This window comes from Haloarcula salinisoli, from assembly GCF_019599405.1.
Classification (GTDB): Archaea; Halobacteriota; Halobacteria; order Halobacteriales; family Haloarculaceae; genus Haloarcula; species Haloarcula salinisoli.
In genome coordinates this window covers 871295-927219 of sequence record NZ_RKLQ01000002.1, presented here as the reverse complement: position 1 = coordinate 927219, position 55925 = coordinate 871295, and the positions used below count along the sequence as shown (strand labels likewise).

The following is a 55925-nucleotide window of genomic DNA, read 5'->3' as shown; positions in this document are numbered from 1 at the left end:
CACGAACCATCGACTTCGCCACTCCTCGACGTTCGTCTCGATGTCTGCGTCGAGTTCCGGACGCTCGGGACGTGGACCGACGACGCTCATGTCGCCGACGAGGATCGACCAGAGTTGGGGTATCTCATCGAGATGCGTCCGTCTGAGTACTCGACCGACCCGAGTCACTCTCGGGTCTCTGTCGCCTGCATCTTCCTCACTGAGCTTTGCACCTGTCTTCGCCTCGGCGTTGACCACCATACTCCTGAACTTGTATATTTTGAATGTCTCGCCGAAGGCGGCGGTCCGGGTCTGGCTGTACAGTACCGGACCGCGGGAGTCGAGCTTGATTGCCGCGGCGATGACGGTGAGTACCGGAGCCAGACACAGGAGTGCGAGGCCGGCGAAGGCGACGTCGAAGACGCGTTTAAGAACGTAGTCCTGCCAGTCCCACGGTTCGAGGTTGGTGTCGACGATTTCCCCGCCGGTCGCATCGTCGACGAGCACGCTGGTCGCGTGGTCACGATGTACCTTTGCCTGTACGCCGTGCTCGAAACAGGTCGCAAGCGTGCCGAAGAATTCCTCTCGATCAGGTTCTGCAAACGCGAGAAGCACTGTGTCGATGTCGTGGTCGACGAGCACGTCGTCCAGACGTGAGAGACCACCCAGTCGGGGTAGCTCTTCCGGGCGCTGTATTGTTACTCCACCGTCGGCGAGTTGCTGTGGCCGGTCCGTCGACCGGATATCGGACGGTGCCACGACTCCGAGAATGGGGACCGTTGCACTCTCGAACAGCTGTTCTATCACCGCCGTGTCGTCGCCGACGATGATGGCTCGTTTCGAAACACTGGGCCGTCGTCGGATGACGACGAACCATACCGGAAGCACGATTCCGAGACACAGAATCGTCGCTACGAGTGTCGTCCGGGGCAGCCGTGAGGACCAGTCGAAGTAGCCGATCGTCGCGAGGACTGCCGCCGTGACGAACACTCGCTCGTGTGTCAGGGCTATCGTATCCAGGATTCGCCGCGGCCGTGGTTTGAACAGCGGCCACAGTACGGCGAGTGTGACGACGACTGTCGCTATGACCTGGTCGAGCAACTGTCCGTTCGAGAACGTAGTTGGTTGTAGATTGTTGAGCGGTGGAACCGCGGTGACTGCCATCTGAACGGGTGGAGAGTTAGCGATGACTACTGCACTGGCGACCCATAGTGTCGCACCGCAGACAGCAGTGAGTCGGTACCGCAACCCGGACTGCATTGTATGGTTGGTTGTGATTACAATATAAAAAGACTACGAGAACTACTTTCTTGAATATCAAACGCCAAATATCTGATGAGTATTTATTCAATTGTACTGGCTGATCAGATTGATTGGTAGGAAATATCAATTTGGAGGGGTTAAATGAATATACTAACTAATCATATCCAAAATCCGTCGACGATAGATTGCTAACGGAATTGCAAAGATATACCAGATGATACTCATACCGAAGTTGACTGCTGTTAATCCAGAAATAATAAAAGCAACAAAAGTAAGCTCTGTCGCGTCTACTATTATTTTCAAATCTTTTTCATCATTCCTTAGTTTTGATTTGACTGCAAATAGAGAACTCCAATACTTCAGTAGAAAGAGGACAAACAGTGCAAGCCCCACGGCACCTGCTTCAACCAAGACTAGAAGGAAGTTATTGTGCATCGCCAATGGGACCAACCTCCCTTTAAATTGTATAATAGCTGCTTTCATCTCGGGATCAGACATCAACACAGTCATAGCAGTACCTGGCCCTGTCCCGAAAATTGGGTGTTGAGCGAAACTCTCTAAACTAGTTTGAAACATCGTTAACCGTAGCGTTGTTCCCTGTGCTGTAAACTGTGAGACCTTGCCTAGGAACCTATCCAATAAAAAGGGAAAGAAAGCAGCGAAACCTATACCCCCACCTCCGAGGAGGGTAGAGAGAATGGCCCGATTTTCGAATCGTGGTGTGCTTGCGTATCGATAAATAATTATTAAAATAACCACTCCCAATACGATAACATTTGTTCTGGAGAAAGTCAATATAACTAATAGAATTGAGCCAACAGCGGAACCGAAACAGAGGTATCGATACCCCTGGCGTGCACCTGTTTCGATTGGTACTAGAAGGAAAGGAAATGAGAAGAGAATTGTGCGAGCGTAGAAATTTGGATTATGCAGTACCGTAACTGCTCTAAGCAGTTTTACCCATGTAGTATCTAATGCATATATTCCATTCCGGAAGAAATTCACATTTAATGTCACTAGTAACAAGGTCAAACCAAGTCCAACAAGTAGTATATTGAGAACCACTATTGCATTCACTGCACGGCGAATTAACCACCATGACCTACCTATAGTAACTGTTACAGTCGCTAAGAGAACAGCCTGTGCACCGAAAACCGTTATACTAGCTTTTAGATTGTTACCATCGACTGGGAAAGGAGAAGTAACGAGAGTCAAAAAATACAATCCACTAAATACAAAGAATATTGACAGTAACTCAAAATTCTGTGATGATAAGGTCAGATCGCCCGACACAAATGTGTTTACCAGCAAAAAGAAACCAACTACACCAATAATAGCCTGCTCAGGTGCAATGCCTAATGGGAGGCTTCTACTAACTGGTGAAAAGAAGAAGGCAAGAGGAATAAGCGTGGTTAATACCCCTGTAAATGCTCCAATTCGTCCAGCTATATTCTGATTCTTTACTGCTATCATTGTTTAACACACTCGCATAGAAGTTCCTCGAAAGTAGAAAGCGTCTCTTGACGATTGAACCGTGTAGTGTCAATATCTATCTTCAAGCTCTCTGTTTGATGCTGCTTATAGAGTTCTTGAAGCCTGTCTGCAACCTCTCTTGGATTGGTAGGATCCGACACCGTGCCGAGTTGATTCTCTCGTACAAATTCTGCTGCTTGACCATCCGGAACGACCGCTAAGACAGGAATGCTGGCACCAATATAATCGAACAGCTTTGATGGTACATTCGATTGGTAACTCTTCTCGTCCCCCATCACCCACAAGCCCACGTCAGATTTTTCGAGATGATCTAAAACTGTTTCGTATGGAACGACACCTTTCCACTCAACAACAGAGCTCAAATTGAGTGAAGAAATAAGGTTTCGGTACTCATCGGCAAGTTTTCCGAGAAAGTAGACTCTAATATCATCCGGCGGAATCACTCCCCTATCAATGGCAGTTCGGAGTCCAGTCAAGAAAGTTTCGGGACTGTAGTCTCCACCGTAGAAGTTACCAGCGTGGATGATGGTAAACGGCCCATCGTTTGAGACTGGGTGGCGCTCAAAATCGACAGGATCGAATCCGACATAAGATAGTGTGTGAATTTTCTCGCGGTGATTGGGATATGTTTCGTATAGATACGTACCATTGTCCGGGAACCATCCACGATAGATGACAACTTTCTCAGCGCGATTTATTACCTTCCGTTCGAGACGTTTAGATGCTATTTTCCAAATCGGGGAAGTTGCAATCAGCGGGTTGTTTACCCAAGGATCACGAAATGAAGCGACAAACGGCACATCGAACTCTTCGCTAAGCTTTGCAGCGACGAGATGAGCGGTATATGGTGAACACGCTGAGTAAATAACGTCGATTTGCGTATCTGTGAGAATTTTGCGCCCGGATGAGAGTGCGTATGGGTACCAGCCAATCCAACCGTCGGGAATGAAAAGCCACGGTTTTGCACTAACGACACCCTGTTTGATTGTCGCGGTGAAACTATTGAGGATATCAATTTTGGAACTAAAATCGGTCTCCTCGGATCCCGATTCGCTGGATTGATCTCCTCCGCCACTCCCATAGTAGAGGTCGTAGTACCATGCTCGGAGATTCGTAAAAAGGGAATCAGTAACGTGGATTTCGGGACTTGGGTCCGCGTCAGGAGCAAAGTCGGCAATTCGATCGTAACCTGGCTCTTGCGGTGTGAGAATATGGGTTCTCCACCCACGGTCTGCTAAGAGTTCCACACGGCGGCTGAACTTCTCTACCCGACCGGGGGAGTTAGCCGAAAATACCTTTGAAATGAGAAGTAAATCCTTGGTCATTAATGAAAGAATCTCTCTAGTAGTGTAATGTGCCTCAACAGCATTTATAATTCACTACTTGGCGGAATCAAAACGCGCGATTAAAATATCGCCCCGGCGCATATTCAGTATCAGATGAAGCGTGTGCTACTCATTAGTAATTGTACATTCAACGATCCGGGTGGGCGCGCTGAAAAGTTTCGAGCTCGGCGTCGCTTACTTTCTGACCGGGGATGGGACGTTGTACTTGGCCACATAAAATATCCTTACGACTTCCGCTCACCTGAAAGTATAAAGTCTATTATTAGATGTATGATAAAAGCTCGCCGTGAGAATATTGATGTCATTAACTCGGTAAGTGAGCCACCACAGCTCCATCTCATAGGATATCTTGCGAGTCGTATCACGGGTGTGCCATGGTTAATGGAAATCCGTGACCCCTATGCGACAAATCCTCACGTTGATTCAGATTCCTTAAATGGGTGGCTTCGTCGACGGCTTGAACCCTTTTTTGTCCGGCATGCCGATCAAATCGTCTGGGATGACGGCATTCAACTCCCGGATGACTATTTTGAAAAAACATATCCTAAGATTCCATCCGATAAATGGACTAAACTCCCCCACCTGGGGTTCGAGAATAAAAAATTCGAAGGGGCCGATGAACAGTGTTTCGACTCGTTTACGATTACCTATGCTGGTTCCTTTTATGAAGGGTGGATTGAACCTTATTCGGTTCTAAAGGGCCTTGCAGAGTTTGATAAACAGTTCCCGGATGCTGATATTGAATTAAGATTTTATGGGGATTGGAACTCTAAGTATGACGAGGCAGCCAAAGAAGCAGGTGTTTCCGACTTAATTTCAACTTTTGATTGGATAGAATATGAGGATCTCATCCCCATATTGAAAGGAAGTGACGCAGTTCTTTACATCGGTGGTACTGATCCCTCGAATAAATTAAATATACCTTCAAAAATGTATGATTATGTAGGTTCATCAACACCCATCTTAGCAGTTGTGGACAACTCTTTCCGAGCAGCTAAATTTGTTGCAGACAATGAGCTCGGAATTGTTGTGTCCCCGAGTGATGCACATGAGATTGCTTTGGCTTTAAAATCACTCTACGAAAATGATATTTCCTACGATGAGACTATAACAAACCGTTTCTCTCGAAGCAAAAAGATGGACGAACTTACAGAGATACTTGATGGAATGGTTTAATCTCAGAGATAGCTAAGTTCTTTAAGCCGATTTTCAACATCGTTGTGCTCTTCGTTATGATTAAAATGATCGCGAAGTTCGTTCGCTGGAGTCGGTTTACGGGTTTCTATCTCGCTTGGAAGTGTTATGACATCCTCAAGTATCTCACCATCCATGTCCTCAATTACAGGCTCACCGAGGTATGCGAGTGTAGTTGGCGCAATATCCACAATATCGGCCGAGTCTCGGTCACTGTTACACACGTCTTCACCAGAACAAATCAAAATACCTTCATAGCCGTGACCGTTGTGCTCTTTTTCCTCCAACACGCCCGGGTCAAGAAAACTTCGGGGGTGATATGTATCTGAGCGAAAGGTCAAGTCCGGAGCGTCGTCTGCAAATTCTCCACTGTAACGTTCCTCTTTAGTTTGGATGTCGTAAAAAACGGGGTCCCCTTCTTCTGTCTGCAATGATTCGAGCAGGTCAGAGACTGTCTCTCTTACTTGTTCATACTCGTCTGTAGATACGATGCCATCGTGGAATCTGGGATTCTCGTTAATATAGATTCCCCAGCATCCAGAGCGGGGCGAATATGCCACAGTCTCTTCGAAATTTGGTCGGAAGGGTCTGGGATTGAGCTCAAAAGGAAGTACGCCTTTGAGAGGTCGATAAATCGTTCGTGCAACGTCGAGGATTCGGTCGTGGCTTAATAGCCATGGACCGAGACGATTAAGAGTAATACTTTTATTTTCGTCGTCTCCGTCGTCACGGAGCTGACGCATATTGAACTCTGACTCGCTAGCTCCCCGTTCCTTCGTTAGCATACCCTCCTCGTCTAGATATGTGTTAATATCCACCAAGCCCTCTCGATCGTTGAAACCGTGATCTGAAATCACGTAGAATAGAGTATTGTCGTCGGTTTGATTATAAAACCATCCCAAGTACTCGTCGAACTTTCTATACGCTTCAATAGCAGCATGCCGCGTTGAGAAATCTCTTCCGTTGACGAGGTCGCCGTACACTTCATGTTGAATCCAATCGGTTCCACTGATAAGATAAAAAGAGGTCCCATTCTTTACGGTCATAGATTTGTCGACCACAATCGAAACGGGTCGATTCGAGATCTCTAATGTGATTGAGATACTCCCGCTCTGATTTCTCAGCTTTTGTGGGAGACAATTTATAATCTTCAAGAGCAGAAATTTCATCTACTAATTCCGATGGATTGACGAAATTGTCACCTCTTGTAATAACGATGTTTCCGTCATCACCGGAAAGGCGGGATGGGCAGGTGGTCGGGAGGTTAATTAGTGCAACGTTTTGATCTTCTTCGGCAAGCACCTTGTAGAAGGTGTCTGCAGTCAAATCATTCCCAGAGACGGGCCGTAAATCGGTGAGTGACCCGTCTGGAACGACGAAATCGTAGCAACCGTGCTTACCTGAACGCTTCCCAGTAGCGAACGATCCCCAAGCAGGAACGGTCATTGGCGTCATCACCGTTTCGAGAGAAGACGACCAGCTATCGGTAAGAATCCTTTCGAGATTCGGAAGGACTCCATTTTTATGTGGTCAATTCGGCGATTCAATTCAGCTGGTTACACCGCTCGGGAAGTACCGTACTTGGGCGAATTGCGGCAGAAACACGATGTCGAAACATCCGAATTTCTTGTTGGTGGTCCTCAACACCTCCAAACTGCACTGCAACGAGTTGGACTCCGATATCAAATGTATCGCCACGGAAATCGAAACGCCATCGAACGGATTTTCGAGACCTGAAGCGACGAACCTCATCGTTTCGTACTGCTTCAGCCACGTCGAACCGAAAACAGCTGAAAATTGGCTCCAAAGTTTCGCTCGCTGGCACAATGCTCCAAACTAAACACTACCACGCTGGGTGGACGAGGCCGTCTTTTCGGCCATCAATCGTCGGTTCGGTCCCGCTGCCCCTAACGCGCGGTACTGCGAGGTTCGCGAACTCATGTTGATCCGCGCAGCGTCATCCATTTTGCTAAAGAATTTACATCTATATTTATCTAAATAGTGTTTAAGAATATCAAAATTTATCCTCCCGAAAAGCGAGAATTTTTGACATCAATTCTTTGTCTCCAGATGTAATTCTTTTTGTGCGAATAATAACAGCCAAATGAGGAAGATATGATAAAGACAATATGGTTACTATTGAAATCATACTCAATTCTAATTGAGTGTTAGCAAACAGCCAGATACAGGCTAGAATGGTAGATGATAATGTTAACGGTACGAAAAATTTTTTTGAGAATGGAACTATGCCTGTGTCTCGATATAACCAATATAGATAGCCAAGATTGAATAGAGCATAAGAACTCGCAGAGGCGACAGCAGCACCTATGATACCCCAACGCGGAATAAGTCCAATATTTAGTAGTATATTTACAATACCAACACCTATGTTTCCAACCATAATGAGCTGAGTGTTGCCAAGCGCAATTAACGCATCACCCGATAAACCACTCAGTACGTGAATGAAAAACCCTGTTAAAATAATTACCATAGGGATGGCAGCTAACGAGTAATCCGCTCCAAAAACGATGGTGAGAATTGTATCTGGGTTGAGAACCAGAGCAATATACAACGGCAGTACCAGTAACACGGCCCATTCTGTGGTTGATTGGTATACTCCCTGCATACGATCAAGTTCGTTCGACTCGTCCAGCTCAGAAAAGATCGGCATGAAGAGGAATCCGAACGCCGACAGAGCGATAATCAGTAGACGAGCGAGAAGGAACGCCCCATCGTAGATCGCAACCTCGACGCTCGTTTCGTAGTATCCGATCAAGAGATTATCCACCTGTTGAACTGCGGTCCACATGACCGACGAGAACATAAGCGGTAACGAGAACACGAGCAGCTCCCGGTGCCGGGGAGTGAACGTGAGACCCGTGAACGTGTTCGTGCGACAGGACAGAGAGTAGATCCCCACGCCGGTTGACAGCAGGACACCGGTCGTCCAAGCGACGATCGCACCAAAAGCCCCGTACCCGAGAAGCACTACTGAGGCGATCAATCCGAAGCGAGCTATCGGGGAAACGAGATTGCGGATTATGATAGGTTCTTGGACTTGCTTCTTCCCTCGGAACGTCGCGATCACGACCGTTTGAATCGTCATTCCCGGCACGAGTGCGCCCACGACTGGCAGGTACGGGGCAAGGCCGGGCTCTCGAATGACGTATTGTGAGATCGAACTTGGGAACAGAACCATTGTTCCGGAGACTAGAACGGAGACTCCCAGTGCGCTGGTAAGCGCAGTTAGGGTCACATCACGGACTCCTGACTCTGTTTCACACCGCGGAACCATCCGGGCGACGCCTTGGCGCAAGCCGAGCGAGCAGACGGTTGTGAGTAGTCCACCAACGGTTATTGCCAAGGCGAACAGGCCGTAGTCCGCAGTCGGGAGTTGTCGGATCAAAAATGTTCGAATGACGAACCCGATTCCGGTACTGAGTATAGTCGCCACGAGGATGAATCCCGCACCCTCCGCAATCGTACCCTCCTGGGACTCGTCAGAATCCATTTCAGTTTAGTGGCGAGTCGCTCAATAGGTAAGACTTCTTCGTTGAGTCGCCTTGGGGAGGGATATTTCAGATATGTACGCAGTTACTGAAGGCCAAAGTCGCATCGACAACTCAAAGAACACATATACGCGGTTGATACTAGTGTGGCTTGTATGAGACTCCCGAAGAGGTATAATTTAGCGAATCTTGCGAAGGCGATACGAAATCCCAGAATACTTTATAATAAAGCACACCGATTAGCTCTGTCTGCGAACGCGGCTTACTCTCGGACTGGTACGAAGAAGACGTGCGACGTGATACAAGAGGACTGGGACACGCTCATTATCTTGGATGGCTGCCGATACGATCTTTTCGATGATGTGAACACACTCGAAGGGAGACTCGAGTCCCGTACTTCTGCTGGAAGCGAAAGTTGGGAATTTCTCCGAGCGAACTTCGAAGGGAAACAGTTGGACGACACAGTTTACGTTACGGCTAATCCACATACACCCAAGCTCCCTTTTGATACGTTTCACTACCGGCGAAATCTTCTCGAAAACCAATGGAATAATGATCTGAAAACGGTCACCCCGGAGGTGATGACCGAAGAAGCCCTAGCAGTACACGAGGAATATCCGGACAAGCGTTTAATCGTTCACTACATGCAGCCACACTTCCCGTTTATCGGCGAGATCGGTCAGGAGATATCACACACTGGTGTGAGTATGGACGGAAAATCAGACGACGCACCACACGTCTGGTCTGCGCTTCGTGACAACAAACTGGATGTCGACCGAGACCTCGTCTACGATGCGTACCGGGAGAATCTGGAACTGACGCTACCGCACGTCGAGCAGTTGATCGACACCGTTGACGGGAAGAGCGTCATAACCGCTGATCACGGGAATTTGGTCGGTGAAAGAACCTATCCAATACCGGTCCGGGGCTACGGTCATCCCAGGGGATTCCACACACCTGGATTGATCAAGGTTCCGTGGCTAGTAATCGAAGGAAACCAACGCAGAGAAATAAACTCAGAATCGTCGTCGAAGAGTGAATCCATGGAATCGTCGGTCGTGGAGGACAGATTAGCGGATCTCGGATATCGGTAGGTACAATGTCGGTTGATGATTTTGTTGCGTGAGAGTATACTCAGTACCTCGCAAAGCGTTCTCAGTTGATCCGATCTGAGCCTGTTCTTCTGGCCATCCGTTCTAGTTTCGTGGATCAAGACGACGCTATCCACTGATTGGAGACCGTCGCACCTACCCGAGTAAGAGACCCGGTGGGAAATGTGACCTACGCCCACCGGATTCGGTCATAATTGAACGGATTCAAAGAGCCTTTCCCTCTGATGAGCTGCGCGAGCGCGCTCGCGCAACGAATACTCGTCGAACGCGAGCGGAAATTCGACATCGTCACGCTTTTTACATGCTATCGCTCGGGTTCGCTGCCGGATTAGACCGCACTCACCAGGCCTTTCTCGAACGCTACGTCGAGATGGCTGACCGCGACACCCTCTTCTACGCATCGTTTCACGAGTGGTTCGAACCGACGTTCGTTGCCCTCCTGCGAGAGATTCTCGATGACGCTATCGAGAATCTCAGTCCCGGCAGAAATGGCCTCAGAGGGCGTCTCGAACACTTTCGAGACATCCTCATCGTTGACGCCACGTTCATCTCGCTCTACCAAGACGCCAAAGACGTCTACACAGCCTCTGGCGACGACCAAGCCGGGCTGAAAGTACACCTCACCGAGTCGCTCTCAACTGGGGTCTTCTAACGCGCTTCCAAACAAGCGACGGTACCACGCACGAACGGAGCCAGCTACCCACAGGCGCGTGGGTAGCTGGCGCACTCGTCCTGTTCGACTTGGGCTTCTACGATTTCTGGCTGTTCAACCGTATTGACGTCAATGACGGCTGGTTCGTCTTCCGCTCAAGTCCAACGCGAATCCAGAAATCGTCGAGGAATTTCGTACGTGGCGGGGCAACAGTATCACGCTGGAAGGGACGTCGCTGAAGGCCGTCCTCGACGACCTTCAGCGACAGGAGATAGACGTCCTCATTGAGTTAGAATTCGACCGCAAGCGTGGTTCCTCAGCAACTGCAACGGGAGAGTTCAGACTGGTTGGCTTGCTCGATGAAGACAACAACGAGTACCACCTCGACTTTACGAATCTGCCGCGGAAAAGGTATTCCGCGCCCGATAGAGCTGCGCGATATCGGGCGCGGTGGGAAGTGGAGCTGTTGTTCAAAGAGCTGAAATCGTGGTTCGGACTCGATGAGATCACCACGACGAAGCCGTACATCATTGAGGCGCTGATCAGCATGGCGGCGATTTCGTTGATGATCAGCCGCGAGATTATTGACGAACTCCACGAATTGGACGCGAATCGACGTGAAGCCGCGACGCCGACGAGTCGGCGTCCGCGGCTTTCGCCCCGTCGTGGATCACTAGTCGTGGAACGCCATGCACATCTGATCCATCTGGACCTGATGCCGGATTTGGGCTATGAACCGCCGGATTTGGACGAGTTGTTGCTGTGGGCGGCGAGGAATCCAAACCCACACAGGGAACGGTTACGACAGGAGGTTGAAACGGGTGAGTTCGCCTTTGACCGCTGCTAAACTAGAACGCATATGGTCGTAGTTCCACTTAGCGTCGTCGTCACGGTGATCAACAGGGATATCTGTCCCATCAATGCGGAAGAACTTATCGAGCGGCACCTGCTCGGGAAGCTCGTGAACCAAGTCGATAAAGACATCTTCTGCGACAAGAGCGAAATCAGTGATGAACTGCGAGAGTGTCCACCGGGACGGTGGGCGCTCTAAGCCACACTGTCGCCAGATGTCTTCATTCCGGAGTTCTCGCGCCATTGGCCCCAGTCATAGATATCGTGATAGAAGCCATGCAAAATGCCCTTCAGAAGTTCTGGTGGCTGGTGAACCCGTGTTCGCCCCTTCGAATTGGGGGCGAACACGGGATAGTTCATGAGAAACGAGAGATCAAGTCCTTCGAAGAGTGCTGTTGTCTCGGTGTCCAGTGATTTGAAGACCTGTTCGACCCTAGCATTACCTGGTAGGACGGATTTGGTCGTAGACACATCAAATACGTCCTACCATTTCCTTGTGAGAACTTCTACACCACGACCTCCTTTACCAATGCCGGCAATACCGCTCTGTTCAAGCAACGATTCCAGAGTTGATAGCCTCTCACTATCGTCGGACTCTGATTCAGGGTTCTTGTTCATCTGTAGACTCTTCGAAATCTGAGAATTCTGATTCCGGTTCTGAATAGTTATTTGCAACTCTATCTGGTGGCTCCTCTCGTGCTAGTTGTTGGTACACTAGTCTCCGGACCCGATTTGGTATCAAACGAAGGACTGATCGGAATGAAACATTAAGAATAAATATTGGTAGTGAAGTAAATCCCCATCGGTAGAACTCGGTTTGTAACCTCAGTTCTTCTCGAGCATATTCCCATCCGCCTCGGCGGTCGTAGAGTTGATTTCCGGCTCTCACTTTCAATAAAACTTTTGGAATGTTCCGGAACGTTGCGCCGCTGAGCAATAGTCGGACCCAGAGGCCGTAGTCTTCCATTCGGTCCACTGAACGGTAGTTACCCACTTGGAGAACAGAATCTCGACGAAACATAACGCTCCCATGGTTCATCGGACTACGAAAACGAGCTTTTCGGCGGATTGCGTCGTGTTGATGTGGGACTTTTCGGAGAGCAGAAATATCACTCGGATCAGACGAGAATTCAGCGATATAACCACCAACGACATCTGTCTCTGGATTATCAATCAGGAACTGTAACTGAGTCTCGAATCGGTCTTCAACGCTCAAATCGTCAGCATCCATCCGAGCCACGAGGTCGTTGGAAGCGGCCTTAACACCTGTCCGAAGTGCGACACTGAGTCCTTTGTTTGATTCATGCCTACACCTTCGGAAATTCCCTGGGAATTCAGTACTCCAGTCAGAGAGTATCCGTTCTAGTGAATCAGTTAATGGCCCGTCTTCTACTACGACGACCTCGTCTGGGATGACAGTCTGTGAAGCTAGGCTCTCAACGGCCTTATTGAAGTGCTGTGGATCATCGCCATGGTAAACTGGCAATACAACTGAAAATGAGGGATGTTTTTCAGGATTCATACTGAGTATCTCCTGAGCAGAAGCCATGAAAGTTATACAAACCCCACTCAGAGACCTACATTTAAAAACATGACTTATATATTCTTTTGAACTGTTTTGGTTTACAGCTCCCAATGGATATAATACTACTGAGAAACCGCGATAGAATATTGCCATTCAAAGTATCGTGTTTATTTTTCACCACGTCCTCAAATAGCGCGTTTGAGAGTGTTTACACCGAGTTTTCGAGACCACTCTCGACGTAGGCAGCATGCTCTTAGATACTGCGTCAGTTTGTCTCTAGCGACACCCCAGTAGGGGAGAGCCATGAGTCACAGATCTCTAAAAAATTTTCAGACTAGGGGCGACTCTCGTCCCCAAACGACCGGGAAGGCGTAATGATCCTGACCATCACATCCACGCCCTACACCGTTTTACGTCTATATAATAATCACGACGATAGTTGGCGCTTTGAGGACGTGACACTTTGGTTACCACACCAGCAGACTACCGACAAACTATACAAACACTTCGTACGAAGACAGAGTATGAGGGAAATGATACAAAAATTTAACAGAAAAATAAATAGTTATTTGGGCCCGAAAAGAAATGGCCCCAGCCGGATAGAGATTTATCTGGACATTTTGGAAAATAGCGATTTTGACCGGGCTTTGCACCTCGGCTCGGGGCGTGACGAGCGTGGAATTGCAAAACGACTCCAACAGTCGGGAGTAGAAGTTATAGCATTAGATCCCGATAAAGGTGGATTGTCCGATAATGAGCTTCAAAATAGAATTGCGGGAGATGGACAACGGTTACCGTTCAGAGACAATTCAATCGATTTAGTTTTTTCAGAGTACGTCTTTGAACATTTGCCGGAGCCTGAATTGGCCTTGAATGAGATTCACCGAGTGTTAGCTACTGGTGGGTCATTTGTTGTTCTTGTCCCCAATCCGAAGCATTATTACGCAATAGTAGCAGACAGAACACCTTTCGAATTCCACTTGTTTTGGAGTAGATTACTCGGAAAAGAAAACCCTGAGAGGGATAAATTCCCGACACAATACAACTGGGGGACCTATTCAGATATAAAAAATCTCGAATGGGGGAAATTAGAAGAATTTTATAGCTTTCCAGGGCCAACTAGTTACACAAATATACTCCCTTTCCATTTTTTATTTGTTATATTTGACCGATTAGTTGAAAATCGACCAGAATATCACGTTTCATATATAGCAAAGTACACTCTCTAATGACTTTCAAAAAGTGTTTGCAATGCTAATTTATGGGCTTCTTGGAGTGGAAATCGCAACTTCTTGAGTTTTCAGCAGTAGTGTCCAGCTTAATGTGACAGGAGTGGCCAATAGCCCTATAATCACAATTTATATTGGTCCGAAGGATTGGTCAATATAATACCGGAGCAAAAAAATTCACACGAGCATAAATAGACAGAGCGGTCTGTCCGAAGGGCCACATACCCGCTCCTCAGTCGGAGTCGAAAATGAGCCTTCTGTTTTGGAAACACGTCACTGTCCGACCGGTCGCTCTGTCCCGTTCCGGACCGCACTCTCGTTGACCGTCACCGTCGCTGTCGAGTTGTCGCTTTCGACGGCGTACTCGCCGGGGTTCGCGACGCCGATGCGGTAGCGGCCGCTGGCGTCGGCTCGCGTCCGTCGGACGTACTCGAACGTACCGTTCGGAAGCTCCACGGTCGCGCTCGCGGTCACCGTCGCGTTCGGACTGGTCGTCCCGGTGATGGTGGCGCCGGGAACCAGTGCGAACGCCTTGTACGACCCGCTCTCGGTCGCATAGATGGCTTGGAAGTGGCCCAGACCCGCGACCGATTCGTTCTGACTGCCGTACCGGGTGTGCAAACGCGAGTGCATCGTCTCAGGACTGGCCGCGCGGTCCTCTGTGACGACGTAGCCGACCCGGCCACGCAGTCGGTCGTACCACTCGGTCTCGTTCGGGGACGAGAGGAACGCTTCGTGGGTATTCCGCGCGTAGCTGTAACTCCGCGACTCACCGTTGACGAAGTAGTTGTACATACGGTTTTTCCCCCACTGGCTGAGGACGTAGTTCTCCGGATACGCCAGCCCGTTTTCGGCCGCGTCACGTTCGATGGCCGTCGCCGTCTGATACTGCCCGCCGTCGATGGTGACCTGACTCGTCTTGACCGGTACCTGGACCAGGCCGAGGCTCCCGACGAGCAAGAAGAGCACGCAGAGCAGCCCCACCATTCGTGTCTCGGGGACCACCGCGTCGGTGATGGCTGCTGTCCGTTCGCCGGTCACTGGGCGGGCCAGTTCGACCTTCGCAGCGAGCCAGACGAAGGCGTAGCCGGCAAAGACCGCAGCGAACGTCGCGAGTTCGCCCACGAAGCGGACCTGGAGAGTGGCCAGGCCGAGGAAGTACCATGCGTAGGTCGTCACGACCAGCCAGTCGGCGCGGTCCCGCGTTGCGAACTGCACGCCAAGCACCATTGCCGGCAGCGCCATGACGAGTGCGAAGCCAAACAGGAGCAAGAAGCCGACCGTCCCGGGGTCGAATAGTCCGATTGTCCCGGCGATATCATCGCTCCGAAACAGCGCATCAGTTCGGCTGAACGCTTCCGCCCAGCGCTCGGTGAATAGCGACCGGACGGTGAACAGCCCCACCACGAACGCGACGCCCTCGACGGCTGCGAGCTGTCGCGTCGTCCCGCCGGCTCTGGCGACCACCGCTGCGGTCGCGACGACGCTACAGACCCCCAGGAACAGCAGGAACGGCGTGCTCGCGACCAGTTCCGTGTGCCACTCCCAGCTGGTGTGGACAGTCCAGACCAGCGCCGCGGCGAGGCCGGTCCCGCCGACGAGCGGGAGGTTCGCACGCAGTGGCTCCCGTCCGGCCTCGACGTCCAGCAGCGTCTTCGCCGCGACGACGACGCCGACGGGCACAATCAGAAGCGGCCCGGCTTCCCAGGCCAGCACCTGGCCGGTGATACCGACACCCAGCAGGACACTGCCGACCCACGGCACGGGCGACCGCAGCGACGCCCGGTCCTGCGCCGTCGTCACGACCAGCAGCAGGGCCAGGGCGGTCAGTCCCAGCCACGGGTAATCGAAGGCGTGGTGGTCGGCAAAGCCGAGACTCGTCCGCAGCGCGTGGCCGGGGATGAGCGCCAGGAAGAGCACCGACGCCAGCCCGACGCGCCGGTCACTCGTCACCCGAACGGCGAGCAGATACACGAACACGCCCGAGATGACCGCCGAGACGACGGGGTACCACGCCAGCACGTGGCCGATCGTCTCGGTGGTCCCACCCAGTAGCTCGGCGACCCACCACAGCGTGGCGATCATCAGCGGTTCGCCTTTGGTACCAGCACCAGGTAGCACCGACAGCACACTGAACTCGGCCCCTCCACTAGTTTCGGCCACCTGTTCGACCAGATACCGGTAGTAGTACGCGTCGTTGCCCGAGAAGACGATATCGCCGCCCCGGTAGACGCTGCTGACGACGTAGGTCCGGGTGAGGACCACCACCGCCAGCGCAGCCGTGAGCAGGCCAGCGGCCCGTCCGTCGATGTCGGGTACGGCGAGCCAGTCGAGGTCGAACTCCCGTTCCGCGGTCGCCGTCTCGTCTCCCACTGCGTCGTCGCCGTCGAGCGCCCGGCGGACGGCGGCCGGGTCGGCGACGGCGTACTCGTCGCCGCGCTTCTCGACGACATCGTGCGAGACCAGTTCCCCGAAGGCCCCCGAGTCGACGTCGATGTCGTCGAAGCCCCACTCGTCGTGTTCGTCGTCGACCGCAAGCGCGGCCGCAAGCGCGGATTCCAGCTCGGGCCGCTCGTCGAGTAGTTCCGTCGGCCCGCGCTCGTCACTCATGTGTGCTCACATTCCCGTGGGGAGAATAAACCCATCGAGAGCCGAACAGGGCCGACTGCGTCGCCCCCGACCTGTTACCTCCGCCCAGCCACTGGCATCTCCAGGGTCACACACGTCCCCGACGAATCGGACTCGAACGCCACGGAGCCACCGGCGATGTCGGCCCCCCAGGCCGTCAGGGCGAGCCCGAAGCCGCTGCCGTGTTTCAGCGGCGTCTCGGTCCCTTCCTCGACCAGTGCGAGCTCGTGGGACTCGATACCGGGGCCGTTGTCCGCGACCTGGACCGTGACGGTCTCCTCGCCCGGTTCGACGCCGACGCGGACCCACGGCTCGGAACTGGAGTTGTGCTGGGCGGCGTTCTCGATGACGTTCGAGCAGACGATGTCGAAGAGACTGTCGACGACGATATCCTCGGGGCCGGGGTCGTACTCCACTGTGACGTCGGGGTAACTCCGTGCGGTCGCGTCGACACACTCCCGGAGGATGGCATGAAGCCGCAGGTTCTCGCGGTCTTTCCGGCCCTCCTCGAAGACGTCGATGATGTTGCGGACCTTCTCGCCGGTCTCCTCTATCTCGATAGCGTTCTGTTTGAGGATATCGGCTTTCTGCTGGCTGTTGTGTGTCGCCAGGTGGCCCGCGTGGCCGAGGATGACCTGGATGTTCGTCCGGATGTTGTGTCGGAAGACGCGATGTAACACTTCCAGACGCTGTTGCATCCGGAAGAGGTCGCTGATGTCGTGGAGCGTGATGATGCGACCGATGGTTCGGTCGTGGATATCCGTGAGTTGACTCTCGGAGACGTCGTACGATCTGGTGTTCTTCGGTGGATTGAACACGTGGTTGCCGGCCGACCCACCGATCGAGAGCAGGTCCGGGCTGACGTCGTTCAGGTTCCGGCCCAGGGCCTCCTCCCGTGTCGTCTGGAGCACCGACGCAGCCTCGTCGTTCATGTCGACGACGGTGTCGTGCGTATCGAGGACGATTGCACCCTCCTGCATCTGCTTGTACAGCGCTCGCCGGGCGTGACGAATCGGAGTCGGGCTCGAGCCGAAGAGTTCGAACCGGGTCAGCGCGAAGAGACAGGCGGTGCCGGAGACGGTAAAGGCGACTGGGGTCGGGTCGATGCCGGCCGTCGGCAGGTAGCCAAACAGGAAGAGCAGATTCGTCACCAGCGGGGCAAACAGTCCGAGCAGGAGCGCGACGCTCTGATTCCGGAAACTACGCACCTGGCTCGTCACGAGGTCGAGCATCGGGATGAGCCCCAGCAGTCCCAGCAGATAGGTGTAGGCCGCTATCACCCAGAACCAGACGGCGGGCGTTCGCGAGACCATCGTGGCACCGTTTCGTTCGATAATCTCCAGTCCGCGATAGACGAGCTGGTGGTAGTCGTTGGTCAGCACCAGAAAGATGGTGATGGCGGGAACGAGCATTATCCCCGCCACGTGTCGCCGGGTCGTGTACTCGTTGTAACCGCCGTATTCGAGGACGAAGAGGAGCCAGGCGACGGGCAGGAGCGTGACACCGACCCACGAGATATCGATGAAAAACAGCTTCGCCTCGAGGCTGGCTGCCTGCACCTGGAATATCAGCGCCGCTGACCACCAGGACTGGGCCGCCATGAGCAACACCAGCGGCACCGACCCGGGTTTCGGCCGCTCTCGCCACGCTAGCAGCCCCACCGAGATGCCGGCCGCGATGGAGGCCAGCAGCGCCAGCTTGATGACCACGAGAGATGGCACTATATTTCACATCTCAAAGTGGTCGACACTAATAGATATGCCCCAAAGAGTACACCGAGTGACCGTGGCCACCGGCACGCTCACCCGGCCGCTCCGCCACTGACGTAGCGTCCCCTACAGACAGCCTCTGGCTGCGTTAGAGCAGCCAGATGACGAGGATAGGGAGCCGACTACACTCGGCAGCGACAGTGAGGATGTCGTTCCGGATGCGCCCGAGGCAGGTCACGACGGTCAGCAGACAGAGCAGGCTGACAGAGAGGCCAGCCGTCGTCTCCAGCCCGAGGACGCCGGCCCCGAACCCGACGCCGACTATCGCCGCGAGCAGAGCGAGGAGCCCATAGAGCGCCTTCCGGGTCCCGTCGACACCGAAGACGACTGGCAACGTCTCGACACCCGCCTCTCGGTCGCCCCCGCGGTCACCGACGTTTGGTATCTCGACGTTGGCGAACGCGGTGCCGAAGAAGAACACGTAGATGATGGGCGCCGACGCCGGTATCGGCGCACCGACGAACACTATCGGCAGGAAGGTCATGCCGACTGCCCACACGGCGGCCACGAGGGTGGAGTTGAGGATGAGCACCCGCTTCAGTGGCCTGAGCCGTGCCCCGTCGGGAAACAGGTCGCTGGCGTAACAGAGCCAGACGACGCCCGGGAGAAATGCCATCGCGAACGCCACTGGCCCGCCCAGCACTGCCAGGGCGACACCGAGCCCGTACGCGACCGCCGACAGGCTGTAGAGCAGGTCCTGATTCCGTCTGACGAAAGCGGCCCGCGCGGGCGAGGTCTTCTCGTCGGCCTCGACGTCGGCCAATCTGTCGTTGCCGTAGACGGCGAAGGTCAACAGCGCCGCGACGAGCGGCGCCGGACTCAGTGGCAAGGAGAGTAGTTCCGTGACGATGAGGACCTCCCCAGCGGCGATGAACGCGAGGTACGCCGAACTGTAGAGCAGGGCGTCACGGACGGGTCTCCCGAGTCGATAGACCCACGCCTGTAGTAAGCCGTACAGTACTGATAGACCGTTTACATTGTTCTGCGGATTAGCTTGCATAGCTGCGTTGGATTATTTGTAGCGCGAACAGAAAATTAATCTACACAAAACGTGTCAATAAGGGGGATATAACGCCATGTCTGCACTGGTCGCTCACGTTCTCGCGCCCGCGGCCTGTGCGACGTGTGCGAACGTCACGAGTCCCAGGCCGCCGACGATGTTACCGGCCGTGACGACGCTCACCACGATGGTGAACCGGGTCGCACCGACACCAGCGCCGAAGAGCACCCCGAGGAAGACGTGCAGCGCCGTGACGATGACGTGTTCGAGCGGGCCCAGCGCGAGCAGGACGCCCACGACGTAGGAAAGCGCCAGGCGGCTCCCCTCGTTATCGACCGAGACCAGCAGGAAGGAGAGCAGGCTCACGAGCGCCCCGCCAGCGATAGCCCGGGCGAAGGAGGCAAGCAGGTCTCGACCGACGCTCTCGGTCGCCACTGCGGCAAGCACTGCGGGCGTCCCGGCGGGCACGGCGCCCTCGACGACGAAGACGAGCGAGAACAGTCCGCCGCCGACGAGGTTCCCGACGAGCGTCACGACCCACAACCGGAGGAGCGCCCACAGCGCTGTGACCTCACCGCTGTCGACGGCCGCGGCGGTCGGGTCCGAGAAGTTCTCGTTGAACAGCTCCGTCCGGCCCGCGACGAGGAAGACGATGCCGACGCCGAAGGCCACCGCCCCGCCGAGCGCGGCGACGCCGTGGCCGACCGGCTGCAGGCGGCTCTCGACGATGCCCAGTCCGACGAGTCCGAAGACGATGGTAAAGCCCGCGATGAAACTCGTCGAGACGAGTTCGAGCAGCGACTGGTCGAGTCGACGCTGTCCTTCCTCGACCGCCCGGTCGAAGACCTCGTCCGGCGTCGGGGCTGCTGGCATACGCCGTAGTGGGCCACGGGCCCGAAAACGGCGGCGAGCGTTCGCGGCCGTAACCGTTGCTTAGGCTAGTTTCCACCCGTATCGATACTGTAGATTTTTATACACCCTCCCCCAAGGCCAGCCAAATGGGTCCCCGGTCCGGATGGCTTGGTCGCGCAAAGCGACAGCTTTACGCGGACCTCCGGGCGGACCCGTATCTCCGCTATCTCCTGGTTGGGGCGGTGCTACTGGCCGGCTTCGGCTTCTGGCATCGCATCCCTATCTTCGCGACATGGGACGAACACGACCGGGTGTTAGACGCCCTGGTCGCCTACGCCGAGATCGTCCACGACCCCAGTATCGACGGGGTCCGTGACGGACTCTCCTGGAGCCGTGCCCCCTTCGGCGCCACGCTGTGGGTGTACTTGCTGGCGGTGTTGCCGGTCGTCCTGGTCGCGCTCCTCTCCGGGCAGGGTGACGCCATCGCGGCGATGCGGAACCCGGCCTACGCGTACGGTCACTACCCCGTCTGGGCGGAGACGCCCCGATGGATATGGACCTGGAGCCTGGTCTTCGTCCGGCTGACGAACGTCGTCTTCGCCGTCGTCACCGTCTATCTGCTCTACCGGCTGGGCACACGACTGGAGAACCGCGCCACCGGCCGGCTCGCCGCCCTCCTGCTGACGCTCACCTTCGGCTTCCTCAAGCTGGCCAAGGAGGGTGGCGAGGACATGCCAGCGACGATGTGTTTCGTGGCGTCGATATACTTCCTCGTCGGCTACCTTCAGACAGGCGAGCGCCGCCAGTTCTACGCCGGGAGCGCCGTCGGCGGCCTCGCCATCGCGTTCAAACTCACACTCGGGCTCGTGGTTCCGATTATCGCCCTCGCGTTCCTGTTGCGAGCCCGCGTCGAGGACGGCCCGCTCCGGCGAGTGCTCTGGCGGCCGCGGCTGCTGGTCGGCGGGGCCGCCCTGGGCGCCGTCGTCATCTGTCTGGGCTTCCCGACGCTGCTGGTGGGCGACTTCCAGGCCATCGACGCCCGCTGGTTCGACCGGACCGGGCGGCTCGAACGCGCTGTCGGACCGACGGCACCGGCGTGGTGGTGGTTCCTGCGGACCTACGCCAGCGCCTTCGGCTGGCCGCTGCTGGTCGCGGCTATGGGCGCACTGGTCGCCAGTATCGTCAATCTGGCCCGCTTCGCGCCCAGTCGGGCGGCGCTCCGAGAGCGGGCCCCGGGGTTCGACGAGCGGGCGCTGCTGGTGGGGGCGCTCGTCGCCTACCTCCTCTTTTTCTCGCGGTGGCACGACTGGCGGGTCCATCACATCCTGCCGACGTTCCCGCTTGCGATGCTCCTGCTCGCCGACTCGCTCGACCGTCTGCGCGGCCACCGCCAGCGGGTCGGACACGCAGCGCTGGCCGTCGTCGTCGTGACCGCGGCCATCTACGCCGGCGTCGGCGTCGGGCAGTTCACCTCGATGCCCCGCGACGAGGCGACCGAGTGGCTCGACGAGAACGCCGAGGAGGACGCGACGATGGAGGTGTACTTCCACGGCTTCTTCGAGAACGCCATCCCCCACGGGATGAACCTCAACACGCCGCTGGACGGGCCGGCGGAGCGGGACCCCTGCCCCGAGTACATCCAGGTCGGCGACAAAGAACTGCTGTATCTGCAGGATATCCCCGACGCACAGCGCAGTTCGGAGGTAAACTCCAATGTGGGCCCCCGGGCGGAGTACATCCGGGCACTGCTGGACGGCGAGTACGACTACGAGGTCGTCGCGGAGTTCGGCGAGCGACCGCCGAACTACGTCCCCCGTCGCCCGGAGCCGGGTTCTCTGCGCGAGCTCGCTCCGCTGGGCATCTACCCACACAGCGACCAGTACGGTGACGAAGTAGAGCTCGCGAGCGACCAGTACGTCGCTATCCTGGAGCGACAGGGCGAGTGCACCGAACCGAGCGAGGCGACCCGCGACGCGCCGTGGTAACAGCTCGCTCCCGGGCGAGAAACCGACGCCGGGCATTCGCCGCCGTAGCCGATTAACAGACCCGCACCCGGCCAGCTCACATCTGTGCTTTTTTTGTATATACTCCTCCAGATAAAACCCAATGGACGCCCGCGCTGGATGGCTCGGTCGCGCAAAGAGACAACTGTATGCCGACCTCAGAGACGACCCGTACCTCCGCTATATCCTTCTCGCGGCACTCGTCCTTGCCGGCTTCTGGTTCTGGCACCGCGTTCCCAGCTTCGCGACGTGGGACGAATACGACCGGGTGTTAGACGCGCTTGTGACCTACGGCTCCGTCATCGCCGACCCGAGTTTCGAGGGGCTCCGACGGGGCGTCACGTGGAGTCGTGAACCGTTCGGCGCGACGCTGTGGGTGTACTTACTGGCGGTGTTACCCGTCGTTCTGGTCGCCGCGGTCACTGGCCAGCTGGACGCCATTACGGCCATCGGGACCCCGTCGAGAGCGTACGGCTACTACGAGGTGTGGGCGGCGACGCCGCGGTGGATATGGACCTGGAGCCTGGTCTTCGTCCGGCTGACGAACGTCATCTTCGCCGTCGTGACCGTCTATCTCGTCTATCGGCTGGGGGCGCGTCTGAAGGGCCGCGCGACCGGGCGGCTCGCGGCGGTTCTGTTGACAGTGACGTTCGGGTTCCTCAAACTGGCCAAGGAGGGCGGCGAGGACATCCCGGCGATGATGTGTTTCGTGGCGGCGCTGTACTTCCTCGTCGGCTACCTCCAGACTGGCGAGCGACGCCAGTTCTACGCCGGGAGCGCCGTCGGCGGGCTGGCTATCGCGTTCAAACTCACGCTCGGGCTCGTGGTTCCGGTTATCGCCCTCGCGTTCCTGTTGCGTGCCCGCGGCGAGGACGGCCCGCTCCGGCGAGCGCTCTGGCAACCGCGGCTACTGGTCGGCGGGGCCGCGCTCGGTGCCGTCGTCATCCTCGTTGGCTTCCCGTCGTCGCTGGTCGGGGACTTCGACGCCTTGTTCGCCCGCTGGTTCGGCAAGACCAACCGGCTCGAAAACGCCATTGGTCCCACGGCACCGACGTGGTGGTGGTTCCTGCGGACCTACGCCAGCGGCTTCGGCTGGCCGCTGCTGATTGCGGCTATGGGCGCACTGGTCGCCAGTATCGCCCATCTCGTACGTCTCGCGCCTAGCCGGGCGACGCTCCGGGAGCGGGTCCCGGGGTTCGACGAGCGGGCGATGCTCGTGGCGTCGCTGGTGCTTTACCTCCTCTTTTTCTCGCGGTGGCACGACTGGCGCGTCCATCACATCTCCCCCACCTTCCCGCTCGTGGCGGTGTTGCTCGCCGACACGCTCGACAGACTGCGTACCAACCGACAGACCGTCGGCCGCGCGGTGATGGCCGTCGTCGTCGTCAGCTCGGCTATCTACGCGGGTGTCGGCGCCGGGATGTACGCCTCTATGCCCCGCGACGAGGCGACCGAGTGGCTCAACGAGAACGCCGAGGAGGACGCGACGATGGAGGTGTACTACCATGCCTTCTTCGAGAACGCCATCCCGCACGGGATGGACCTCAACACGCCGCTGGAACCGGACGGGTCACCCGAGCGGGACCCCTGTCCCGAGTACATTCAGGTCGGGGACAAAGAACTGCTGTATCTGCAGGATATCCCCGACTCTCAGCGCAGCACCTATGTCAACTTCGCCCCGGGGCCACGAGCGGAGTATATCCGGGCGCTACTGGAGGGTGAGTACAACTACGAAATCGTCGCCGAGTTCGGCGAGCGACCGCCGAACTTCGTCCCACACCGCCCGGAACCGGGGTCGCTTCGGGACCTGGTCCCGCTGGGCATCAACCCGCACAGCGACCAGTACGGCGACGAGCAGGAACTCGCGAGCGACCAGTACGTCGCCATCCTCCGCCTCGAAGGCGAGTGTGTCGAATCCCGACCTGTACACTGGTGACGCGTCGCTGTCGGGGCCGCTCAGGTGGCCGTGTCTTCCTCGTACGTATCCGCCGTCGGGTCCCGCCCGGCGTAGAGGGCGAGGGCCCCGATGCCGGCGAGGATGGCGACGACGAGCGTCCAGAACGCCGAGAACGCCCACAGGGAGTCGGCGAACAGGTCGAGTACGTACAGCGCTGTCAGGATGACGAAGCCGGCGACCGAGAACCAGCCGAACCAGCCGAGTGCGTTTCGTGCCATAGCGACTAGAGCGTAGGGGGGACCAGCGGGGTGAGTGGCCACCTTGCGCCTGCAACGCGTTCGAGACTAGTGTGTGGTCGCCGCTCCTGCTCGGCGAGTAGGCGCGTGATAACAAACCCTCGAACCCGCCCACCCTCGCCCGATGAGCACGGACACAACTACCGACCACTGCGACACCGTCATCGATACCGTTTCGGGTGCTGTGATCGTCGAGCGCGAGACACTCGAAACCGTCCTCTCGGGGTTTCTGGCGCGCGGCCACGTCCTGCTGGAGGACGTTCCCGGCACTGGCAAGACGTTGACGGCCCGCTCACTGGCGGGGGCGCTTGGACTCTCTTTCTCACGTATCCAGTTCACACCGGACCTGCTGCCCGCGGACGTGACCGGCACCTACGTCTTCGACGAGCAATCGGGCGACTTCCAGTTCCGACCCGGCCCCATCTTCGGGAACGTGGTGCTGGCCGACGAGATAAACCGGGCCTCGCCCAAGACACAGGCTGCCTTGCTGGAGGCGATGGCCGAGGGACAGGTCACCATCGAGGGCCGGACCCACGAGCTACCCGAGCCCTTCTTCGTCATCGCGACGCAGAACCCCATCGAACAGGACGGTACCTTCCCGCTGCCGGAGGCACAGGTCGACCGCTTCATCGTGAAGACGAGCCTGGGCTACCCGGACGAGGCCGGCGAGCGAGAACTCGTCGACCGCCGGGCCGCACGCACCGACCGCACGCCCGAAGTCCAGCCGAGTCCGGGCGTCGACCCGGCGGCGCTCCGGCGGGCGCCCGAAGCGGTCCACGTCGCCGACGAGGTCCGGGATTATGTGGTCGACCTGGCCAGGGCGACCCGCGAGGACCGTCGCGTCGAGACCGGTGTCTCGCCGCGGGGGACCCAGCGGCTGTTCGAGGCGGCCCGGGCGCTCGCGGTCGTGCGAGGGCGCGAGTACGTCACGCCGGACCACGTCGCCGAAATCGCGCCGGTCGTGCTTTCCCACCGGCTCGTGTTGACGCCGGATGCCCGCGTCGAGGACGTAGCGAAGGACGCTGTCGTCGCGGACTTACTCGACGACGTGGCAGTGCCGACAGTCACCTATAGAGCAGCGCCAACAGAGTGACCGCAGCGGCGAGTAACAGGACGAGCGCGGAAAGTGGCAGTCCGGTCGCGCCGTGCTCGTAGACGACCAGCGCGACGACCACCGTGACGGCGCCGTAAGCCGACGTCGTCCCGGTGTGTAACAGTTCTACCGAGCGGGTCCGGGCGTCGGTGCGGAGCTGTTCGCCCAGACTGATACCGTGTTCGGCGACGTCCCACGCGGCGATGGCGGCGGCGGTCCCGCCCAGCAGACGCAGCGGGCCGGCGGCCTCGAAGACCCCGACCAGCGCCACGCCGACTATCATCACAGCGAGCCCGGCGGAGACGAACCGACGGGCAAAGCGCTGGCCGAGCGGGCGAACGCCGAGTCCGACCAGCGCCATCCCGACGAGTCCGGGCACCAGTTCGATGCTCTGGCGGGGGTCAGCGAGCGTCTCGCCCCGGAGAATCGCCCCGAGGACGAGCGCCGCGCCCAGGGCCGTCCAGAGCCATCCCTGCGGGACGGGGGCCTCGAACTCGCGACCACCGGCCACGACGAGGCCGACGCCGGCGAGGGCGGCGACGATAGCGACGCGCTGGTCGAGCGTGGGTGCGAGTATCGCTGTCGAGACGCCACAGAGCAGGAGCGCGAGCCCGCTGGCCAGCGGCGTCGGCCGATGGCTAACCTCACTCACGCGGACCACCGCCGTCGTCCCTCGTCCAGCAGCACCGTCCCGAGCGGCGTTGCCGGGTCCCAGTCGACGACCGGGACGTCGGCCCCGCGGAGCGTGCGCAGTCGCATGCGCCGCTCCCGGCCCGCCAGCCGCCGGCCCAGGCTCCCGTCGGCCGTCACGTCGGGGCTGATGACCGTCGTCGTGTGGCCGGCGGCCGACAGCGTCCGTATCGTCTCGACGATACCCTCGTCGGAGAGCGGCGAGAGCACGACGACCTGCGTGTCGGTCCCGAGCTGTTTGCGCAGCAGCGTCGCCTGCCGGTCGAGATCGCCGTCCGTCTCCTCGCCGTCGACCCCGCCACCCGCTCGCACGTGGCCCGGCGGCGTCGCGTCGAAGGCCGGATGGGTCCCGAGCAGTTGCCACAGCGCCGTCTCGTGGTCCGCGCCGACGCCGGGGGCGCGGAAACACAGCTCCCGACCGAAGGCGGCCAGGCCGACGGCGTCCCGCGTCTCCGAGAGCGCCGAGACGAGCTGCTCGACGCCGGCGAGGCAGTGGGCGACCGCGTTCGGGCGGCCGTCGGCTTCGGCCCGGTAGGCCGGCGCGCGGGCGTCGACCAGCAGGCAGACCGACGTGGGTAGCTCCTCGCGGAACTCGACGGTGGTTAGCTCGCCCGTTCTGGCCCACCGTTTCGAGTCGATACGCCCCACCGGGTCGCCGGGGCGGTACTCCCGGACCGAGTGGAACTCGATGCCGCTGCCGCCCTCGTCCGTGACGAGCCGCCCCGCGTAACCGTCGGGCTGTTCGCGGACCGGTAACTCGGGGACGGCGTCCCCAACCTGTATCTCGGTGCCGGCGGCGACACTCGTCTCGACCTCGTGGGCGCCCGTGATATCGCGGGCGATGACCGTCGCCGGGTCGAACTGGTGGCGGCCGGGCTCGGTCTCGACGGCGTAGCTGAACTCGGTGGTCTCGCCGGGCCGGACCACGGCGGCGTGGCGCGGGCTGCCCGACGCGACAGAGAGCATCGCCGGGACCCCGTCGACGACCCGACAGTCGGCGAGCGTCCGGTCGCCGGTGTTTGTCACGCTGGTCGTGACCGTCACCGGGTCGCCGCTCGCGGGCCGTCGGTCGCCGAGGCGTCGCTCCAGTTCGAGTTCGACCGTCGGTGGCCGCGAGAGCCGCGGATACACCGCCATGCCCGCGCCGACGACGCCGACCAGCAGCGTCGCGGGGCGGTCCGTCAGGACGCCGACGGCGACGAAAAACAGCGCGACGGCGACGATACCGCGCCAGCGCCCGGTCGTACGGACCGTCACCGACCGTCACCGCCGGCTGTTTGGTCCGTGCCAGCCTCGACCAGCACGCGGGCGGTCGTGCGGGCCGCGTGCTGTGTCCAGGCGTCGCCACGCAGCGCCAGCCCCAGGCGCTCGGTCACCGTCGGTCCGGCCGACTCGTCGGCCAGAAAGCGGGCCGCCACCGGGTCGTCGGTCCAGGCCCCCGACTCGACGCGCTCCCTGGCGCTCGCTCGGCTCCGACCGTCGCCCAGCTGGTCGTAGACAGCGGCCGTCCGGAGGCGCTCGCGCAGGTAGTCACGGTCGGCCGCCGAGAGGTGCCACGGCCACCGGCCGAGCAGGTCGTCGACTCGCTCGCCCGGCCGGGGGGCGTCGGGGACGATTTCGGGGTCGGGCGGGGCCGCCTGCTCGACGTGGCCCGTCGCGCGCCGGGCGACCATCCAGCCCAGGACTAACAGCGCGACGCCGCCGAAGGCCCCCAGCAGAAAGTAGTCGTTGCCGAGCCACGCGACGACCGACGCGACGGGCAACAGCGTCGCGACGCCGGGGAAAAGCGCCAGCGCGAAGGCGACGACGCCGACGGCCACGAGCGCCAGCCAGCCAGCGCGGCGAGTGGTCGCGCTCACGCGCGCTCACCGTCGAGGCTGGCGAGTGTCTCGCGGGCGAGGCGGGCCTGTTCGTCGCTCGGGGGCTGGGTCCCGTAGCGCACGTCCTCGAAGGTCCGACGGAGCCGGTCGACCTGTCCCGGGTCGAACCCTCGCTCGACCGCGCGGCGGGCACAGTCACGCGGGGTACGCGTGCGGGGCCGGTCGACGCCCGCCCGCTCGACCAGCTCGACCCACGCCCGCTCGACGTCGTTCTGTGGGGCCGGTGCCAGTGGGTCGGTCCCCGGGTCAGCGGGGTCGCCCCAGATGGCCCGGCGGAGCCGCTCCCGGTAGCGGTAGGCGAGTATTACGACCGCCAGAACGAGCCCGAGCCACAGGAGCAGCGGCCAGTCGCCGGGGGCCAGGCCGCTGTCACTGTTCGACGCCGACCCACCGGCCTGCTCGTCGCCCTGCTGGCCGGCGCTGTCGGCGCGGCGGTCACTCTCGCCAGCTTGCTCGTTCTGGGACTCCGGGTCCCCGGGGTCGCCGCGTTCCTGTCCCTCCTGTGACCCGTCGCCGGCTTTCGAGTCGGGCTGCTTGGCGTCCCCGCCACCGTCGCCCTGGCGGTACCGCTCGTCGACGTCCTGGGCGGCCGCTTCTATCTCCCCCTGGCTGTCCTCACCCAGCGGCAGCAGCTCCCACTGGACGTCGACCGCGTCCGACGGGTCCGTCGACATCGACGCCGAAAGCGTCGACGCCGAGAGCCCCACAGCGGCGATAACGACGATGGCCATCCCAGCCGAGAGTATCCGTTCGGTGTTCATTCAGTTAGTGCGGGCTGGGGCATAGGTTGGCCTTGTTATAGGCAGACTATCGGCCCACAGCGGGCGCGAGCGCCGGTCTCACGGGGCCCGGAACACGCGTCGCGCGCCCCCTCGAAGGCCCCGATTTCTCATGACCCGTGACGGTCAAGCCAGGGGCAATGAACGTCAGTATCGTCGGCAGCGGCTACGTCGGCACCACCGTCGCGGCGTGTCTGGCCGACCTGGGCCACGAGGTCACGACGATAGATATCGACGAGGCCATCGTCGACGCTATCAACGACGGCGAGTCGCCGATTCACGAGCCGGGCCTGGACGAACTGGTCGCCGAACACGGCGGGCGTCGACTGCGGGCGACGACTGACTACGACGCCATCCGGGACACCGAACTCACGATGCTCGCCCTGCCGACCCCCTCGAACGAGGACGGCAGCATCGACCTCCAGTACATGGAAGCCGGCGCGGCGAGCGTCGGCGAGGCGCTGGCTGACGGTGACGGACGCGACGAGCCCCACCTCGTCGTCACCAAATCCACCGTCATCCCCCGGACGACCGACGAACGCCTCGCCCCCCGCATCGCCGAGGCCGGCCTGGAACGAGGCACGGACTTCCTCGTGGCCTCGAACCCCGAGTTCCAGCGTGAGGGCACTGCCGTCGCGGACTTTCTGAACCCCGACAAGCTGGTCTTCGGTGCCGACGACCCACGCGCCCTCGCCGCGCTGGGAGAGCTGTATCTCCCGTTGCGGGAGGCCGCCGAGAGCGAGGTATCCGTCGTCGAGACCGGCATCGCCGAGGCCGAGATGATAAAGTACGCCAACAACACGTTCCTCGCGAGCAAGGTCAGCCTCATCAACGACATCGGCAACGTCTGCAAGGAGTTCGATGTCGACGCCTACGAGGTCGCCGACGCTATCGGCCTGGACGACCGCATCGGCGAGCGGTTCCTGCGCAGCGGCGTGGGCTGGGGCGGCAGCTGCTTCCCGAAAGACACCGACGCCATCATCGCCGCCGCCCGCGAGCAGGGGTACGACCCCGCCGTCCTCTCCGCCGCGGTCGAACTGAACGACGCCCAGCCCGAGCGCCTGCTCGCCCTGCTCGACGACCACGTGGACGTGCGCGGTGAGCCCGTCGCTGTCCTTGGGCTTTCGTTCAAGCCCGGCACCGACGACATCCGCAACACGCGGGCGGTGCCGGTCATCGAGGGGCTGCGTGAACGCGGGGCCGACGTCGTCGCCTACGACCCCGTCGCGACCGAGAATATGCACGAAAAGTATCCCGACATCGAGTACGCCGACTCGGCCGCAGACGCGCTGGCGGGGGCCTCCGGTGCAATCGTCGTCACCGACTGGGACGAGTTCGCGGCGCTCGACAGCGAGTTCGACGCGATGAAAGCGTCCGTCGTCGTCGACGGCCGGCGGATCGTCGACCGGCGCGAGGGAATCACGTACGAAGGACTGACCTGGTAGGCCGGCAGCGGGCGAGCCTACTCCTCGGCCTCGAAGTATTCGCGAACGACGGACTCGACGTCGTACTGGCGCTCCCAGCCCAGCTGTTCACGTGCCGCCGTCGTGTCGACGGGGAACTCCGAGACGAGCGTCTCCTCGCCGGCGCGGGGGTTCTCGACGAGTTCGACGTCGACCTCGTGGCCGTGTTCGGCCGCGACGGACTGGACGAGTTCGGCGACGGTCTCGACGCCGGGGTCCTCGTCGCTGGCTATCTCGTACTTCTCGACGCCCGTCTCGCCGGCCTCTAGCTGGTCGACCAGTCGCTCGGCGCTGCGGACGTAGGCTCGGGCCACGTCCTTCACGTGGACGAAGTTGCGACACTGGGTGCCGGGCTCGTACACGGTGAGTGTCTCGCCGGCCGTCGCCCGCGAGAGGAAGAAGTTGATGACGGTGCCTTTGGATATCTCCCGGCCCTCGATCTCGTGGCCGCCGTAGAGGTTCGATATCATGAACTGGTGGGCGGGAAAGGCGCCGTCGGCGAAGTCCTCGATGGCGCGCTCGCTGAGGAGCTTCGTCCGGCCGTACCAGTTCATCGGGTCCCGCGGGTGCGAAGCCGTGATGGGGAACTCCGTCGGGTCGCCAAGCACCGCCATCGAGAACGGGAATATCATGGCCGCGCCGGTCTTCCGGCAGAACCACGCGACGTTGTTGGTTCCCTGAACGTTACACTCGTAGGCGAGGTCCTGTTTCTCCTCGCAGTCGTCGACGCCCGAGATCGCCGCCAGATGCATCACGACGTCGGCGCCAGACAGGGCCGCTTCGAGGCGGTCGCGGTTCCGGATGTCGACGTGTTCGACGTCGACGTCGCCGACCGACCGGACGTCGCCGAGATAGAAGTTGTCGATCGCGGTTATCTCCCAGTCGGGGTGCTGTGCCTCGAGTTCGACGAGGACGCGGCTGCCGATGTAGCCGGCCGCGCCGGTGATAGCGATGTGTTGCTCAGCCATTGGTGAATCGGTCTGCGATGTCGCGGACCCCCTCGCGGAGGGTGGTCTGTGGTGTAAAACCCGTAGTCTCTAGCCGGTCGAAGTTGACGTGATAGGACGGGCCGGGGTGTTCGTCCTCCAGATAGGTGATGTCGACCGCGCCGACCTCCTCGTCGACGATGTCGGCGATATCCGCTATCTGGTAGTTGGCGTCGTTGGCCCCGACGTTGTAGACATGGTGGTCCCACGCTGCGGGCTCCAGGGCGGCGTGTTTGTACGCCCGGGCGGCGTCGCTGACGTGGATAAACGGCCGCCAGTTCGACCCGTCACCGTAGACAGTGAGGGTCCGCCCCGTCAGCGCCCGGAAGACGAAGTAGTTCACGACGAGGTTGAACCGGATACCCGGCGAGTAGCCGAAGTTCGTCGCCATCCGGAGGGCGGTGCCGTCCATCCCGAACTCCTCGCAGGCTTCCGCGAGCAGCGTCTCCGAGTCGAGTTTCGTCTCCGCGTATGGGTTGATAGGGTCGGGGTCGACCGTCTCGTCGATGTCGGTGCTGGTCGCGCGGCCGTAGACGTTACACGAGGAGGCGAAGACGACGTTCTCGACGCCGAGTTTGCCGGCCGCCGTGAGGACGTTCTCGGTCCCGTCGTAGTTGACCGCGACGGTCTCCTCGCGGCGGTCGTGGGTGCTGGCCGCGCCGGTGATAGCGGCGAGGTGGACGACGGTGTCGACCCCACGCATGGCGCTCTCGACGTCGCCGTACTCTCGGACGTCGCCGCGGCGAAACTCCAGTTTCCCGTTGACGGCGCCCATGAGCGCCCGCGGGGAGCCCGACGTCAGGCTGTCGAGGACGACGACTTCGCCGACCCGGTCGTCGTCCGCGAGGCGCGGAATCAGGTCGCTGCCGATGTAGCCACAGCCGCCCGTGACCAGCACGTCGGTGGTCATTATTCCTCGTCGACCAGGACGCCCGGCAGGAAGCGGTCCTCGTGGGCCTCGATGGTGTCGGCGTAGCTGGTCAGCGTCTCGAAGATGTCTTCGACGCCCTCCTCGAAGGTCTGGTCCTGCTCGCCGATGAGAGCCTCGTAGCGGTCGTACTCGATTTCCATCTTGTGGGTCTCGTCCTCGTCGCGCGGGTTCTCGAAGTGCTCGACGGCGACGTCCAGGTCGAACTCGCTGCCCACGTCGGCGATGGTCTCGGCGATCTCGACGATGCTGATGGCGCGGGTGACCTGGTTGTAGACGGTGAGGCCCTCCGGCCGGTCGTCGGCGTCACCGAGCGCGAGCTGGGCCAGCCCCTCGACGGCGTCCTCCAGCGAGACGAACGGTTTGCGCTGCTCGCCCTTGCCGTAGACGGTGACCGGGTAGCCCGCGACGGCCTGGGCACAGAAGCGGTGCGTGACCGTCCCGAAGTAGTAGTCGAAGTCGAAGCGGGTCTTGAGCCGGTCGTCCTCCCGAGTTTCGGCGGTCTCGGTCCCGTAGGTGATGGCCGTGCGCACGTCCGAGACCGGGATGTCGAACTGCTTGTGGGCCAGGCGCATGTTCGCCGCGTCGTGGGACTTCGTGAGGTGGTACCAGGAGCCGGCCATCGCCGGGAACGGCACCTCGTCGGCCTCGCCCTGGTTCTCCATCGTCGCACCGCCCTCCGGGATGGGGAACTCCGGCGCGCCGTAGACGCCCGTCGTCGTCGTCTCGATGAAGTGCGTGTCCGTGAGGTCGTTCTCTTCGAGACCCCACAGGAGGTTCCGCGTGGACTGGAGATTGTTGTGCTGCGTGAAGTTCGCTCGCTCGCCGTTGATCTGCGAGTAGGGCGCGGCGGGCTGGGCGGCCGCGTGGACGACGGCCCGTGGCTCGTGGACCTGCAGCAGCTCGTCGACGAAGGCCCGCTCGACGAGGTCGCCCTCGACGAAGGACATGTTCGTGATACCCAGCGTCTCCCGGGCGGCCTCGAGGCGCTCGTCGATAGAGGCCACGGGGACGGCGCTGGTCGACCCGATATCCTCGACCCACTCCCGGCGGCCGAAGTTGTCGACCAGAACAACTCGTTCGTCTGTTCGCGACGCGATGCGCAGCGCTGTGGGCCAGCCGATGTAGCCGTCTGCCCCGGTGACGAGTATCGTCATTAGTTACTCGGCTCGTGAGTAACTCGCGAGTGATATATATTTTCTGTACTCGCGCTAGCAGCGAGTGGTGTTGTTCGAACTGTGGTCGTTGCTGTCGGTATCAGTGTTCTCGTGACTGCTTACAGCCAGAAAGCCCCGGCCAGCTACACTCGGGGGCCTCGCTGCGCTCCTCGGTCACTTCGTTCCCTGCGGTGCTTGCGTCGTCCGCCGTCTTGTAGCTGGCCGCCCCTTTCAGTCCCACCCGTCGCCGGTTGGTCAATCTGTGTTGGGCGGGACTGAAAGGGGCCGGGCGCTCGGGAAAGCACAACGACGTAAGCACCGGAACGAGCGAAGCGAGTGAGGAGCGTCGTTCGAAAGGCGCAAAGCGCCTTTCGTGATCACGAGAGAGCTGCGCTCTCTCGGACGACAGCGAGGCGCGCGACCCGAGCGCCCGGGGGCTTTCTGGCTGTCGTAATCTGTTTCCCTGTATCGGGTTCCGATTCCAGGACGGTCGGTTCCGGAAGGGTTAAAAATCGCCCTCGCCATCTTTCATTCGCTATCGCACGGGCCGGTGGGGTAGCCTGGTATCCTTCGGCCTTCGGGTGGCCGTAACCGCGATTCGAATTCGCGCCGGCCCACTACCTACAAACCCTTTTTCCAGGGTTTCCTAACCATTAGCGGCCGGTTTCGGGAGTGGTCGCTATGAGCCGTGCCGAGCCTGAGCGCCGGCTCATCTGCGATTACTGTGGCGAGTGGATAACTGAGCCCGACCAGCGCTGCCCAGCTGTCGATAACGGGGTGTGTCGCCCATGAGTCGGAGCGCGACGGCCAGACGCGAGCCCGATACCGACACCGGCGTTCGGAACCGCTCGCAGTACGCCGACACGCTCCACCGGCTCGACCCCGATGCCGACGAGCCCCGGCCGGCCTGTCCCGAGGCTGACTATCGGCCTGACGCCGAGTTCACCGACGTTCCCCTGGCTGCCTATCGTCCGCACTACGAACTCTGTGGAAACCCGGAGTGCTTCGGAGGTGACTGGCGGTGAGCCCGCAGTCGTCGCTCTTCGACTACGAGCCCGACCTGTCGGCGCTCACCGAGGCGGAACGGGAGGTGTACGAAGCTGTGGGCATGGGCCAGTATGGGCCCCGCGAGTACGCCCGCGAAACTGGCCGCTCACCGGGCACTGTCGGAAACCTCCTACGGCGAGCGCGCGAGAAACTGGAGGTGACCGGCGCGTGAGCGAGTTCGTCCGAGCATCCCGTCTCTACGACGTAGAGGCGAGCGAACCCCGCGCCTTCGACTGGGCGAAGATGCAGCCGGTCGCCGGCATCGAGGACGGGATGTAGCCATGTCGCGGCACCTCAAGTGCGCCCCTCATGAGGGCGACGTGCGCTTTACCATCGGGGTTCACCCTGACCCAGGTGTCCCCGACTACGGCTTGAAACCGTACTACGCGATGGACTCACTCATCAAGGAGTGGGGCGACCGCTGGCAGACTGACGGGAAGCCGACCGAGGAGATCGAGCTGGCCGGCGAGACGTGGGCCACCTGTTTTGACTACTCCGAGAGCGGGCTGGACCCGTGGGATAATCCGTCGTTCCAGATTGAGAACGTCCGAGAGTTCCAGTTCTATTTCGTCTCGAAGGACTCCCCGACCTACCGCGGCGAGCGCGCCGACCAGGACCCGCGGATCAAGGGTGGGACAATCACCGTCCGACCACGGTGGCCGAACCTCACCGCGGACGGCAAGCCCGTCTCAGTACCGCAGTACGGCGAGCCCTACATCGACGTGCAGGTACAGGCTTCGAACATCCCCCACGAGCGGTACCTGTCGCTCGTGAAGCGCGTGATGGACGCCTACGGCATCGCTGCGCGATACTTCGACCAGCCCCACCCGGACAGCCACATCAACGACCTCGCCTACTACGTGCGTCTCTACCGGTCAGACAGCGGGCCGCTGTACGCCGCCGACGGACCGATAGCCCGCGCCCACACGCTCATCCAGGGCGACCGGTCGGGCTACCGGAAGCACGAGGAAGACAACACGAAGATTCCCGGCTACATGGTGAAATCCGTCGTCGAGGACGAGAAGGCCGGCGAACTCGTCCGTGGGCATGGGCTGGGGAAGGAATTGAAGCACTACTACCCGCGCGAACCCGACAGCTACGAGCCCGACGAGGCGCCGTATCATCCGAAGTTCGAAGTGGCCTATCAGACCGCCAGGACAGACGAGACCGTCCGGTGGGACGACCTCGACGACGCCCGGCGGGAGCTGGAGGAGACGATACTGAACTGCCTCGACTGGTGTGGGCTGGCGACGACCGCCGAGAGCAGTATCTTCGTCGACTTCGACCCGTACTGGGACGTGCGGAACACCACGGAAGCGCGGAAGTTCGTACAGTGTCCGCTGCCGAAGATCGAAGACGACCAGGAACACCGCGTGATGCAACTGTGGGGCGATATGACGACTGCCGACCGGGACGTGACGGAGATGCTACTGACCGACGGCGGGAAGGTCTCGCCCCAGGAGGCCGCCGAGAAGACCGGCTACACGTACCGGACGATACGTGAGGTGGTCGACCGGCTGGAGGGGCTGATTCGGCACACCTACGGCGAACTCGAATTAGAGTCGAAGAAGATTCAGCAGGAATTGCTGAAGCGGGTTCGCGCTGCCGGTGACCGGTTCCAGCAGGAGATCGGGAGCGCGACGATGGAGCTGGCCGACGCCGCGGAGGAACGCGCTCGATCACGATGGGCGCGAGTTCGTCGCGAGTATGCGATTTCGGAAGTCGAAGCCGACGACTGCCGGAAACTGCTGAAGGCGGGCTACACACCAGAGGACTTCGACGAGGCGAAAGAGATCCTTCGAGAGATCCGTACGGCCTACTCGGAGTGTGTCGAGGCGAACACCTACGGGATTCACGTCGTCGTAGAGACGGTTGAGACGGGCCGTGAGCGATTCCGAGACCTACGGAACGCCTTCCAGAAGGGCTACCGCCAGGACGACTACATGAGCCGCGAGGAGCAGGAGCGGCGAAACGAGGCCTTCGACTTCGAGGCCTGGAAGGCCGCCGGCTGCCCGCCAGCTGACGAGTGGCGCGGCGGGTAGCGCCGGCCCCTGGATAGAGGCATCACTGTCTCTCACCCTGTTTTAGCGGCAATTCTGTGCTCTTTCACCCGGAAATCGCGCGTCGCGCGGCTGGGATCGTTCCCTTCGGTCACGTCACCCAGCCGCGCGACCAGGGGGAACCCGGAAGACGAGCTTCCGGGTTCCCCTTAGTCGTGTGGCTAAGGCCACTGAATCAAAATACACCGCATACGCCTACCAGAATAGACCAATTGGATGGATTATTGCGGACGGTCCAGAGAGTTCCCAATCCTTTATTTCAACCTGCAAATTGAATTGACTACTTATTTTCCTCAATTGGGCGCTCCATTCCCCAGTGTCCTCAGAAATATATTCTTCTGGGGCACTTGAAGCGCTTACGGGATCCCAGCTTTCTCCGCTTTGGAGAGTCCTATCTATCCGTCCAATGACGGTGAATTCTTTCTCGTCCCCAAACTGTTTGACCGGATCTTTTCGCATTTTCGTCCTGTCTAGTGGAACACCGTAATGTCCCCCAGGGGTTTTCATTCTTAGTGGAATTTCTTCACCAGTCATTTTCTCGACAAATGATGCAACAGATTGAATTTGTTGAGTTTGCTCTTTACTCCAACCATCCTTTCCTGGCTCTTGGTTAATATTATGAACGTCATCAACAAGATCAGGACTGAATATTTCAGAGAGCTCTTTAACAGCAGCTTCAACTTTGAATAAAGCCATTGGTTCGATAACGCCTTCAAGCCTCACCATATCTCCTGATTGCCTGTATTCTGGATCTGGATTTTCGTGAATCTGTATTCCCTTGTCTTTGAGAGTCGAGAGTAAATCGCGGAACCGATAGGGAGCAGTGATTTCCAGCTTGGTTTGAGTACTGTTTATATCCTGTTTTGAATATCCTCCTTCTCCACCAATACCCCATATTTTCCCAGCCAAACTTCCTGACTTCTCTTCTTGATCTTCTTCTGACTCAGTAATTGCTGATGGAACTCCGTGACCTAAAGACGATAGATGGCTATTAACACTAACATCGTCTAAGTATATGAAATCTCTAAGCTCTTCCATGATTTATTATTCGCCCTCTCTTCATATAATATTCAAGATTAAAATATGTCAGCTAATTCTATTTTTGCTTGGTCTGCATTGCGGTGGTCACCTCCGCCGTGCCAGTGCAACAGAGGAAGCCTTGACGAATGCCTCATTTCCCAGTGTAGAACCTCCACACCTTGCCCACGAACTCGGTACACACCGAAGACATACCACCCATCTGCCGCCCGTAGCTTGTCGTGGTACTGGTCGTAGAGTTTGAACGTTCCCGGCTGCCCATCGCTGTGACGGTGCATCGCGGACTTGATCTCAACTGGCGTCCCATCTTCTCGCCGCGCGTCGTGCCAGCTCGCCCGATCTAACTCCAGCCCATATCGCTCGGCGGCCTTCCGCTCGACGAGCGTCCCGTAGTGGTTCGCTTTGTGACTGCGATTCATCGCGTGCTTCGCGCGGTTTTATATATACACTCCTCTCGTCGCTCAGACGGTCGGCCCATGGATTCCCTCTCGGTCTCCGTGTGACCAGAGGGCGGCTGTGGGCCAGTCGTAAAGCCCCCTGTGTGGACGTGGACAGACGGACACACCGCTGCTGTCATGCAGTTATACTCCGCACTCTGTCCATGGCCATATCGTGGTCACCGTCCTGGATTTCGGGCCACCGTTTCCCAACCCACGATTTTCCGAAGGGCACATATTTCGCCGTTTCCCGGTGCGTCAGGCCGTCTTCTTTGCATCTCCGTACGGTCCATAGCGCCACGTCGTAGGCCACTTCGTCCGGGTCGGGCTCCTCCTCTTCTTCGCCGTCTGTCCACGACCACGAACTCGCCTCTTTGTCGTTGTAGCGCCAGTCTGTCGGCGGAATCCCCTCGATCTCCATGAACGTATCCCGAAGCTGGCCGTTCTTCACCCGCTCGGCGACGACGGCTTCCTTCTTGCTGGTCTTCTTGATGATGACGCCGAGCCGCCACAGCAGCGGGTGAATAGAGCTCTCGTCGTGTGCGATGTAGATGAGGAGGCCGTTGTACTTCCGAATCTTGTAGACGAGTGGCCCCATCTTCTGCCGAGTGAGGTGGCCCTGTTTGCCCGTTCCTGTCGCCTTACTGCTGAACTCGTCGCCGATGAATAGCTTGGCCTGCTGGGGATGGTCGAGCGGGTCGCCGTCCTGCTGGACCCACTGCTCCAGCGTGTGATGATTCGGGACGTAGCCGTTCCGAACCTCGCCGGTGCTATCGACCCACTCGGTCGTCTCGCTGAGTGATTTGATGTTGCTGGCGATCTGCTCGACGCCGAGCAAGTGCTTCGCCCGTTGGCCGATGAGGCCGGCCATGTTCGTCTTGCCCGCGCCCATCTCGCCCAAGAGGACAATCACCGGCGCGGGAGATTCGATGATCTGGTCTATTTTGCTGATAGCTTTCATCCCGGAGATATCGGCCCGCTGGTCCTGCTGACCGGTGAGGTGTTTCAGGCTGGTCATGTCGCCGTTCTCCAGTGCCTCGCGGGCGGTCTCTGTGGCCGCTATCCCACGTATCTGCTGGACTTCCTCAAGATTCCGGGCCTGTCCGGGCATTCGGCCGGGCGCGTCGGCCTGGTCGGGGTCGTAGTGCTGTTCCTGAACGGCGAGATACCGAGAGACCAGCGGGTCCCGAACGATGCCAGCGTGGGGGGCCGCATCCGGGTCCCGTTCGTGATAGCCGTCCTGGTGCTCGCGAAAGCCGGCTACGGTGTAGACGTCGTTGTCGTCGCTCATGGCTGGCCCCCGTTCGTCTGCGGATTAGTCTGCTGCCCATGCCCATTGCCCATATGCTGGCGCTCGTCTTCGGCGAGGTCGCGCTCAGAAACCTCGAGGATCTCGTCGCGCTCTTCTTCGATGTTGCCGCGCATCTCCTCCCAGGTGTCGGCGGTGGCGTTCTCGTCCAGCATGAGGCCGCGCTCGCGAGCCTCCGCGCCGGTATTGATGAGCTTCTCCTGAAGAGTGACGGCGTTGTCGGACCACTCGCCGCGCAGCTGGGCGAGCGTCGCGGCCTTGTCCAGGAGCGAATCGTGAACCCGCTCCATGTGTGCCCTGGCGGTGATGAGCTCCGAATCCTTCGCCGCGCCGAGCCAGGTACCGCTCACTTCCAGGGCGTCGATGTCGTCGAGCCACTCCATATCCCGAACTTCGTAGGCGTCGCCGTCGTTGACGAGATTCGGCGCGGCGTCGACGTTCTCGCGCTGTTTCCACGTCTCCGGGGGGACCTTGTACTTCTCCCGTTCGCCAGTGACGGCGTTGATGTGGAACACCGTCTCCCAGTTGCGCCGGTGGAGCCACCGAGCAATCTTCAGCCCGGTCAGATAGCAGGGCATCCCCAGCAGTATCCAGCCGGCCAGAATCGCAGGAATCCAGTCGGGGAGTTCGGGTGCCTGTGGCTGGTAGTACGCGACGAGCCCGAGGACGCCCAGGAACATCCCCATGACGAGGATTTTGTACTCCGCCAGGAGGTAGGTCAGGCGGTCGCGCCAGGTGGCAAACGTCGGGTGGCTCATGTCGCCACCTCCGGGGCCTGTCCGGTGCGACGGACGACGGTGTAGGCGGCCAGCCCGACCCAGGTGAACGCGACGAAGGCGCCGGCGAACCACGCCTGGATCGAGGTGAGCGCGCGCAGCACGTCGAGGCCGCTGGACTCTGAGGCTGGCCGTTGCAGAATCTCGGCGTAGAGTGGCGTCTGCTCGGTGCTGATCGAGAGCGCGACGTACCCGCTGGAGCTGTTGATGGGGATTTCGTACGTCGCAGTCTCGCCGGCTTTCATGACCACCGTCCGAACGGGCACCTCGCCACCCTGCCGGAACCTACTCGCGTCGGAGATTGAGATGGCCTGGGCAGACTCCGAGCGGAGGGTCAACCGGACGACGCTCCGGTTCCCTTCGGTGACGATGCGGGACTCGACGATAGTGGTCTGGTTGTCGATGCGCTCGGTAGTGCTGGCTGCGGTGGGCTGTGGGCTGGCGTCAGCCTGATTAGCGGACTGTGCGACGGCCGGAGTGCTGCCGACGAGCGTGGCGCTCACGACGAGCAGCAGCGCGAAAAGTGGGAATCTCATGGGGCTATCTCTGATTGGCGAAGTTTAGGACGACTATCAGGGCGACCGCGCCACCGGCGATGAGCAACAGATACTGCTGGGTGTCTGGGCCACCGCCGTCGCTGCCGGGAATGCCCGAGTTCGCCACGCGGTCCTGTTGGCGGGCCTCAATCTGAGAACGGACATACGAACTCCGATTGAACAGCTCCCGTAGCTCCGTGACGTTGGTCACGCGGTAGCTGCCGTCCCGATAGCGCACTCTGTCGAGTGAGTCGCCGTCGGTGTTCGTCGCGGATTCCAGCGTGAAGGTGCTATCCAGCGTCCGGGTCTGGTTGCCCTGGAGGAGATACTGGCTGCCGTTGAGCCGGTCGGGGTCGTAGGTCTGGCCGACTTCGAAGCCGTTGGCTGGCGTGTCTCGCGACAGCAGGATACCCTCGTAGGTGCCACCGTCGGAGACGTTGACCGTCATCGAGCCGAGGTTTTCGAGGTTCTCGGGGCTGTCGACGCCGACCGAGCTGAGGAGTCGATAGACGTACGTCGAGTAGTTCCCGGACTCCGGGCCGATGGTCGAGCTGGCCTGAGGCGTCAGCAGTTCGTTCGGGTCGAGTTCGCCCGACTGAATTTCGGGGTAGGTCCGGTTGGCCAGCGTCCGCATCTCCGCTTCGACCTGCTTGTTTTGCTCTTTGATGGCGTTCCAGCGGATCGCGTACTTGCGCGGTCTGAACGCGGTCTGTGGACCCACCGAAGAGTCATAGGGCTGGACTTGCACGGCTGCCCAGCTGACGCTCTTGCCGTGGCCCCAGGGACTCTGGCGATTGATTGCCACGGACTTCTTACGGGTCAGGTCGTAGACGTTATCGCCTCTGGCCCAGAGAATCCGGCTTTCGACGGTGGAGCCATCGGCGAGGGTGAGCGTCTGGGAGGTATCGCCGCCCGAGTTACCGTCGTCAGTTTGGAGGTGGAAGTCATGGAGATCGGTTTGTCCGGGCTGGTACAGGACGATTTGACTGGCGTAGCTGCCGGAGATGCTGGTTTCGTTTTTGGCGGTCCGTATCATGTTCATCTGGGTCGCTATCGAGGCCTGCCAGCGGTTGTTGAGATTCCGCTGAAGGGCGGCATAGTTTTCTTCAACAGCGTCGATAGCGGCCTCTTGCGCGACGATTTCGCCGCTGCCGTTGTTGACGGCAGAGACGTAGGCCTCGATCCCCTCCGAACGGGCCTTGGACCGGGCGGTCAGCAGCGTGTTATTGGAGGACGACCAGTAGGCGTCGTTGCCGGCTTCGAGATTGGCGGCGTCTTGGTAGAGGTCTATCTTGGTCTGTTCGGCGTCGGTTTCAGACGTGTTGATGCTGCTGATTCCGGGATAGCCGGTACAGTCCACCGCTGCTGCCCCGCTGCCGGTTGAGGCCCGGACTTCTTCGAGCGGTCCGCACTTCATATCGACATCGCCGCCGGAACCGCCGAGGGAGTAGGCCTCGCGAGCAATCTTGTCTCCCTCATGGGAGAAGGTGGGCCGGTTCGATGGCCCGGTTATCGTCGCCGTGACCTGATTGTAGGCCCCGCCGTTGACGAAGTACACCTTGTTGTTGCTCATCTGGTTGGTCGAGAGCGTTCCGGCGTAGATGATATCGCTACTTCCGGGCACTTCGTCGCTGGTGAGCTTGATATCGACTTGGCCCGAGTGGCTGCCGAAATCAATCAGCAGCGTACTCTTGCTGGTGTCGAAGCTATGCGTGTACGGGCCGCCGCCCGCTGCTGAAGCGGTACCGGCCGCGCCGGCGAGCGTCGCGCCGACCAGGAGGACGACGAGGGCGACCGAGCGCCAGCTGTCGCGTCGGGTCATTGGTGTCCCTCCTGCCCATGCCCATCGGGATACACGTCGGTCAGTCCGTCGCGGTTGTCGTCGAGGTCGCCGTCGCCGCGTTCGTTCGTGGCGACGTGGTGCAGCGCGACTAGGACGAACGCGGCGACGCCGGGGATGACGACAGGCACGGGGTCACCGGCGACGGCGCTGCTGATGGTCGTGCCGGTCAGTCCGAGGACTAACAGGCCAGCGTAGCCGAAAAAGCGATCCATATCAGGTCACCCCATCCAGCTGAAGACGTAGTAGCCACCCATCTGAAGGCCGGTGACAGTGTAGCCAGCGATCCAGTGGGACTGAATGAGCTCCTGGAAGCCCAGCAGGTTGAAGCCGCTCAGTAGGACGATGACGAGGGTCCCGCCGGCGACGTAGGTCTCGATGGAGGCCTGGCCCTTGGCGATTTCCGAGATATCGGTGTTCACGGAGATATCGCGCCCGCTCTTGTTGTCGTCGAGGCGGTTGGTGGCGTAGGCCGCGCCGATAGCGGTCAGCGCCAGGAGGAACGCGATAGAGATGCTCGTGCCGCCCGAGGACCACACGGCATCACCGAGGCCGATGTCACCGGGCTGGAGCTTGCCACCGGTGAAAACGCCGGTGGTAGTGAGCGAAGCGAGCGTGAAGAGCCCGCCCATCAATGCATCAACGGTGTCGATCTTTCCGAACATGGTTGGACTGGCCGCGAGTGCGGCCGTGTCCGCCGGTCTCGGGTGGTTCGGTAAAAGTGAGGTAGCCAATAAATCGAGTTGGGACGGTAAACAGGTATCGGACGGAAATCCTACTTGTTATCAACCTTATTGCTACACATGGAGCTAAATATCGTTATGATGTTGGTACAGTTCGTTGCTCTAGCATTACCTGCTGTAGGAATTTATATGGAAATTGTATATAATATCAGGCAACGATGGAGAGAGAAAATGGAGCGCGCAGCGTGGAACGATCCCAGAAGGCAGGCCTTGGAAATTAATATTAATCCCGAAAGCCAGAAATTGGCGTTTGATAGTGAGCTCGGCCATTCGTATCATCTAGCAAGAGTTACCGTATTGGGATTGGGCATGGCTGGGATATTGCTATTAATATCCCTTCTAATTGAACTTCCACCTTCTTTCTCCCAAGAACTAATCTCATCAACTGCTACTACATTATCAACACTGTTTGTGTATGTCTCTGTAGTGTTACTACTGATATCACTGATTTTCTTTGTTGGGAGTATCGCTATTCACCAGAGAGCATTGCAAGATTCACTCGGAATAAGACGGTCGGTTGGGATTTTCAAAGACCATATTATATCAAATATGTATATTCTAAAATCTAATACTAAAGAAGATTCTGTAGAAGACAACGAGTGACCTCACATACCATCTCTTTGGACCCCATGGGGTCACAGCTCTAAGATTGCCTTCGACGCGATATGCACACGAGCGGAAACTGGCCGTGTGCATATTCCGACCCGAATCACTGGCTCAGTGGAAGACGTCGACGAGCGATGGGCATGGGCTGCGGGGACCTTTATGAGTTAGACCGGTTCCAGTGAGTCGAGAATACCACGTTTTTGCCGTCGTGTTCACGAGCGAGCGTATGCGAATCCGCGAAGACGGGAAACACGCGCACCGAACCGATACCATTGAGCAGGCCGCCGAGTTCTGGAGCTGCAACAAGACGAAGGCGCTCATGCGGTCAGCTGAGTTCTCCTGGAGAATCGACGAGCGAATCCGGGAAGTGTTGGCTCGGGATGATTTGACCGTTCAGCAGAAGCGAGAGATTGCCGAGACGCTTCGGGTTCCAGGAACATATGAGATTGAAATCGCAGAGACCGTCGAGATCAAGTTATAGCTCTTTCCACCCCCACCCACGCTGATTTGAGCCTTGCGACCCTTTGACCGAATATGACGCAACCATTTCCCATAGATGTAGACGACTGGGATACTGAAACAGTCGATTCCTTGAATGAGCAGCCGGAGAGTCAGAAACTCGAATACAAATTCTCCCTTTTTTCTACCGACGAGAACCAGTCGAAGCAGGACTGGCACGACAAAATAGAGCGAGAAATCACAGCATTTGCGAATGCCAACGGCGGAATTATCGTGTTTGGAGTAACTGATGATGGGGAACCTGCCCCGTTCGAACCGCCTGAACATGACATTTCTCTCTCGATTACTCGGATTATACAGAACTCAAATCCTGTACCGGATATAGCTGTTCCCAATCCTATCGCATACCCCGATACCAGCAGTAGTCGAGTTATCTTGCCTGTCCGAATTTACGAAGCATCCCGGAAACCGGTTCTAACTTCTGATTCAGCTATCTACATGCGAATCAACGATAGTAAAGAGCCGATGAGCAGAGAGCAAATTGAATCTCTATTTGTGGAGAGGGATAGACGACAACAATCGGTTAGACAGCTTGAAATGGAGATAAACCGACTCTATGATTCAATTAACGGGACAAGTACAGCTCTAAGGGTTCACAGTGACACACCACCCGACTTCCATGAACTCAACATTGAATCGCTAAAACAAGTTCTGAGAGATAATACCCATCTGTATTCTAAACAGAGTACTAAGGATGTAGTTGACCGCATTTTTGACAGGATTCGTGACATTGAAAGTAGAGAAGTATTTGTTGGGCGATATTATGGCGGTGTCATAGATGATTACCCCCAAACAGAACAAAAATTCAATCGCGATCAAAGACAGAAACTTAAGGAGGAGGTTGAGTTGCTTGAGGGCGATTTGGAAGAATTAGCTCAGTTAGAAGGATTAGATGTGAAATTAGATATCTCATAGTCTGAAGGTAATCTCTCGATACTGACTACTTTCACTTCCACTCTCCCCCCATGGCTCACCCCCTTTAGCAACCAGTACACAGTCCCTCGCATGGGTGCAACCTACGACGACAAGGAAGTACAGGACGAATTGCACACGAGCCCGAAAGGCTGGACCACCATCGTCCTCGACGAGTTGGACGACGGCCGCTGGCTGGCGACGCAGGGCGGCGTGTCTGTCCAGGGCCACGGCGAGACCGCGGCGGACGCGGCGGCCGAGTACTGCCGGAAGATTTCGGAGGCGGGCGATGAGTGAGTCTATGAGCGAGAAGTTGGCGGACCCGTGGCGGGTGATGTGCCCACAGCATCATCACGATCTCGTCGACCAGGACGGGCCGACGGTGTACTGTCAGACGTGTGGGCACGCCTATCGGTATGAGGATTTGATTGACAAGGAGGAGACGGAAAGCTACGCTGTGGTGGGGAAATAGACTATAATGGTCTCTTAATTGCAACTTTTATCAGAGGCTTGTGAAACCTCAACCTCCCTGATAGAATTTTTAAATATAGGCACCTACTTTCAGCGTATATGATTTTAGGGTATCAGTTGCTGGTAATGGCTCTTGTCGGTTATTTCGGGTGGTGGATGCACGAAGCAGCCCACTATTTTACAGGCTTTATTTGGACTAACCAGCAGAAACTAATTATTCGGTATTACATCGTGCCTCGTTCTGTTGACTTCTCTGCGTGCAATCTTCCTCCGATGGGAATTCGAATTACGGGAGCAGCACCTCTTTTGCTACTTTTGCCCTCGATCGCTCTCACCTGGAGAGTTTTAATTCCTCTCGGTCAGTCGGGCAACCTATTGCTGGCAGCGGCTATTGCACTACCGTCATTTGCGGCAGCGCTACCAATTAGCAAAAAAGATAGACAAGCAATTTTCTCCCCTGCAGAGTGGGGTTGATACGGCCTCAGTTCTCGCTCTCAATTCGAAGCTCTTCTGCATCAATGTCTCCTGTAAGATAATCTCTCCCCTTCTGAGTAATCTGGTAATAACCTCTCTCCTCAGAAGCCTTTGTCAAGAGTCCCCGGTTAGTGAGCTTCCGCATGCGTCGAGCGACAGTATCCCGGCTCTTGTCAATGACTTCGAGCAGGTCATGGAGATTATACCAGACAACAGTTGGGGGAAGAGCAACCCCCTCGTCCTGCGCCTCGAAGAATTCGAGGACAGCGTCGTCTACTTCGTTCATGCCTTCGACACGCGGGCGCATACCCGCAAATCTGAGCAGAACGTGTTAGTTGCACCGGTCATTCGGCAGATTTGGGCAATCATCTGTGTTCGTGAGCAATTCTGCGCAACAAATAAGTAAGGTGGGCGTATGTGAGCAATATAGCGCGGCAGTCGGGCTCGACGGGTGCAGTAAGGGTGAGAAAGAGCAGGTGGCCGACGACCCTGCGCCGGCCGGAGTGCCGCTCTATAGAGCGAACACATGACCACGACGGATGCACGCCGCCAAAAGACAGGTGGCACGACAGACTGCCCGCGCCCCGGTTTTACTTTCACCGGTGAAAGAGCCAATATCTACTGGACGGGGTGGCGAACCGACTACTTTCACTTTCACTACCCGCGTGTGGGCTTTCATTTTTGTACCCCATCCCGTCAGTTCCGACCGCTCATGTCGGAGACGAAAGCGACGGTGGAGATCGAGAACCGAACGGACCGCTGGCGATTCGTCTGCCCGCGGGGGCACCGGTCGTGGGAGCCCACGAATCACCACTTCTGGTGTGCGAAGTGCGCCCGCCAGGATGGTGTTGATGGCGTCTTCCACGAGCTGCGCGACCGCCGCGACGGTGGGCTGCTGGAGCGCGAGCAGGTGCGACTGCTGACGCCGGCCGGCCCCTACGACCGTGACCTCGACCAGGAAGCGACGGGTGACGGTCGTTCGATTGAGCGGTGAGTGACTGAGAACAGCGACGTGGTTGGACCCACTGGCGGCGCTTCGGTTCGATTCCGAAGGGGTCCCTCGACGGCGGGCGCGTCCAGATTGGAACCCTCGGCGCGCTCGCCGTCACTGGTGAGACCCATGCTAATCCACACAGATTACCATACTCAAACTGTCGGTGGTCCCGCCGGGGTGATCGGTGCGTGAGCGGTCGCCGTCGTCCCGACCCTGAAGACCTGTCCCCAGGTGACGCCGTAGAGCGGTATCTCCGCCGACGGCGCTCCGATGCCACGAAAGAGAGCGTCGAGGGCTGGAGCTACCGGCTGAAGCTGTTCGTCGAGTGGTGCGAGTCGGTCGGCATCGAGACCGTCGGCCAGCTCCGTCGCTACGACCTCGACGAGTACTACGAGTACCGGAGTGCGGACATCAAGGCCGTCACGCTGGAGGGCGAGATGTGGACCCTCCGCGTGTTCACGGAGTTCCTGGAGGACATCGGCGCCGTGGAGGACGGTCTCGCCGAGTCGGTCCGGATTCCGGACCTCGACCCCGGCGACCGCTCCAGCGACACGAAGCTCAGCGTCGACGCCGCCCGCTCGCTCCTGTCCCATTACCGCAACTCCGAGAGCGATTATGGCACCCGACAGCACGCGTTCCTCGAACTGGCGTGGTTCACCGGCGCCCGCCAGGGGAGCATCCGCGGCCTGGACGTTCGGGACGCCCATCTCGACGGGTCGCCTTACGTGATGTTCCGGCACCGACCGGATACCGGTACCCCGCTGAAGAACAAGCTCGAAGGCGAGCGCCCGGTGGCGCTCCCGGAGCCGGTCGGCGACGTACTCCGGACCTACATCGCGAACTATCGCTACGACAGCCGCGACGAGCACGGGCGCCAGCCGCTCATCGCCAGCGCTCGGGGCCGACCGACGAGCAACACCATCCGGATCTGGTGTTATCTGGCGACCCTGCCGTGTTCCTACGGCTACTGCCCACACGACAAGGAGATCGAGGCCTGCGAGTGGACCGCGCGGGACCAGGCGAGTAAGTGCCCATCCTCACGGGCGCCCCACCACATCCGGACGGGGACGATTACCTGGCTGTTGAACCTCGGCTGGCCGCCCCAGGACGTTGCCGAGCGGGTGAACGCGACCCGGAAGACCATCGAACAGCACTACGACAAAGCGACGCCCGAGCAGCGGCGCGAACGTCTCCGTGAGCGCATGGAGGACCGGCGCCGCTCGCTCGTCGAGAGTTTGGACTTCGATACCGATGACTAACACGATTCAGAAACCGACCAGAGAGTGCATTGAGGCCCCTATGAAACGGGATGTATCAAAATCGCGCCGGCCCATACTTCTCGCGGCGCTCACTTTCGAGCGCCGCGTGTCGTCTGCCGCCGCGGGAATTCGAATGAGTGGACAGGCCGCGCGTACGGCCATGCCCGGCGGTCTCGGGTGATTCGGTAAAAGTGAGGTTGTCAGAGGGGCGGTTATATATACTGTAATAACGGAGACGAGTTCACTCGCTTCTGCTCAGTTCATTAGTTCATAGTGATTCTTAATGTGGGTAGCAGTCCGGATACTCTCTTGATCGTTCAGTACAGCAAAGAGCTGTCGAGCGAAGGACTAAGACTGTCGGTCTAAGCTTTCCTGGGTATCGAATTTGCTCCCCATCCTCCAGTCGTAACTGAAGCCCTCCTGAACGGTCAGTTGCGGGGTAATTGTTATCGACTCGCCGGCTTCAATACGGAGCGAATTCCCTCCCGAATCCCAAAGGATACCCGGTACCCTGCCATCTTCGTTGGTCTGGAACGTCTGTTCGCCGTCACCGCTGGACAGAGTGGTATCGGTAACAGTGATGAAGTACGTGATGCTGTCGTACTCCCCCGGCGGAACGTTTGTCTCCATGAGATCTATCGATCCTTCGCTCCAGTCAAATCCGGCCTCGAACTGGTCGAGGTCGAACTGCACCGGGTCACTCTCGCGGGTGACGGTGCACCCGTCGACATCGGAGAGCTCAAATCCGGTGAACTCGACGCTGATCGACTCGAACGCGTCAGGGAGTTGGTCAGCAGTTATATCCAGGTCGAACGAGGCGCTACCGCCGTTCGATTCTTCGCACGTCGTCCCTGGCTCGTCGGTCCCCGCTTCAGTATTTTCAGTTTCGGGTGCCCCGCTATCTTGCCCGCATCCCGCAATCGTAACGACACCTGCTGTGGCTCCCGCTGCGAGGAACGACCGCCGGTCTAGTAACCGAACCATGCAATAAAACTATTGCTCACATACATAAATTATATCTATCTGAATTATCATTTTCCAAACCTACTGAGCAGTTAGTTCAGTAAATCTAATTCGAAACACATTCTTTGAGAGGGTTATCACTCCAGATGGTCGGTCAGTATGCCATAGCCCACGACCAGCCCGAGAGTGTTGTGTGGTCAGTCGGTCGATGGGTATCTGTCCCCGTCAGATGAGATTCGGCGTGAGCGGGTAGTGGTAGATTTCGCCTTCGCTCGCCCGTAGCGTCCCGATGATTCGAATCACGAGCCCGGCCGGGAGGAGTATCAGCAAGAACAGAAACCCGATGAGAACAAACGCCAACAGGAAGGAAATCAGTGTCGCAATGAAAAATACGATTTCGAAGTTGAGCGAACTCTTCGCGTTTTCCTCGACGAGCGTATCGCCGTCGTCTGCGATTAGCAAAACGAGCAGTGGTCCGACGAAGGGCGCAAACAGCGAGGAGGCGTGTGCGAGCGCGGCCAGCGTCGTATCTCCCTCAGTGCGTGTTGCCATGTCGCCTGGTAGTCGGGGTCGCGGGATAAAATCCAATCATTCGAACGGACCGCATGCGTTCGTACCTATGGAAATTCTGCGACCCGAACAAACCACCGTTGACGGCATACTACAGTGGTCGGCAACGACTTCGCCGCTATGAGATGGAACGTTAGTTCTCTCTTCGGTGCGCGTAAATGTATTTCACGTCGCTACGCCGACGCGACAGCTGAAAAGTATTGCTCGGGGCAGACCCCGGTCGCTGTGAGCGACACAGACTCATCCGGCAGGTCCGGTGCGCTGTCCGCAAAACCCGACCAGTCGGGCTATCGAGCGGACTCGGCCAGTGCCAGTGGGGACCCACACTGTTGACACGACATCGTCACGGCAATCTGGGCGGGTTTGACCAGCAGGCTCGCCCGTTTGCTGTACCCACAGCTTCGACACTCCAGTTTGGCATCTCGCGGAATAGTGTTAGCGACCACACATATCCACCGACCGCTCGTCTCTTGAATATGTTGTATTATTAACCTAAATTCGATGAAGGGATTTCGGGAGTCGCTGAGATTGTGGACGATGTTTGGAAATCGCCCTCTCAATCGGACAGGCTGGCAGTGTGCTTCCTGTCCTCGCTGCACTCTTGCTGGGCCTCAAATTTACCGGGCCACGGCGCCTGTGGTCCCGGTGACTGACAGGCCCGCTCCAGCGGCCGTGGGACTGGTACCAGTAGGCTGTGCCCGATTTGCTCGCGGCGACCTACCCTGTACCAACAATATTATGCTCGTCCTTACACTGCCGGAAGTATATGCGTCTGAACCGGTACAGGGGGTTCTTGCTGCTGGCACTCGGGCTCTCGGCGCTCGTTCAGGTCGCCTACCTCCGTACCCACGAGTTCCCGGCGCTGCTGGGCGGACTTTTCCTCGAAATGGCGGCGACGGTCGCCGAATCGGGCACGCTGCCGACGACTATCGACGGGTTCACCCCGGAGGGCGTCCCCTTCGCGTATCCGCCGCTGGGGTTCTACGTTATGGCCGTTTTCCTGGAGCTCGGCGTCGACGGCGTAGCGCTGCTTCGCTTCGGTGCACCGGTCGTCCTGCTGGGCATCGTCGCGCTCGTCTATCACCTCACGTGGGTGCTGACCGACCGTCCCGAGACGGCACTCGTCGCTGGCATCATCACGGGCACGCACGTCTCGCTGAACGTCTATCTACTGGGGGCGAGCGGCTTCATCCGCGGGCTGGGCTTTCTGTTCATGCTGGTCGCGATGTTCGGGGCCTACCAGTACTTCGCGAACGACGGGGACCGGCGGGCGCTGGCCACCGCGACAATCGGCTGGGGGCTCGTCGTGTTGACCCACCCCGTCCACGCCGCGGCAGCCGGGGCCGGCGTCGCTGCCGCGTGGCTCGTCTGGGACCGCTCGCCGCGGGGGCTGGCGACCGGGGCCGGAATCGCCGTCGGCGGGCTCGTCATCGCCAGCCCGTGGTGGCTAACCGTCGTCTCGAACCACGGCGCGGACATCTTCTTCGCCGGCGCGGGTTCCCAGGGCTCGTTCAACAACAGCCTCTCGGACCTTGGGGAGCTGGTCGACTGGTTCTGGGGAACGAGCTACGTGCTGAACTGGCCGGCCGCGTTCGCGGTCGTGGGCACCGCGTCGCTGGTCGCCCGTGGGGAGTGGCACCAGCCCGCCTGGCTGGCCGCTCCGATTGTTTTGCTGGTGCCGCCCCACGGCCGGCTCGGGATTCTGGTCGTCGCGCCGCTGGGCGCTGTGGGATTCATGCTCGCGCTGTCGGTGCTGACCGAGCTGGACATCGACCTGCCCGACCGCTCGACGGGGCGTCTCTCCCGTCTGTCCCTCCCGTCTCGCTTCAGCCTGCCGGCCCCCCTCTCCCGCGTCGACCTCCCGGACCTGTCCACGCGGCAGGTGGTCGCTATCGTCTTTTTCCTCGTCCTCGTCGGCCCGTTCGTGGGCCAGAACATGGCCGCTGCGTCGGGGACGAGCCCCTATAGTCCGCTGCCGGTGTATGTCGACGCCGAGGACCGGACGGCGATGGACTGGATCGAAGACGAGACGGCCGCCGACGCACAGGTCGCCGTCGTCGGCGGCGCCAGCGAGTGGTTCCCGCATCTGGCCAACCGCACGTCGGTCATCGTGAAGTACGGGACCGAGTGGTCGGGCCAGGAGACGTTCACCAGACACGAGTCGGCCCAGTACGAGCTGCGGAACTGCTGGAACGCCTCGTGTGTGAACGCCACGCTCGTCGACCACGAGTTCGCGTCCGAGGTCGACTACGTCTACGTGCCCTACGGCGGGTTCATGTCCGGGCGCGGTGGGGCGAGCATCTCGCCGGCCCTGCACGAGTCGCTGCGTTCCAGCGAGCAGTTCACCGAGGTCTACCGGAACAGCGGTGTCGGCGTCTACGAGTACAACCGGACCGCAGCGGTGAGCGAATCCCAACAGCGAGCCCTCGACGCGTGACCGTCTGCCCCGGGTGAGGACTCCCGAACAGGACGGTCAGTCCTCGGCCGCCGTCTCCAGGGCGTCCCAGTCGATTGCCCAGCCGTCGTCGTACATCGCGGGGACCTGCCCGACGCCGTCTTCGGCGCCAGTGGAGTGTTCCTTGAGCCGCTCGTACTCCAGCGGTGAGGGCTGGAGCTCGAACTCGTCCGGTAGGTCGGCCGCTCCCTCGATTGTGAACGAGAGGTAATGTCGTCCGTTGACTGCTTTGTGCTCCTCACAGTGTGCGTCGTACAGGGTCATGTGCGGGTACACCGGAGGCGAATTGATAAGCGCTGTTGTCGGGCCCCGTGGCCCCTGAGACACAACTCAGGTGGTGACCCGTGCGGGCAGCGGAATCGGGGCCTACCACCGATACCGAGGGTAGAGCGTCTTCGACGCGTAGCGGCGCCGTCACTCGAAGAACAGGTCGACGATATCGTCGTCGCCCCGTTCCCGGTAGAACTCCGAGTAGCCACACATCGAACAGCTGACGACGCGGAACTCGTTTGTCGCCACGTCGGACATCATCGACAGGTTCCCGCCCGCAGTCTGGACGGTCCCGGTCTCTGTGCGCTGGGAGCCACACTTCGGACAGCCGCGGTCGTGGTCGTACTCCGGCGGCGTTCGTTCGCCCGGCGACTCCCGGTCCCACCCGATGTCACCATCTCCGTCGTCGTTCGAGTGCATACGGACGGCTTTCCCGACGAGCGAGGTAACCTTTGGGAACGGATGTGATACGTTCTCATATCGGGCCGAAAACCTACCATCCCCGGCGCCGAATGGCCGCCAATGCACACAGGCGACATCGCCAGTCGACTCGACGACGAACTCGACACCGACGCCTACGCCGACGTCGACGCCAGCCCCAACGGCCTCCAGGTCGGGCCCGCCGACCGCGAGGTCGAGACCGTCGCGGTGGCCGTCGACGCCGCCGTCGAGACCATCGAGCGGGCGAGCGAGGCCGGCGCCGACCTGCTCGTGACCCACCACGGCATCGTCTGGGGCTCCATCGAGCGGGTCACGGACAGCAACTACCGGCGTATCGCGCCGCTGCTCGAGAACGACCTCGCGCTGTACGTCGCTCACCTCCCGCTCGATGGCCACCAGCAGCTGGGCAACGCCGCCGGGCTGGCCGACCAGCTGGACCTCGACAACCGCGCGCCGTTCGGGGCGATGGGCGGTGAGTGGGTCGGCCAGCGCGGCCGACTGGTCGAGGGGCGTTCGCTCGAGGCGCTCGTCGAGGCCCTCGAAGCGAATCTCGACACCGGCGGCCAGCCCGTCCAGACGCTCGATTTCGGCCCCGAGACCGTCGAGGACGTGGCTATCGTCACGGGCAGCGGCGCCGACTGGCTAGAGGAGGCCGTCGACGTCGGTGCTGACGTGCTCATCACCGGCGAGGGGAAACAGCAGGCCTACCACGAGGCCCGGGAGGCCGGCATCAACGTCGTGCTCGCGGGCCACTACGCCACCGAGACCTTCGGTGTCCGGGCCCTGTCCGCCAGGCTCGACTCCTGGGGGCTTGAGACGACGTTTATCGACTGTCCCACCGGGCTGTGATGTGCGGGGTCGACTACGCGGCCGTCGAGAGTGACGCGGACCTCCTCGAGTGGTCCCGGAGCTACTGCCGCGAGGTCCGTCGCCGGTGGGGCGTCGACGTACGGTTCGACCTCGTGGAGTGGGAGATATCCCACCGGGCCAAGCGCCGTGCTGCGGCGGTCAAGCGTCCGAAACTGCCCGATGCGACCGTCGGTGAACCGTACGATTGGACCACCGTCGAGGGGGCCGACGGCCGGCCGCTGCCGTGTACGCTCTCGCTCACCCGCGAGGCCTTCGAGACGTTCGACCGGGCCGAGTGGGAGGCGACGCTGCGCCACGAGCTCATCCACGTCGAGCAGTACCAGCGGGACGGGACGACTGACCACGGCGAGGCGTTTCGCGAGCGGGCGTCGGCGCTGGACACCGACGTCCACTGCCAGGCCTTCGCCGAGGCGACGTACGTCCTGACGTGTGAGCGCTGTGGCGGGCTCGTGGCCCGTCGGTACCGGGACTGCCCGCTGGTCCGCGAGCGCGAGCGGTACCGGTCGGACTGCTGTGGGGCCGCGCTGGAACTCGCCTGAGAGGGTATCTGAGACGTGTTTGCCCTGTCTCCGTATCTAGGATATCTATCAGCGCTCGCTCAGCGGTGAGAGGCCCCGGAGTCGCCGGAGCGCCCTGACCGTGAGCGTCGACCCGGCAGCCCACAGTCGGTTCGGGACGCTCGGCATCGGGACGAGCGGGTCCCGCGCCGTCGACACCGTCTGGCTCTCGGTGTATTTCAGGAGCCCCTCGGCCCCGTGGCGTCGACCGATACCCGAGTCACCGACGCCGCCCATCGGCGCGTCCGTCGACGCCCACATACTGAGGTACGCGTCGTTGACACACGCCGTCCCCGTCTCGATTCGGCGGGCCACGGTCTTCCCGCGAGCGGTGTCGCCGGTCCAGACGCTCGCGTGGAGCCCGTAGTCGGTGTCGTTTGCGCGCTCGACCGCCTCGTCGGCGTCGGCGACCGGCGTTATCGAGACGACCGGGCCGAACGTCTCTTCACAGGCCGCCGTGGCGTCGCCTGGGAGGTCGGTGAGCACAGTGGGTTCGTAGAACAGCGGGCCCACGTCCGTCCGGCGACGGCCGCCGGTCTCGACGGTGGCTCCCCGTTCGCGGGCGTCGGCGACGTGTGCCTCGACCGTCTCCAGCTGGTGCTTTCCGATGAGCGAGCCGACGTCGGGCCCGAAATCCAGCGACGCTCCGAGTTCCAGGGCCTCGGCGGCCTCGACGAACTGGGCACAGAACTCGTCGTACACCGTTTCGTCGACGAAAATCCGCTCGAAGGAGATACACAGCTGTCCGGCGTTGGCGTAACTGCCGTGGACGAGCCCCCGGACCGCCGTCGGGATATCCGCGTCGTCGAGGACGATAGCGGCGTTTTTCCCACCCAGTTCCAGCGAGGCGTCGATGAGGTGCTCGCCGGCCAGCGACGCCACCGTCCGTCCGGTCCCCGTGCTCCCGGTGAAGGTGACGTAGTCGACGGCCGAAATCAGGGGCTCACCGAGCGGTTCGCCGTAGCCGGTGACGACCTGGACGAGGTCTTCGGGAACCCCCGCCTCGACGAGCAACTCGACGGCCCTGAGCGCGGAGAAGGGCGTATCTTCGGCCGGTTTGAGCACGGCGCCGTTGCCGGCCAGCAACGCCGGGAGCATATCGGAGATGGCCAGCGTCAGCGGGTAGTTCCACGGTTCGATGAGGCCGACGACGCCGACGGGGTCGTGGTGCTCGACAGCCGTCGTCACCAGCGGAAAGGCGC

At 59.8% G+C, this 55925-nt stretch carries 54 protein-coding genes, 1 tRNA gene and 4 pseudogenes (2 of these 59 running past the window's edge); 25 read left to right on the top strand and 34 right to left on the bottom strand.

What is annotated here, in order from left to right; all coding sequences use genetic code 11:
* The 3 genes from EGD98_RS13945 to EGD98_RS13935 form a co-directional block, all read right to left on the bottom strand.
* A protein-coding gene (locus EGD98_RS13945; protein WP_220588970.1) for a sugar transferase crosses the window boundary here: on the bottom strand, positions 1 to 1239 show its 5' portion. Its footprint begins 192 nt before the window's first position; the window shows 1239 of its 1431 coding nt (coding positions 1–1239); the start codon lies at positions 1237 to 1239; its stop codon lies off the left edge, out of view.
* Positions 1240 to 1392: 153 nt separating this feature from the next.
* On the bottom strand, positions 1393 to 2715 hold the full coding sequence (locus tag EGD98_RS13940; protein WP_220588969.1) for an O-antigen ligase family protein: 1323 nt from the start codon (positions 2713 to 2715) through the stop codon (positions 1393 to 1395).
* Complete coding sequence (locus tag EGD98_RS13935; RefSeq protein WP_220588968.1) at positions 2712 to 4061, bottom strand: glycosyltransferase; 1350 nt, start codon at positions 4059 to 4061, stop codon at positions 2712 to 2714. The genes EGD98_RS13940 and EGD98_RS13935 overlap by 4 nt, the downstream gene beginning before the upstream one ends.
* A gap of 402 nt (positions 4062 to 4463) precedes the next feature.
* Between EGD98_RS13935 and EGD98_RS13930 the strand changes: the two genes are divergently transcribed.
* On the top strand, positions 4464 to 5258 hold the full coding sequence (locus tag EGD98_RS13930) for a glycosyltransferase family protein (RefSeq protein WP_220588967.1): 795 nt from the start codon (positions 4464 to 4466) through the stop codon (positions 5256 to 5258).
* Between the two features lie 2 nt (positions 5259 to 5260).
* On the opposite strand, the gene EGD98_RS13925 is transcribed toward EGD98_RS13930, so the two are convergent.
* Entirely contained in the window at positions 5261 to 6322 is a 1062-nt protein-coding gene (locus tag EGD98_RS13925; RefSeq protein WP_220588966.1) for an alkaline phosphatase family protein, read from the bottom strand.
* Positions 6261 to 6782, bottom strand: a pseudogene (locus EGD98_RS13920) (alkaline phosphatase family protein); the annotation flags it as partial. The gene EGD98_RS13925 and the pseudogene EGD98_RS13920, both read right to left, overlap by 62 nt.
* 72 nt (positions 6783 to 6854) lie before the next feature.
* Here EGD98_RS13920 and EGD98_RS13915 point away from each other — a divergent pair.
* Positions 6855 to 7116 (top strand): annotated as a pseudogene (locus tag EGD98_RS13915) (transposase domain-containing protein); the annotation flags it as partial.
* A 174-nt stretch (positions 7117 to 7290) separates the two neighbouring features.
* Here the strand turns inward: EGD98_RS13915 and EGD98_RS13910 are convergent.
* Complete coding sequence (locus EGD98_RS13910) at positions 7291 to 8787, bottom strand: oligosaccharide flippase family protein (RefSeq protein ID WP_220588965.1); 1497 nt, start codon at positions 8785 to 8787, stop codon at positions 7291 to 7293.
* A gap of 153 nt (positions 8788 to 8940) precedes the next feature.
* On the opposite strand from EGD98_RS13910, the gene EGD98_RS13905 reads away from it, so the two are divergent.
* From EGD98_RS13905 to EGD98_RS13895, 3 genes and pseudogenes are all read left to right on the top strand, one after another.
* A complete protein-coding gene (locus tag EGD98_RS13905) occupies positions 8941 to 9879 on the top strand; it encodes an LTA synthase family protein (RefSeq protein WP_236039482.1) in 939 nt (312 codons plus the stop codon).
* Between the two features lie 136 nt (positions 9880 to 10015).
* Positions 10016 to 11396, top strand: a pseudogene (locus tag EGD98_RS13900) (IS4 family transposase).
* Between the two features lie 12 nt (positions 11397 to 11408).
* A complete protein-coding gene (locus tag EGD98_RS13895) occupies positions 11409 to 11600 on the top strand; it encodes a hypothetical protein (RefSeq protein ID WP_220588964.1) in 192 nt (63 codons plus the stop codon).
* Positions 11601 to 12002: 402 nt separating this feature from the next.
* Here the strand turns inward: EGD98_RS13895 and EGD98_RS13890 are convergent, their stop codons facing one another.
* Entirely contained in the window at positions 12003 to 12923 is a 921-nt protein-coding gene (locus tag EGD98_RS13890; RefSeq protein WP_236039481.1) for a glycosyltransferase, read from the bottom strand.
* A 188-nt stretch (positions 12924 to 13111) separates the two neighbouring features.
* Positions 13112 to 13207 (bottom strand): annotated as a pseudogene (locus EGD98_RS20815) (IS1595 family transposase); the annotation flags it as partial.
* A 243-nt stretch (positions 13208 to 13450) separates the two neighbouring features.
* On the opposite strand from EGD98_RS20815, the gene EGD98_RS13885 reads away from it, so the two are divergent.
* On the top strand, positions 13451 to 14155 hold the full coding sequence (locus EGD98_RS13885; RefSeq protein WP_220588962.1) for a class I SAM-dependent methyltransferase: 705 nt from the start codon (positions 13451 to 13453) through the stop codon (positions 14153 to 14155).
* Positions 14156 to 14428: 273 nt separating this feature from the next.
* Here the strand turns inward: EGD98_RS13885 and EGD98_RS13880 are convergent, their stop codons facing one another.
* The 4 genes from EGD98_RS13880 to EGD98_RS13865 all read right to left on the bottom strand — a co-directional run bounded on the left by EGD98_RS13880 (position 14429) and on the right by EGD98_RS13865 (position 20425).
* Entirely contained in the window at positions 14429 to 16765 is a 2337-nt protein-coding gene (locus EGD98_RS13880; protein WP_220588961.1) for an STT3 domain-containing protein, read from the bottom strand.
* A gap of 74 nt (positions 16766 to 16839) precedes the next feature.
* Complete coding sequence (locus EGD98_RS13875; RefSeq protein WP_328762994.1) at positions 16840 to 18504, bottom strand: histidine kinase N-terminal 7TM domain-containing protein; 1665 nt, start codon at positions 18502 to 18504, stop codon at positions 16840 to 16842.
* A gap of 136 nt (positions 18505 to 18640) precedes the next feature.
* Positions 18641 to 19552, bottom strand: coding sequence for a UbiA family prenyltransferase (locus EGD98_RS13870; protein WP_220588960.1), 912 nt, complete (start codon positions 19550 to 19552; stop codon positions 18641 to 18643).
* Positions 19553 to 19645: 93 nt separating this feature from the next.
* Complete coding sequence (locus EGD98_RS13865) at positions 19646 to 20425, bottom strand: formate/nitrite transporter family protein (protein WP_220588959.1); 780 nt, start codon at positions 20423 to 20425, stop codon at positions 19646 to 19648.
* 125 nt (positions 20426 to 20550) lie between these two features.
* Here EGD98_RS13865 and EGD98_RS13860 point away from each other — a divergent pair, with 125 nt between their 5' ends.
* Entirely contained in the window at positions 20551 to 22389 is a 1839-nt protein-coding gene (locus EGD98_RS13860; protein ID WP_220588958.1) for an ArnT family glycosyltransferase, read from the top strand.
* A 121-nt stretch (positions 22390 to 22510) separates the two neighbouring features.
* Positions 22511 to 24343: an ArnT family glycosyltransferase gene (locus EGD98_RS13855; RefSeq protein WP_220588957.1), complete on the top strand. Its 1833-nt coding sequence runs from the start codon at positions 22511 to 22513 to the stop codon at positions 24341 to 24343.
* Positions 24344 to 24363: 20 nt separating this feature from the next.
* Here EGD98_RS13855 and EGD98_RS13850 read toward each other — a convergent pair whose 3' ends face one another.
* Positions 24364 to 24582 (bottom strand): hypothetical protein, encoded by a 219-nt coding sequence (locus EGD98_RS13850; protein ID WP_220588956.1) that lies wholly within the window; start codon positions 24580 to 24582, stop codon positions 24364 to 24366.
* 142 nt (positions 24583 to 24724) lie between these two features.
* On the opposite strand from EGD98_RS13850, the gene EGD98_RS13845 reads away from it, so the two are divergent.
* Positions 24725 to 25693, top strand: a complete 969-nt coding sequence (locus EGD98_RS13845) for an AAA family ATPase (protein WP_220588955.1) — start codon at positions 24725 to 24727, stop codon at positions 25691 to 25693.
* On the opposite strand, the gene EGD98_RS13840 is transcribed toward EGD98_RS13845, so the two are convergent.
* From EGD98_RS13840 to EGD98_RS13825, 4 genes are read right to left on the bottom strand one after another with little or no spacing between them, the layout of a single operon-like run.
* On the bottom strand, positions 25665 to 26345 hold the full coding sequence (locus EGD98_RS13840) for a DUF7519 family protein (RefSeq protein ID WP_220588954.1): 681 nt from the start codon (positions 26343 to 26345) through the stop codon (positions 25665 to 25667). The two genes, EGD98_RS13845 and EGD98_RS13840, sit on opposite strands and share 29 nt — an antisense overlap.
* Positions 26342 to 27640 carry a DUF58 domain-containing protein gene (locus tag EGD98_RS13835; RefSeq protein ID WP_328762990.1) on the bottom strand — a complete coding sequence of 433 codons (1299 nt, stop codon included), beginning with the start codon at positions 27638 to 27640 and terminating at the stop codon, positions 26342 to 26344. Before EGD98_RS13835 ends, EGD98_RS13840 begins: the two co-directional genes overlap by 4 nt.
* Positions 27637 to 28242: a DUF7269 family protein gene (locus tag EGD98_RS13830; protein WP_220588953.1), complete on the bottom strand. Its 606-nt coding sequence runs from the start codon at positions 28240 to 28242 to the stop codon at positions 27637 to 27639. Before EGD98_RS13830 ends, EGD98_RS13835 begins: the two co-directional genes overlap by 4 nt.
* Positions 28239 to 29024 carry a DUF4129 domain-containing protein gene (locus EGD98_RS13825; protein ID WP_220588952.1) on the bottom strand — a complete coding sequence of 262 codons (786 nt, stop codon included), beginning with the start codon at positions 29022 to 29024 and terminating at the stop codon, positions 28239 to 28241. Before EGD98_RS13825 ends, EGD98_RS13830 begins: the two co-directional genes overlap by 4 nt.
* A 158-nt stretch (positions 29025 to 29182) precedes the next feature.
* On the opposite strand from EGD98_RS13825, the gene aglM reads away from it, so the two are divergent.
* Entirely contained in the window at positions 29183 to 30487 is a 1305-nt protein-coding gene (gene aglM / locus EGD98_RS13820; RefSeq protein WP_220588951.1) for a UDP-glucose 6-dehydrogenase AglM, read from the top strand.
* Positions 30488 to 30504: 17 nt separating this feature from the next.
* On the opposite strand, the gene EGD98_RS13815 is transcribed toward aglM, so the two are convergent.
* From EGD98_RS13815 to EGD98_RS13805, 3 genes are read right to left on the bottom strand one after another with little or no spacing between them, the layout of a single operon-like run.
* The gene (locus EGD98_RS13815; protein WP_220588950.1) at positions 30505 to 31473 is read right to left on the bottom strand and encodes an NAD-dependent epimerase/dehydratase family protein; all 969 of its coding nucleotides are present in this window, start codon (positions 31471 to 31473) and stop codon (positions 30505 to 30507) included.
* Entirely contained in the window at positions 31466 to 32401 is a 936-nt protein-coding gene (locus EGD98_RS13810) for an NAD-dependent epimerase/dehydratase family protein (RefSeq protein ID WP_220588949.1), read from the bottom strand. The genes EGD98_RS13815 and EGD98_RS13810 overlap by 8 nt, the downstream gene beginning before the upstream one ends.
* On the bottom strand, positions 32401 to 33576 hold the full coding sequence (locus EGD98_RS13805) for an NAD-dependent epimerase/dehydratase family protein (RefSeq protein ID WP_220588948.1): 1176 nt from the start codon (positions 33574 to 33576) through the stop codon (positions 32401 to 32403). Before EGD98_RS13805 ends, EGD98_RS13810 begins: the two co-directional genes overlap by 1 nt.
* A gap of 544 nt (positions 33577 to 34120) precedes the next feature.
* Between EGD98_RS13805 and EGD98_RS13800 the strand changes: the two genes are divergently transcribed.
* The 4 genes from EGD98_RS13800 (at position 34121) to EGD98_RS13785 (ending at position 36665) form a co-directional block, all read left to right on the top strand.
* Positions 34121 to 34193: transfer RNA gene (locus EGD98_RS13800), tRNA-Pro, on the top strand.
* A gap of 171 nt (positions 34194 to 34364) precedes the next feature.
* Positions 34365 to 34601 carry a hypothetical protein gene (locus EGD98_RS13795; RefSeq protein WP_220588947.1) on the top strand — a complete coding sequence of 79 codons (237 nt, stop codon included), beginning with the start codon at positions 34365 to 34367 and terminating at the stop codon, positions 34599 to 34601.
* Positions 34598 to 34795, top strand: coding sequence for an RNA polymerase sigma factor (locus EGD98_RS13790; protein WP_220588946.1), 198 nt, complete (start codon positions 34598 to 34600; stop codon positions 34793 to 34795). The genes EGD98_RS13795 and EGD98_RS13790 overlap by 4 nt, the downstream gene beginning before the upstream one ends.
* A gap of 109 nt (positions 34796 to 34904) precedes the next feature.
* Entirely contained in the window at positions 34905 to 36665 is a 1761-nt protein-coding gene (locus EGD98_RS13785) for a DUF7845 domain-containing protein (RefSeq protein ID WP_236039480.1), read from the top strand.
* Positions 36666 to 36878: 213 nt separating this feature from the next.
* On the opposite strand, the gene EGD98_RS13780 is transcribed toward EGD98_RS13785, so the two are convergent.
* The 8 genes from EGD98_RS13780 to EGD98_RS13750 all read right to left on the bottom strand — a co-directional run bounded on the left by EGD98_RS13780 (position 36879) and on the right by EGD98_RS13750 (position 43284).
* A complete protein-coding gene (locus EGD98_RS13780; protein ID WP_220588945.1) occupies positions 36879 to 37721 on the bottom strand; it encodes a DUF6414 family protein in 843 nt (280 codons plus the stop codon).
* A gap of 38 nt (positions 37722 to 37759) precedes the next feature.
* Entirely contained in the window at positions 37760 to 38140 is a 381-nt protein-coding gene (locus EGD98_RS21300; RefSeq protein ID WP_425433351.1) for a PD-(D/E)XK family putative nuclease, read from the bottom strand.
* A 154-nt stretch (positions 38141 to 38294) separates the two neighbouring features.
* Complete coding sequence (locus EGD98_RS13775; RefSeq protein WP_220588944.1) at positions 38295 to 39449, bottom strand: hypothetical protein; 1155 nt, start codon at positions 39447 to 39449, stop codon at positions 38295 to 38297.
* Positions 39446 to 40225, bottom strand: coding sequence for a hypothetical protein (locus EGD98_RS13770; RefSeq protein ID WP_220588943.1), 780 nt, complete (start codon positions 40223 to 40225; stop codon positions 39446 to 39448). The genes EGD98_RS13775 and EGD98_RS13770 overlap by 4 nt, the downstream gene beginning before the upstream one ends.
* The gene (locus EGD98_RS13765) at positions 40222 to 40779 is read right to left on the bottom strand and encodes a DUF8063 family protein (protein WP_220588942.1); all 558 of its coding nucleotides are present in this window, start codon (positions 40777 to 40779) and stop codon (positions 40222 to 40224) included. Before EGD98_RS13765 ends, EGD98_RS13770 begins: the two co-directional genes overlap by 4 nt.
* A 4-nt stretch (positions 40780 to 40783) precedes the next feature.
* Complete coding sequence (locus tag EGD98_RS13760; protein WP_220588941.1) at positions 40784 to 42601, bottom strand: Env/VP5 family phage fusion protein; 1818 nt, start codon at positions 42599 to 42601, stop codon at positions 40784 to 40786.
* Positions 42598 to 42834: a hypothetical protein gene (locus EGD98_RS13755; protein WP_220588940.1), complete on the bottom strand. Its 237-nt coding sequence runs from the start codon at positions 42832 to 42834 to the stop codon at positions 42598 to 42600. The genes EGD98_RS13760 and EGD98_RS13755 overlap by 4 nt, the downstream gene beginning before the upstream one ends.
* 6 nt (positions 42835 to 42840) lie before the next feature.
* Positions 42841 to 43284: a DUF8023 family protein gene (locus tag EGD98_RS13750; RefSeq protein ID WP_220588939.1), complete on the bottom strand. Its 444-nt coding sequence runs from the start codon at positions 43282 to 43284 to the stop codon at positions 42841 to 42843.
* Between the two features lie 138 nt (positions 43285 to 43422).
* Between EGD98_RS13750 and EGD98_RS13745 the strand changes: the two genes are divergently transcribed.
* The 6 genes from EGD98_RS13745 (at position 43423) to EGD98_RS13720 (ending at position 46344) form a co-directional block, all read left to right on the top strand.
* A complete protein-coding gene (locus EGD98_RS13745; RefSeq protein WP_220588938.1) occupies positions 43423 to 43965 on the top strand; it encodes a hypothetical protein in 543 nt (180 codons plus the stop codon).
* Positions 43966 to 44194: 229 nt separating this feature from the next.
* Positions 44195 to 44449, top strand: coding sequence for a DUF7692 domain-containing protein (locus EGD98_RS13740; protein WP_220588937.1), 255 nt, complete (start codon positions 44195 to 44197; stop codon positions 44447 to 44449).
* A 53-nt stretch (positions 44450 to 44502) separates the two neighbouring features.
* Positions 44503 to 45402 carry an AlbA family DNA-binding domain-containing protein gene (locus EGD98_RS13735; protein ID WP_220588936.1) on the top strand — a complete coding sequence of 300 codons (900 nt, stop codon included), beginning with the start codon at positions 44503 to 44505 and terminating at the stop codon, positions 45400 to 45402.
* A gap of 90 nt (positions 45403 to 45492) precedes the next feature.
* Entirely contained in the window at positions 45493 to 45696 is a 204-nt protein-coding gene (locus EGD98_RS13730; RefSeq protein ID WP_220588935.1) for a hypothetical protein, read from the top strand.
* A complete protein-coding gene (locus EGD98_RS13725) occupies positions 45689 to 45871 on the top strand; it encodes a hypothetical protein (protein WP_220588934.1) in 183 nt (60 codons plus the stop codon). Before EGD98_RS13730 ends, EGD98_RS13725 begins: the two co-directional genes overlap by 8 nt.
* 98 nt (positions 45872 to 45969) lie before the next feature.
* On the top strand, positions 45970 to 46344 hold the full coding sequence (locus EGD98_RS13720; RefSeq protein ID WP_220588933.1) for a hypothetical protein: 375 nt from the start codon (positions 45970 to 45972) through the stop codon (positions 46342 to 46344).
* Positions 46345 to 46351: 7 nt separating this feature from the next.
* On the opposite strand, the gene EGD98_RS13715 is transcribed toward EGD98_RS13720, so the two are convergent.
* Positions 46352 to 46630, bottom strand: coding sequence for a transcriptional regulator (locus EGD98_RS13715; protein WP_220588932.1), 279 nt, complete (start codon positions 46628 to 46630; stop codon positions 46352 to 46354).
* A 426-nt stretch (positions 46631 to 47056) separates the two neighbouring features.
* Here EGD98_RS13715 and EGD98_RS13710 point away from each other — a divergent pair, with 426 nt between their 5' ends.
* Both EGD98_RS13710 and EGD98_RS13705 read left to right on the top strand, forming a co-directional pair.
* Entirely contained in the window at positions 47057 to 47338 is a 282-nt protein-coding gene (locus EGD98_RS13710) for a hypothetical protein (protein ID WP_220588931.1), read from the top strand.
* 188 nt (positions 47339 to 47526) lie between these two features.
* Positions 47527 to 48597, top strand: coding sequence for a tyrosine-type recombinase/integrase (locus EGD98_RS13705; RefSeq protein WP_220588930.1), 1071 nt, complete (start codon positions 47527 to 47529; stop codon positions 48595 to 48597).
* 348 nt (positions 48598 to 48945) lie between these two features.
* On the opposite strand, the gene EGD98_RS13700 is transcribed toward EGD98_RS13705, so the two are convergent.
* Together EGD98_RS13700 and EGD98_RS13695 are read right to left on the bottom strand one after the other, a co-directional pair.
* Positions 48946 to 49581, bottom strand: coding sequence for a hypothetical protein (locus EGD98_RS13700; RefSeq protein WP_220588929.1), 636 nt, complete (start codon positions 49579 to 49581; stop codon positions 48946 to 48948).
* A gap of 204 nt (positions 49582 to 49785) precedes the next feature.
* On the bottom strand, positions 49786 to 50112 hold the full coding sequence (locus EGD98_RS13695) for a DUF4870 domain-containing protein (RefSeq protein ID WP_220588928.1): 327 nt from the start codon (positions 50110 to 50112) through the stop codon (positions 49786 to 49788).
* Positions 50113 to 50896: 784 nt separating this feature from the next.
* Between EGD98_RS13695 and EGD98_RS13690 the strand changes: the two genes are divergently transcribed.
* The gene (locus EGD98_RS13690; RefSeq protein ID WP_220588927.1) at positions 50897 to 52567 is read left to right on the top strand and encodes an ArnT family glycosyltransferase; all 1671 of its coding nucleotides are present in this window, start codon (positions 50897 to 50899) and stop codon (positions 52565 to 52567) included.
* A gap of 36 nt (positions 52568 to 52603) precedes the next feature.
* Here EGD98_RS13690 and EGD98_RS13685 read toward each other — a convergent pair whose 3' ends face one another.
* A complete protein-coding gene (locus EGD98_RS13685) occupies positions 52604 to 52849 on the bottom strand; it encodes a hypothetical protein (protein ID WP_220588926.1) in 246 nt (81 codons plus the stop codon).
* A 150-nt stretch (positions 52850 to 52999) separates the two neighbouring features.
* A complete protein-coding gene (locus tag EGD98_RS13680) occupies positions 53000 to 53275 on the bottom strand; it encodes a zinc ribbon domain-containing protein (protein WP_220588925.1) in 276 nt (91 codons plus the stop codon).
* A gap of 102 nt (positions 53276 to 53377) precedes the next feature.
* Here EGD98_RS13680 and EGD98_RS13675 point away from each other — a divergent pair, with 102 nt between their 5' ends.
* Entirely contained in the window at positions 53378 to 54145 is a 768-nt protein-coding gene (locus EGD98_RS13675) for a Nif3-like dinuclear metal center hexameric protein (RefSeq protein ID WP_220588924.1), read from the top strand.
* The gene (locus tag EGD98_RS13670; RefSeq protein ID WP_220588923.1) at positions 54145 to 54705 is read left to right on the top strand and encodes a SprT-like domain-containing protein; all 561 of its coding nucleotides are present in this window, start codon (positions 54145 to 54147) and stop codon (positions 54703 to 54705) included. Before EGD98_RS13675 ends, EGD98_RS13670 begins: the two co-directional genes overlap by 1 nt.
* Before the next feature lie 48 nt (positions 54706 to 54753).
* On the opposite strand, the gene EGD98_RS13665 is transcribed toward EGD98_RS13670, so the two are convergent.
* Positions 54754 to 55925, bottom strand: partial view of a succinic semialdehyde dehydrogenase gene (locus EGD98_RS13665; protein ID WP_220588922.1) — the 3' portion only. It continues 409 nt past the right edge of the window; 1172 of the gene's 1581 nt are visible here — the last part of the coding sequence; its start codon lies off the right edge, out of view; its stop codon occupies positions 54754 to 54756.

Coding starts and splice junctions, on each gene's coding strand:
- EGD98_RS13940 (WP_220588969.1), bottom strand. CDS start 2,715: ATGATAGCAGTAAAGAATCAGAATATAGCTGGACGAATTGGAGCATTT.
- EGD98_RS13935 (WP_220588968.1), bottom strand. CDS start 4,061: ATGACCAAGGATTTACTTCTCATTTCAAAGGTATTTTCGGCTAACTCC.
- EGD98_RS13930 (WP_220588967.1), top strand. CDS start 4,464: ATGGAAATCCGTGACCCCTATGCGACAAATCCTCACGTTGATTCAGAT.
- EGD98_RS13925 (WP_220588966.1), bottom strand. CDS start 6,322: ATGACCGTAAAGAATGGGACCTCTTTTTATCTTATCAGTGGAACCGAT.
- EGD98_RS13910 (WP_220588965.1), bottom strand. CDS start 8,787: ATGGATTCTGACGAGTCCCAGGAGGGTACGATTGCGGAGGGTGCGGGA.
- EGD98_RS13905 (WP_236039482.1), top strand. CDS start 8,941: ATGAGACTCCCGAAGAGGTATAATTTAGCGAATCTTGCGAAGGCGATA.
- EGD98_RS13895 (WP_220588964.1), top strand. CDS start 11,409: ATGGTCGTAGTTCCACTTAGCGTCGTCGTCACGGTGATCAACAGGGAT.
- EGD98_RS13890 (WP_236039481.1), bottom strand. CDS start 12,923: ATGAATCCTGAAAAACATCCCTCATTTTCAGTTGTATTGCCAGTTTAC.
- EGD98_RS13885 (WP_220588962.1), top strand. CDS start 13,451: ATGAGGGAAATGATACAAAAATTTAACAGAAAAATAAATAGTTATTTG.
- EGD98_RS13880 (WP_220588961.1), bottom strand. CDS start 16,765: ATGAGTGACGAGCGCGGGCCGACGGAACTACTCGACGAGCGGCCCGAG.
- EGD98_RS13870 (WP_220588960.1), bottom strand. CDS start 19,552: ATGCAAGCTAATCCGCAGAACAATGTAAACGGTCTATCAGTACTGTAC.
- EGD98_RS13865 (WP_220588959.1), bottom strand. CDS start 20,425: ATGCCAGCAGCCCCGACGCCGGACGAGGTCTTCGACCGGGCGGTCGAG.
- EGD98_RS13860 (WP_220588958.1), top strand. CDS start 20,551: ATGGGTCCCCGGTCCGGATGGCTTGGTCGCGCAAAGCGACAGCTTTAC.
- EGD98_RS13855 (WP_220588957.1), top strand. CDS start 22,511: ATGGACGCCCGCGCTGGATGGCTCGGTCGCGCAAAGAGACAACTGTAT.
- EGD98_RS13850 (WP_220588956.1), bottom strand. CDS start 24,582: ATGGCACGAAACGCACTCGGCTGGTTCGGCTGGTTCTCGGTCGCCGGC.
- EGD98_RS13845 (WP_220588955.1), top strand. CDS start 24,725: ATGAGCACGGACACAACTACCGACCACTGCGACACCGTCATCGATACC.
- EGD98_RS13825 (WP_220588952.1), bottom strand. CDS start 29,024: ATGAACACCGAACGGATACTCTCGGCTGGGATGGCCATCGTCGTTATC.
- aglM (WP_220588951.1), top strand. CDS start 29,183: ATGAACGTCAGTATCGTCGGCAGCGGCTACGTCGGCACCACCGTCGCG.
- EGD98_RS13815 (WP_220588950.1), bottom strand. CDS start 31,473: ATGGCTGAGCAACACATCGCTATCACCGGCGCGGCCGGCTACATCGGC.
- EGD98_RS13810 (WP_220588949.1), bottom strand. CDS start 32,401: ATGACCACCGACGTGCTGGTCACGGGCGGCTGTGGCTACATCGGCAGC.
- EGD98_RS13805 (WP_220588948.1), bottom strand. CDS start 33,576: ATGACGATACTCGTCACCGGGGCAGACGGCTACATCGGCTGGCCCACA.
- EGD98_RS13795 (WP_220588947.1), top strand. CDS start 34,365: ATGAGTCGGAGCGCGACGGCCAGACGCGAGCCCGATACCGACACCGGC.
- EGD98_RS13785 (WP_236039480.1), top strand. CDS start 34,905: ATGTCGCGGCACCTCAAGTGCGCCCCTCATGAGGGCGACGTGCGCTTT.
- EGD98_RS13780 (WP_220588945.1), bottom strand. CDS start 37,721: ATGGAAGAGCTTAGAGATTTCATATACTTAGACGATGTTAGTGTTAAT.
- EGD98_RS21300 (WP_425433351.1), bottom strand. CDS start 38,140: ATGAATCGCAGTCACAAAGCGAACCACTACGGGACGCTCGTCGAGCGG.
- EGD98_RS13775 (WP_220588944.1), bottom strand. CDS start 39,449: ATGAGCGACGACAACGACGTCTACACCGTAGCCGGCTTTCGCGAGCAC.
- EGD98_RS13770 (WP_220588943.1), bottom strand. CDS start 40,225: ATGAGCCACCCGACGTTTGCCACCTGGCGCGACCGCCTGACCTACCTC.
- EGD98_RS13765 (WP_220588942.1), bottom strand. CDS start 40,779: ATGAGATTCCCACTTTTCGCGCTGCTGCTCGTCGTGAGCGCCACGCTC.
- EGD98_RS13760 (WP_220588941.1), bottom strand. CDS start 42,601: ATGACCCGACGCGACAGCTGGCGCTCGGTCGCCCTCGTCGTCCTCCTG.
- EGD98_RS13755 (WP_220588940.1), bottom strand. CDS start 42,834: ATGGATCGCTTTTTCGGCTACGCTGGCCTGTTAGTCCTCGGACTGACC.
- EGD98_RS13750 (WP_220588939.1), bottom strand. CDS start 43,284: ATGTTCGGAAAGATCGACACCGTTGATGCATTGATGGGCGGGCTCTTC.
- EGD98_RS13745 (WP_220588938.1), top strand. CDS start 43,423: ATGGAGCTAAATATCGTTATGATGTTGGTACAGTTCGTTGCTCTAGCA.
- EGD98_RS13740 (WP_220588937.1), top strand. CDS start 44,195: ATGCGAATCCGCGAAGACGGGAAACACGCGCACCGAACCGATACCATT.
- EGD98_RS13735 (WP_220588936.1), top strand. CDS start 44,503: ATGACGCAACCATTTCCCATAGATGTAGACGACTGGGATACTGAAACA.
- EGD98_RS13730 (WP_220588935.1), top strand. CDS start 45,493: ATGGGTGCAACCTACGACGACAAGGAAGTACAGGACGAATTGCACACG.
- EGD98_RS13725 (WP_220588934.1), top strand. CDS start 45,689: ATGAGTGAGTCTATGAGCGAGAAGTTGGCGGACCCGTGGCGGGTGATG.
- EGD98_RS13720 (WP_220588933.1), top strand. CDS start 45,970: ATGATTTTAGGGTATCAGTTGCTGGTAATGGCTCTTGTCGGTTATTTC.
- EGD98_RS13715 (WP_220588932.1), bottom strand. CDS start 46,630: ATGAACGAAGTAGACGACGCTGTCCTCGAATTCTTCGAGGCGCAGGAC.
- EGD98_RS13710 (WP_220588931.1), top strand. CDS start 47,057: ATGTCGGAGACGAAAGCGACGGTGGAGATCGAGAACCGAACGGACCGC.
- EGD98_RS13700 (WP_220588929.1), bottom strand. CDS start 49,581: ATGGTTCGGTTACTAGACCGGCGGTCGTTCCTCGCAGCGGGAGCCACA.
- EGD98_RS13695 (WP_220588928.1), bottom strand. CDS start 50,112: ATGGCAACACGCACTGAGGGAGATACGACGCTGGCCGCGCTCGCACAC.
- EGD98_RS13690 (WP_220588927.1), top strand. CDS start 50,897: ATGCGTCTGAACCGGTACAGGGGGTTCTTGCTGCTGGCACTCGGGCTC.
- EGD98_RS13685 (WP_220588926.1), bottom strand. CDS start 52,849: ATGACCCTGTACGACGCACACTGTGAGGAGCACAAAGCAGTCAACGGA.
- EGD98_RS13680 (WP_220588925.1), bottom strand. CDS start 53,275: ATGCACTCGAACGACGACGGAGATGGTGACATCGGGTGGGACCGGGAG.
- EGD98_RS13675 (WP_220588924.1), top strand. CDS start 53,378: ATGCACACAGGCGACATCGCCAGTCGACTCGACGACGAACTCGACACC.
- EGD98_RS13670 (WP_220588923.1), top strand. CDS start 54,145: ATGTGCGGGGTCGACTACGCGGCCGTCGAGAGTGACGCGGACCTCCTC.